Raw genomic sequence first — 57671 nt, forward strand, 5'->3', positions numbered from 1 at the left:
GCTTTATCCAGTTCAGCCGCTGTCGTCATGAAGTCTCCACCCGTTATGGTAAAGGAAACATTATCTTATCATGGCCGGGGTAACCGCACCCAACCACCCGCCCGGGATGCGACCCAGCCCTCGATTTCCAGCATCAGCAGGCGCTGCTGGCAGTCACTCACCGAGCAGCCACTTTGTTGCACCAGGGCGTCAATCGGCGTGGGCGAAGCGCTCAGCAAGCCGAGCAGCGCATCGGGCAGCGGTTCGGCTGCGGTGTCAGTTGCCGACCGATGGGTAGCGATATCTTCCCCTGAAGTGGGCAAAAACTCGCTCGCCCAATGCTGCAGCTCGTTGACGATATCCTCGGGTTCGCAGGCCATGGCCGCCCCCTGGCGCAGCAGCTGAAGGCAGCCACGTGCCTGCTGATTGTGCAACGAACTGGGCAGGGCAAACACATCGCGGCCCTGCTCCATGGCCAGGCGGGCGCTGACCAGTGAGCCGCTTTTCTCGGCTGCTTCCACCACCAGCGTACCCAGCGATAAACCGGTCACGATTCGGTTCCGGCGCGGGAAGAAGGCAGGGTGTGCGGTGGTGCCCGGCGGGTGTTCAGCCAGTACCAGTCCTCCCGGCGAATCGCTGAGCTGTTGATAAAGCGCACGATGGCGGGCGGGATAAATCACGTCAATCCCGCAGCCCAATACCGCCACGCTGCTGCCGCCCGCGTCCAGGGCGGCTTGCTGGGCCACCCCGTCAATCCCTAACGCCATTCCGCTGACAATACTCCAGCCTCGCCTGGCCAATTCCCGGGCGAAGGTTTGCGCATTATGCGTGCCTTCCGATGTCGGCCGACGCGTGCCCACCATGGCAAGCGTCGGTCGCTCAAGGGCGCCCAGGTCGCCCTGCGCCCAGAGCACGGCTGGCGGATCAGGTAGTTGATTGAGCAGCCTTGGCCATGCCGGGTGGTCGCGGTGCAAAAGCGTGCGTGCTGGCGCACTGCACTGCCAGTTCAGGCTCGCCTCGACCTCACGCTGCAAGGGGCTCTTTGTAGGGTGCTCACACCACAACCGCAGCGCACTGGCTGCCTTGCTGGGCAACCCCGCCAGCCACCCCTGTGGCCACTGGGGTTGTTGCGCCACAAGCTCAGCGATTCGCTGAGGCCCCACCCCCGGCAGTGCATTGACCACCAACCACTCCCTGGTATCCATTACCTCTCCTTATTCAATCTATCGACGATTGACCCAACTCATCTAGCGCGGCGGTGTCCTTACAAGATCGCCCACCTCCACCACTCGGGAAGCCTCCATCACCAGCGCATAGCTCACGCGATCATAGGGGCTGAAGACCATCAAGGTGCCAGCGGCTTCACTGGGTAGCGTGATCGACGCCTGGTTACGCGGGTCACTGACCGCCTCACCCTGCTGGGCAATCTGGAAGACATGCCCGGCTTGCACGCCATCCAGCGTGCCCAAATCGATCGTTACCACCTGCAGGCGACCGATAAAGCGCACCCCGCCCGGCACGCCGATCAGTGTCCCCGACAGCGCATTGCGCGGTGCGCGGGGCACCATGTCGTCATCCAGTCGCGAGGTTTCCAGCGGCAGGACAAGGTCGTTGTTGCGTATTTCCTGGGCGGCACTCAGCACCTTCAACTGGGCGATATCCTCTTCGGCGCGCAGGTAGCGGGCCTCGCCGATCTTGATCAGTTCGGTACCCAGGACCGTGCCATCGTTAGCCGTATAGGTGTCGGCGGGCCGATAAATACCCACGTCCGCTTGCCTTGGCACCTGCCCGCGCACATACAGCGAATCCCCCGCCCCGCTGATCAAGCGTCCCTGGTGACCGGCCACGACATAAGCCATGGCGTCGGCGGCGGGGTCCCCCTCCTTGATACGATGATCACGCAGGAACGGCCGGATAATACTCGCGTCGATGGGGGGTATCGCTTCGCGGCGAGGGACGGTGCGCATCTTGGGCGAGAGTGTCACTACCCGCTGCTCCCGTGAAAGGGACAGGCAGGGATCGCCCTGGCAATCGCTTAAGGTGAGTACATCGCCGGGGTAAATAAGGTGTGGATTGCGAATGGCAGTATTGGTTTGCCAAAGCTCAGGCCACTGCCAGGGCGCATGCAAGAACCGGCCCGCAATGTCCCAGAGGGTGTCGCCCTCTGCCACCGTGTAGCGCTCGGGTGCCGAGTCGCGAAGGCGCTCCCAGGCGCCCGCATCCAGTGACATCAATATCGTCAGTGCGCCGATGAACCAAGCGCCCGCGCCATATCGCCTGCGTTGTCCAGCCCCCATCCTGCCCCCTGTTTTTTTACCTGCGATTACGCGGGTGATTCGCGCTGCACCACCGGGCAGGCATGCCCGGAACATTGACAGCATGATATAGTGGTCGATCATAAAGTACTCAGGTCATAAATAAAGCACTTGGGCATGCGACCCCATTGACGCACTGCTCAAGCGATTACTCAGTTCAGCACAACGGTGGTAGCAACGCCATGGCCAAACTCGCCATTCTCGAATTCCCCGACGAGCGCCTGCGCACCAAGGCCAAAGCAGTTCAAAGCGTCGACGATGAAGTGCGCAAGCTCGTCGATGACATGCTGGAAACCATGTACGACGCCCAAGGGATCGGCCTGGCCGCAACCCAGGTGGACGTTCACCGCCGGGTGGTGGTGATGGATGTCAGCGACGACAACTCCCAGCCGCTGGTACTTATCAACCCCAGCTATACGCCCATTGGCGACGAGAAAGAGCCGCTGTCCGAAGGCTGCCTGTCGATCCCGGAGCACTACGCTGAAGTGCCACGCTATCTGAAGGTGGAGTTGAAAGCGCTGGACCGCAACGGCGAGCCCTACACGCTTGAAGCCGACGGTCTGCTGGCGCACTGTATTCAGCACGAGTACGACCACCTGGAGGGTGTGCTGTTTGTCGACTATCTGTCGTCCCTCAAGCGTGACCGGATTCGCAAGAAAATGGAAAAGCGCCACAAGCAGATGCAGGGCGCCTGACCGCGTCGCCCTGTTCAAGATTACCGTTACGTCTACCTTTGCCGCCAGGTCCCTGTGTCCATGTCATCATTGCGCGTTGTTTTTGCGGGTACCCCGGAATTCGCTGCTTCAAGTCTGGCCGCCCTGCTGGAAAGCCAGCATCAGGTGGTCGCCGCCTATACCCAGCCCGACCGTCCCGCCGGGCGCGGGCGCAAGCTCACCCCAAGCCCTGTCAAGCGCCTGGCGCTCGAGCATGAACTGCCGGTTTATCAGCCTGAAAGCCTGAAAACGGCCGATGCCCAGGCGACGCTTGACGCGCTCGATGCCGACGTCATGGTAGTGGTGGCCTACGGGCTACTGTTGCCTCAGGCCGTGCTGGACATCCCGCGTCTGGGGTGCCTCAACGTTCACGCCTCGCTACTACCCCGCTGGCGCGGTGCCGCGCCGATCCAGCGCGCCATTGAAGCCGGTGACAGCGTTTCCGGCGTGACCATCATGCAAATGGATGCTGGCCTGGATACCGGCGACATGCTGTTTGAGGTGCGTACGCCGATCACCGACCAGACCACCGGCGGCGACCTGCACGACCGGCTGGCCCTTCAAGGGGCCAATGCGCTGGTTCAGGTGCTGGACGAGCTGGAGACGGGACGCATCACAGCGTCGCCACAACCAGCAGACGGCGTCACCTACGCCGCCAAGCTCACCAAGGCCGAGGCCGAGCTGGATTTCAGCCAGCCTGCCGAGCAGCTGGTACGCACCATTCACGCCTTCAACCCCTGGCCTGTTGCCTGGTGCGCCCTGGGTGACGACCGCCTGCGCCTGCTGAAGGCAAGTGTCGAGCCTGGCGAACAGCCGCCGACGGCACCCGGCATGCTGCTCGAACACGGCGAGGATCACTTGCGAATCGCCTGTGGCGCCGAAGGCCGCCAGGTGCTTTGCGTCAGCCGCGCCCAACTTCCCGGGGGCAAGGCGCTGCCAGCCCGCGAGCTGCTCAACGCCCGCCAGACACGCCTCATCCCGGGCACGCGCCTGGGGCAAAATACCCACTCAGGAGCCTCCTCATGAATCAGCCACGTTCGCCCAAGGCAGGCAGCGGCCAGGAAGTGCGCGCTGCCGCGGCACGCGGGCTGGTACCGGTGCTGACCGACCAGGGGTCGCTGGCCACGCTGGATGAGCACAGTGTGATTGCGCGGGACCGCAGCCTGCTCAAAGAACTGTGCTACGGTACCTGCCGCCGACTGCCTCGCCTGGAAGCGCTGGCCGACCAGTTGCTCAAGCAGCCGTTCAAGAAGCGTGACAGCGATATCCAGGCGCTGCTGCTGGTGGGCATCTACCAACTCCTCTATATGCGTATTCCCGCTCATGCGGCGGTTGGCGAGACCGCGGGCGCGGCGCGTCTACTCGGCAAAACCTGGGCCACGCGGGTTCTGAACGGCTGCCTGCGTCGCTTGCAGCGGGAATCCGACGAACTTCAGGCAATCGTCGACCGCGATGCCAACGTCGCGCTCGAGCATCCCGCCTGGCTGCTAAAGGCGTTCCGTCAAGCATGGCCTGAACAGTGGCAGGCCATTGCCAACGCCAACAACCAGCCTGGGCCAATGACGCTGCGGGTCAATCAGCGCCACCAAGACCGCGAAACCTACCTGTCCCTGCTGGATAGCACCGGCTTGAGCGGCCAGTTATGTGTCCACGCTCCCGACGGTATTACCCTCGACCAGCCCTGCGACGTCACCACCTTGCCTGGCTTTGAGAAAGGTCTCGTCAGCGTTCAGGATGAAGCCGCCCAACTCAGCGCTGCGCTGCTCGGGCCTGCCCTTGCCCCGCGCCCTGGGGCTCGTGTGCTGGACGCATGCTGTGCTCCTGGCGGGAAAACCGCTCACCTGCTGGAACAGTTTGATATCTCCCTGACCGCCGTGGACAGCGACAATATGCGCCTGGCGAGGGTTGACGACGCACTCCACCGCCTGGGGCTGACGGCCGAGCTACAGCACGCCGACGCCACCCAGCGCGACTGGTGGAGCGGCACGCCTTTTGATGCCATCCTGCTTGACGCCCCCTGCTCCGGCACGGGCGTCATTCGCCGTCATCCGGATATCAAGAAGCTGCGCCGCCCCGACGATATCCGCAAGCTGGCCGCATTGCAGCGCCAACTGCTGGATAATCTCTGGCCGCTATTACGACCGGGCGGCACGCTGCTTTACGCCACCTGTTCGGTGCTGCCTGAAGAGAATGTCGATCAAGTGGAGGCCTTCTTGGCCCGCACACCCGACGCACAGGTCACCACGCCGGGTGACGTTGCCTGGGGCATGCCAAGTGGCCCCGGCCGCCAACTGTTTCCCGAAGACGGCGGTCACGATGGCTTTTTTTATGCCAGACTAGAGAAGCAGGCTGCCTGACACTTTTTTCGTCATGACAGGCAGTGAATTCATGACACGGATGGAGAGACCATGAGTCATCACACCTATAAGCACATCGAGCTAACCGGTTCTTCCGAAAAAGGAATTGAAGACGCCGTGCAGAACGCACTCGCCAAGGCGTCTGAAACCATCAAGCATATGCGCTGGCTGGAAGTGACCGACACCCGCGGCCACATCGAGGACGGTCAGGTCGCACACTGGCAGGTCACGGTCAAGGTTGGCTTTACCCTGGAATAATCCCCACCTGCTTTTCGACGGCGGCTGGTTTACACTGGCCGCCGTCTTTATTGCAGCGCACGATAGGCCGCCTCACGCAGTTCACGAGGTTTCGCTTGCGCTCTCAACGGAACCGATGCTCAGCAATGAAAATCATCATTCTCGGCGCCGGCCAGGTCGGCGGCACCCTCGCGGAGCACCTTGCCCGTGAGGAAAACGACATCACCGTCATCGATACCGATGCCAAAAAGCTGCGCGAGCTGCATACCAAGCTCGATATCCGCACGGTGACCGGCGCGGGTTCCTACCCCATTGTGCTGCGTCAGGCAGGCTGTGAAGACGCCGACATGCTGATTGCCGTCACCAGCAGCGACGAGATCAACATGATCGCCTGCCAGGTGGCGCATACCCTGTTCCGCACCCCGACCAAGATCGCCCGGGTGCGGGCGACGGCCTACCTGACCCGCAAGGGGCTGTTCGCCCATGAAGCGATTCCCATCGACGTTCTGATCAGCCCCGAGCAGGTGGTCACCGACCACGTGCGCCGTCTGATCGAGCATCCCGGCGCATTGCAGGTGTTGGAATTCGCCGGCGGGCTCGTCCAGCTGGTGGCGGTAAAAGCCTTCTACGGCGGCCCGCTGGTGGGCCAGGACCTGGCCTTTCTGCGCCGCCATATGCCCAATGTGGACACCCGGGTGGCGGCGATCTACCGCCGCAATCGGCCGATCATCCCCCGCGGCGATACGGTCATCGAAGCCGACGACGAAGTCTTCTTCCTGGCGGCCCGCCGCGATATCCGCGCGGTAATGAGCGAACTGCGCCGGGTCGAACGGGATTTCCGCCGTGTGGTGATCGCCGGGGGCGGCAACATCGGCGAGCGCCTGGCCGAGCATCTGGAGCACAGCCACCAGGTCAAGATCATCGAGCACAGCCTGGAACGTTGCACCACGCTCTCCGAGCGGCTCGACCGCACCGTGGTGCTCCACGGCAGCGCGACCAGCAAGCGGCTGCTGGAAGAAGAGAACATCGAGGACTGCGATATCTTCTGCGCGCTGACCAACGACGACGAGGTCAATATCATGTCGTCGCTGCTGGCCAAGCGGATGGGCGCCAAAAAGGTGCTGACACTGATCAACAATGCCGCCTATGTGGACCTGGTTCAGGGCGGCGAGATCGATATTGCCATATCCCCCCAGCAGGCAACCATCGGCAGCCTGCTGACCCACGTGCGGCGTGGCGATATCGTCAACGTCCACTCGCTGCGCCGGGGCGCCGCCGAGGCCATCGAGGCCATCGCCCATGGCGACAAGCAGTCGTCCAGGGTGGTCGGGCGCACCATTCGCGAGATCGACCTGCCCGAGGGCACCACCATCGGCGCGATCGTGCGCGGCAAGGAGGTCATGATCGCCCACGACCACATCGTCATCGAAAGCGGTGACCACGTGATCCTGTTCGTTATCGACAAGCGGCGCATCCGTGACGTGGAGCGCTTGTTCCAGGTAGGGCTGACGTTCTTCTGATGCTTGAACTCGGCGCGCAACTTATTGACCAGGGGAGCCTAGAACAGCCATGAGCCTGAGGGTTATTCTGCGCATTCTGGGGCTGCTGTTGATGCTCTTCAGCCTCACCATGCTCCCCCCCATGCTGATCTCCGCATGGTTCCGCGACGGCGTGTGGGACGCCTTTATGATGGCCATGGCCATTACCGTGGCGACGGGGCTGTGCTTCTACTTACCCAACCGTCGCGCACAAAAAGAGCTGCGCGTACGCGATGGCTTTATTATCGCCGCCATGTTCTGGACCGTGCTGGCCCTGTTCGGCTCGCTGCCCTTGATGCTGTTTGGCGATGAGGCGCTCGGTTTGACCGATGCGGTCTTCGAGTCTTTTTCAGGGCTGACCACCACGGGCGCGACGGTCATAACGGGGATCGACTTTCTGCCCGAATCGATTCTCTACTACCGCCAGCAGCTCCAATGGCTGGGCGGCATGGGGATCGTGGTTTTGGCCGTGGCGATTCTGCCCACACTCGGCGTTGGCGGCATGGCGCTTTACCGCACGGAAATCCCGGGGCCTTTGAAAGACTCCAAGCTGACCCCGCGCATCACCGAGACCGCCAAGGCGCTTTGGTATATCTACGCCACGTTGACGGTGGCCTGTATGCTGGCCTATATGGCGGCGGGCATGAACTGGTTCGACGCCCTGGGGCACAGCTTTTCGACGGTGGCCATTGGCGGCTTTTCCACCCACGACGCCAGTATCGGCTATTTTGACAGCGCCGCGATCGAGATGATCTGCGTGGGCTTTATGCTGATTTCGGCGTTCAGTTTCAGCCTGCACTTTATCGCCTGGCGTGAAAAACGCCTGACGCACTACTTTCAGGATCCGGAAGCCCGCTTTCTGATGCTGTTTCTTGCCGGGCTGACCACCATTACCGTGACCACCCTATGGCTGAGTAACACCTACAGCGATATCGACGTGCTGCGCCATGCGCTGTTTGAGGTTGTCTCCGTTGCCACCACCGCGGGGTTTGCCGTGGCAGATTTCTCGGGCTGGCCGGGCGCCCTGCCATTCCTGCTGTTTGTGGCGGCCTTTGTGGGGGGCTGTTCCGGCTCCACCGCCGGCGGGATGAAGGTCATCCGCATTATTCTGATCATGAAGCAGGGCATGCGCGAGGTCATGCGCCTGATCCATCCCAACGCCGTCATTGCCGTTAAAGTCGGTAAAGTCAGCGTGCCCGACAGTATCGCCCAGGCGGTGTGGGGCTTTTTCTCGGTCTATGTGCTGCTGTTTTTCTTGATGCTGGTAGGCGTCATGGCCACAGGGGTGGATCAGGTCACCGCCTGGTCAACCGTAGGCTCTGCCCTGAACAACCTGGGACCGGCGCTTGGCGAAGCCAGCAGTCACTATGGCGATATGCCCGGTATCGCGAAATGGATTCTGGTGTTTGCCATGCTGCTGGGCCGTTTGGAAATTTTCACCGTGCTGGTACTGTTTACGCCCGCCTTCTGGCGGCGTTGACCCGACCGGCGCGGCCTATTTATTTGTTGAATCGAGACGTTTTCATGACCCAGGAAGATGTGACACTGACAGCGTCCGATAGCGACGCACTGCCCGCGACCAGCGGCCCGATCAAGGTTATTACGGTGGGCGATACCCGCTACACGCTGCTAGGCACCGCGCACGTCTCGGAAGAAAGCGCCAACGACGTGCGCCAGTTGATTGACACCGGCCGCTTTGACGCCGTTGCCATTGAGCTGTGCGATGCCCGACACCACAGCATGGCGAACCCTGATGCCATGGGAGAGCAGGACCTGTTCCAGGTATTCAAGCAAGGCAAGGCCGGCATGGTCGCTGCCAGCCTTGCCCTGGGCGCGTTTCAACAACGTATTGCCGACCAGTCGGGCATTCAGCCTGGGGCTGAAATGCGAGCCGCGGTCGAGGCCTGCAAGGCCAAACAGCTACCGCTGCTGCTGGTCGACCGTGACGTCGGTATCACGCTCAGGCGCATTTACCGCAATGTCCCCTGGTGGCAGCGCTTCTCGCTGTTTACCGGCTTGATCGGCAGCGTGCTCTCCCGGGAAGACGTCTCGAAAGAAGATATCGAGAAGCTCAAGGAAGGCGATATGCTGGAAGCCACGTTCCGCGAATTCGCCGCCCAGTCGGAAGCGCTTTATAACCCGCTGATCCGCGAGCGCGACCGCTATATGGCGCTGCGCCTTGCTGAAGAAACGCCTTCAGGGGGTTACCGCAACGTGCTGGTGGTGCTGGGCGCCGGTCATTTGAAGGGCACCGCCGAGCATCTTGAAGCGCCGCTGCCTGCCAATCCTGGCGAGGAAATCGCCACCCTGGAAGCCACGCCGCCGCCGTCTAAAATTTGGAAACTGGTTCCCTGGCTGATTACCGCCCTGGTACTGGTCGGCTTTGCGATTGGTTTTTCGCGCAATACCGACTTGGGCTTGCAGTTAGTGCTTGAGTGGTTTTTGATCAACGGTATTCTTTCTGGCGGTGCCACGATTATCGCCATGGCGCACCCGGTCACCGTGATCGCCACCTTCTTTGCCGCGCCGCTGACCTCGCTTAACCCGACGATTGGCGCCGGGTTTGTGGCCGCCGGGGTAGAGCTTTACATGCGCAAGCCCAAGGTGCGCGACTTTGCCACCCTGCGCAACGATGTGGTGAACCTGAAAGGCTGGTGGAAAAACCGCGTGTCACGCACGCTACTGGTCTTTATTCTCGCCACGCTCGGTTCAGCGGTGGGTACCTGGGTAGCCGGTTTCAGAATCGCCGGTACGCTGTTTGGCGGCTAGCAGCCTGTCGGGCTTGACCGATCGTCGCGAGAAGCATGGATTCGCAGTAGATCAGTGTTAAGTCCGACAGGCTGCTAAGCGCTGCATTGCCGCTGTCGGCGGGTCGATCTTGTGATACGACCGGCTCGCCGCGTAGCTGTCGTTGAACACCTCAAAGTAATCATCCAGCACTGCCGCAGCAGAGGTATCTCCGCCCTGGCGCAGCAGCTCAATGGCCACTTCAGCGGTGCAAAGATGCGCCCTGGAGGCAGGCTTGCGCAGCCGGTAGCGGGTCTCCCGCTCGGTGCGCAGCGGCAGCACCGGCAGCTCATCAAGGTAGGGGCTTTTACGGAAGATTCGCCGTGCCTGGCGCCAGGTGCCATCCAGCAGAATATACACTGGAATCCTGCCGCTTTGCCTTGCGTCACTCACCGCCGCCAACGACACCACACGGTCGGCGTAGTCGGGCTGATCATCGGGAAATATCACAAAGGGCGCGTAGCGCGGGTCGTCCAGCAGCGCCAATAGTTGCTCATCGGGCGCGGTGCGGTACCAGGTAAACACCTTGGTTTGCGAAAGCACATCCCCGATCAGGCGCCCCGTATTGGTTGGCTTATAGTGCTCCAGGGGATGGGTCAGCAGCCACACCTGAGCATGGCTTTCGGCCTTGACCTGGTAGGGGCAGAGGCAATTGAGCTCGGGCAGGTTGCAGCCCTCACAGCGTCTGACAAAGCTGCCCCGCGCCTTGAATTCCCGCCGGGGCGGACGCGGATGCCCCGTCGCCGGATCTCTCTCGACGTTTGGGCTGACGGCATCGGCATTGTGCGTACCGGACTCAGAGACTGACATCTGCGCTCCCGCGATTGGCAAGGGGCGCCGAGTATAAAGCAGGGTAGCGCTGATCAGCTAGGCGCTTAGCCACGAGAACAGGGCCAGTAGGACAAATTATGAAATAGAAGAAAGCGCAAGCTTTTGGTCAATCCGTTCCAGAATAGACGTCAGACTCGCTACTGAGTCAATCGCCAGCGTCAAGATCGCCGCATTTTTATCGGGATCATCCGGATATTCATGGGCGAAGCGATTTCGCAGTATTCTAAGTGCTTGCCATTGCTCACTGTCTTCGATGTAGCCCAGCTTTTCCAGACGGTGTAGCTTATCCAGCATGGGGCGATCCTCATATGGCTCTTGTAAATACAGCAGCACAGAAGGGAGCAATCGCACACCGATAGCGTCCTGCAATTTACCAAACCGAAGTACGAATTGATCCAGACTCTGGATCTCCGCATCACTTAGTCGGGTGAGGCGCTCGCCGGTAATGGGTAGCGACGTTTGCAAAGACGACAACGCATAGTCAATGAAATGCCGATGACGCTGACACTCGCGTCAGGCATCAAGTAAACGCTGTTGCACAATGTCTTGAGTCATAACGCAATACCGGATTGTTCGGCGATGCGGAAGATAGCGGGATAATTACCTCGACCTGGATAATCGATCAACATATCGATTTTTTGTTCGCCAAGCGCTTGCTGCAACTGTACCTGGCAGCGCATTTCGGCTCGTACAATATCGTTAACGTCTTGCATGTCGGTAGTGATGAGCAGGTCGATATCACCACCACGGCGACCATCATCGGTACGGGAACCGAACAGCTTTACACGCGCCTGGGCACCAAAGCAGTTTTTTACTGACTGGACGATCATTTGGCGCTGATAGTCGCTCAAACGCATAGCCGCTCTCCTTGCCTACTTCTTCAACACCCTAATCTCGTAAAGGCTAGCACATTTCCTCGTCACCTCCGTAAACCTAAAAACCTTCCAACGTTGACACCTAAAGCGCAACGCCGATAAAGTCTCGTCAACTTTCAAAAGAATATAGGTTTACCCGTGACCGCCACTGCTGCCAATACCCAGACTGCCGCCCCTCGCCACGACTGGACGCTGGACGAGATCAACGCGCTGTTTGCGCTGCCCTTCAATGACCTGCTGTTCCAAGCCCAGCAGGTGCACCGCGCGCATTTTGACGCCAACGCGGTGCAGATTTCGACCCTTCTGTCGATCAAGACCGGCGCCTGCCCGGAAGACTGCAAGTACTGCCCCCAGTCCGGCCACTACAACACCCAGCTGGAAAAAGAGAAGCTGCTGGAAGTTGAAAAAGTCGTCGAACAGGCCAAGGCAGCGAAAGCAGCAGGCGCCAGTCGTTTTTGTATGGGCGCGGCGTGGCGCAGCCCGCGGGATAAGGATCTGGTGCTGGTGGAAGAGATGGTCCGCCAGGTCAAAGCCCTGGGCCTGGAAACCTGCATGACACTGGGTATGGTCGATAGTGATCAGGCTAGCCGCCTGGCCACGGCGGGGCTCGATTACTACAACCATAACCTGGACACCTCGCCCGACTTTTACGGCGAGATCATCACTACCCGCACCTTTAGCGACCGGCTGGATACCCTGGCCACCGTGCGCGAGGCGGGCATGAAAGTCTGCTCCGGCGGCATTCTCGGCATGGGTGAAGAGGCTCAGGACCGCAGTGCACTGCTGCAGCAACTGGCCAAGCTGTCACCGCACCCGGAATCGGTACCGATCAATATGCTGGTCAAGGTACCCGGCACGCCGCTGGAAAACGTCGAAGACCTGGACCCTATCGAATTTATCCGCGCCATTGCCGTGGCGCGCATCATGATGCCCCAAAGCCACGTCCGGCTCTCCGCCGGTCGCGAGCAGATGAGCGAATCCACCCAGTCGCTGGCCTTCCTGGCGGGTGCCAACTCGATCTTCTATGGCGACAAACTGCTTACCACCGGCAATCCCCAGGCCGATCTTGACCGTGCGCTCTTCGCCAAACTCGGCCTTCATCCGGAGCGCCGGGAAACCTGCGAAGATGATGCGATTCACGCCCAGCGCCTGGCCCAGCAGGCCGAACAACATGCCCGCGCAGAACGCGTGGCCGAGCTTGCGGTCGACGCCAGTGTCTGATGCGTGGCGTCAGCGTTTGGCCGAGGCCCGTTTCAACCGCCAGCAGACCCGACGCTGGCGGACCCGGCAAATCGTGGCAGCGGGTACGCTCGACTTTGCCGGTAACGACTACCTGGGCCTGGCCCAGGACCCAAGGGTGTGTGAGGCCCAGGCGGAGGGGGCGCGTCGTTATGGAGCAGGTGCCGGTGCATCGCATCTGGTCAGCGGTCATTTGGCGGTTCACGAGGCCCTGGAGAACGCCTTGGCACGCTGGACGGGCCGGGAGCGCGCCCTGCTGTTTTCTACCGGTTATATGGCCAACCTCGGTGTGTTGCAGGCGTTAGCCAACGCCGACACGGCGATATTTCAAGACCGCCTCAACCATGCCTCACTGCTGGATGGCGCCACGCTCAGCGGCGCCCGCTCGCGGCGCTTTCATCACCGTGATGCCCACGACCTGAACCGCCTGCTCACCCGCAGTGAGTGTCCGCACAAGCTCGTGGTCAGCGACGGCGTGTTCAGCATGGATGGCGATGTGGCGGATATTGCCACGCTGGCCCAGGTGAGCCAGCAGCACCGCGCTTGGCTGATGATCGACGATGCCCATGGCGTCGGGGTGCTGGGCGACAATGGCAGCGGCTGCGTGGGCACTCTCTGGGGCAGCGCTGAGGTACCTATCCTGGTCGGCACCCTGGGCAAAGCGCTCGGCACCGCCGGTGCCTTTGTCGCCGGGGATGCCGCGCTGATCGAGCATATCACCCAGTTTGCCCGCAGCTATGTGTATACCACCGCCCAGCCGCCGAGTATTGCTGCCGCCACCCTACAAGCTCTGGAAATCGTTCAGGGTGAACCCGAACACCGCGACTATCTCAACGCCAACATCGCTTACTTCTGCCGCGAGGCGTTGCAGTTGGGGCTACCGCTAAGCACGTCGACGACCCCGATTCAGCCACTGCTATTGGGCAGCGAAGCCCGTACCCTGAGCTGGTCGGCAACGCTTGCCAAGCATGGCTTGCAGGTCGGCGCAATTCGCCCACCCACGGTTGCCAAGGGTGAGGCGCGTCTGCGCATCACCCTGAGCGCCCGCCATACCCGCTGCGACATTGATCGTCTACTGGCAGGTTTAAAGCTCTGTCAGCAAGAGGAGGCAAGATGCCACGCCCATCCTCACAACGCCTAGTCCTCCTCTCGGGCTGGGGCATTGATCAACGCATCTGGCAGCCACTCGAGGGCTGCTGGCCCGCATCGGTCGAAGCCCACGCCGTGGACTGGCCGGGCTACGGCGATGCGCCAGCCCTACCCGACAACGCCACACTGGATCAGTTAGCCAGCACCATGGCCAGACAACTGCCCGGCGATGCCATTTGGGTCGGCTGGTCACTGGGCGGACTACTGGCCACAGCGCTACTTGATCACCTCCCCCCACCGCGTGGCTTGATACTGATCGGCGTGGGCGAACGGTTTTACAGTAATGATGGCGTCACCTCGTCAGAGCTTGCCAGTTTTCGGCACGCCTTTGCCCGTGACCCTAACGCCACCTGGCGGCACTTTTTACGCTGGCAAACGCAGGGCGAACCCAACGCCCGCCAGGCCCACCGACAGCTGCGGGCGCTTCTGGGTGATACCCCCAGCGCTAACCGCAGCACGCTCGCCCAGGGGCTTGATTGGCTGGCCACCATCGATAACAGCCAGCGACTACACAATGCCCCCTGCCCGGTGAAGCGTTTGATCGGCGAGCACGACCCGCTGGTCGGCACGTCGGTCCGGAACAAGGCAGCAACGCTGGCGAAAGCCGGGCATTGCCCGATGCTCTCCCAACCCGTTCAACTGGCTGAGTCGCTCGCGGCGCAGGCGATACTTGCCGTCGAGGAGCAACCATGAGCATGACCGCTACCTCGCCGCCCCCGACAAACTGGCAGGCCAGCGTCGCGCATGCGTTTTCCCGCGCGGCCCCGCGCTACGATGCCCTGGCCAACGCCCAGCGACATATCGGCGACACGCTTTGGGCCACCTTGCCTGATACCGCTGGGTTGAGCCTGTTGGATATGGGCTGCGGCACCGGTTACTGGACCCAGCAGCTTGCCGCGCGCTATCCCCATGCTCACGTCACAGGACTGGATATTGCGCCCGGCATGCTGGCCGAAGCCCAGGCCCGCTACGGCAACCATATTCGTTGGCAGCTGGGCAACGCCGAAGCGCTCCCCTTTGCCGCAGAATCCTTTGATCTGGCATTTTCCAACCTGGCGATTCAGTGGTGCCGCGATACCGGCGCGGTGATGAACGAACTCCAGCGGGTGCTTGCTCCCGGCGGCCAGGCCCATCTCATGACACTACTGCCCGGTACGCTGGCCGAAGTCGCCCATGCCTGGCAACGCCCCGAGGCGTTATTGCAAACGCCCGAACGGAATGAGCTGGCGCGTGCCATTGATCAAAGCGGCCTGACGCCTATTCATCAGCAGGTCGAGCGGCGCAGGTTCCACTACCCCGACCTGAACGCCGTGATGGCCTCCATCAAGGGCGTCGGTGCACAGGTCTCAAGGCCCCATGCCCGGCGTCTGACCCGCCGCGAGCTGAAGGCTGCCCGCGAGCGTTTTGAAACGCTGCGGGAGCCCCAGGGCCTGCCGGTGAGCTACCTGTGTTTTACCCTGCAACTGGAAAAACCGTCATGAGCGCCTACTTCGTTACCGGCACTGATACCGATGCGGGCAAAACCCTGGTGACCAGCACCCTGTTAGCGACTGCCAGTGCGCAGGGACTCACCACGCTGGGCTTGAAGCCCGTCGCCTCGGGCAGCCGCGTCACCCCCGAAGGCCTGCGCAACAGTGATGCCCTGGCGCTGCAGGTACAAAGCATGCCGCCGGTCAGTTACGCAACGGTCAACCCCTGGGCGTTTGAGCCCGCCATTGCGCCGCACTTAGCCGCAAGCGAGGCAGGCCAAGCGCTTAACCTCGGCGATATTGTGACAACAGTTAGCGCGACCCTTGCGCAAACGCCGCGGGACTTGAGCCTGATCGAAGGCGCGGGCGGCTGGCGGGTACCGCTCAACGACCGCGAAGATTTTTGCGACATCCCTTGCGCCATGGGCCTACCGGTGATTCTGGTGGTCGGCTTGAAGCTGGGCTGCCTCAACCATGCCAGACTCAGCGCCGAGGCCATTGTCGCCGACGGCCTGACGCTTGCAGGCTGGGTGGGCAGCGTGGTCGACCCGGACTTTGCCGCTGAGTCGGCCCGCTTTGCTGACAACCTTGACGTGCTCAAGCGAACCTTAGCGGCCCCCTGCCTGGGGGTTATCCCGCATCTCGAACAGCCTTCGCCTGAAACGGCACAGCCGTTCCTTTCCCTGCCACCGTTACGCCCGCTGGAGCCCCTATGACCTCGCCTGTCTGGCACCCCTATGCCGATCTCAAACATCAAACACCGGCGCCCAAGGTGGTGGGCGGGGACGGCGCTCACTTTGTACTCGAGAGCGGTGAACGCCTGCTGGATGCCACCTGCTCCTGGTGGTGCATGATTCACGGCTACGGCCACCCGCGCCTGGTGGCAGCCATCCGCGAGCAGGCCGGTGAGCTTTGCCATGTGATGCTCGGTGGCTTGACCCATGAGCCCGCGGATCAGTTAGCCCGTGAATTGGTGCGTATCACCCCCACCGGGCTGAATCACGTGTTCTACTCGGACAGCGGTTCGGTGGGCATGGAAGTGGCGATGAAAATGGCCTTGCAGTTCCAAGTGCTCACCGGCAATCCCGGCAAGCGCAGGATGCTCTCGCTGATGAAGGCTTATCACGGCGACACCACTGGCTGCATGGCGGTGTGCGACCCGGAAGAAGGCATGCACGGTCTGTTTACGGGCCTGCTACCCAAACACCATTTTGCCCCGGCGCCCACCGCCCCTTATGACGCCACTCCCGAGCAGGTGGAACACGATCTGAGTGCTCTGCGTGAGGTGCTTGAGCGCCACCATGATGAGATCGCCGCGCTGCTGATGGAGCCGCTGTTGCAAGCCGCTGGCGGACTCAACATGACCTCGCCGGACTACCTGCGCGGCGCGCGGGCGCTATGTGATGAATTTGGGGTACTGCTGATCTTTGACGAAGTGGCCACTGGCTTCGGTCGCACCGGCAAGCTGTTTGCCGCGGACCACGCAGACGTTACACCGGATATCATGGTGCTCTCCAAAGGCTTGACCGGCGGTTATCTGGGCCACGCCGCGACGCTTGCTACAAACCGTGTACACGACGCCTTTATCGGCGACAGCGAGCACCACGCCTTCATGCACGGGCCGACGTTCATGGGCAATCCGCTGGCCTGTCGCGTGGCGCTGGAAAGCCTGCGGGTATTTGAGGAAGAGGATTACCTTGGCAAGATCGCCACGCTCAACCAATGGCTGCGCCGCGAGCTGCTGGAAGACCCCGCGCTCAACGCGCACCCGGCGGTGGCCGACGTCCGGATACTCGGCGCCACGGCGGTGATTGAAGCGCACTCCGCTGAAGCACTGAAAGGCGTTGCAGGCTTCGCCCGCGAACGCGGCGTCTGGCTACGCCCCATCGGCCGCTGGCTTTACACCATGCCCGCCTACATTACCTCTGAAACAGAGATGGTACAGATCACCGACGTCATGAAGGCCTGGTTCTTAAGGGCTCAATAACATCAAAAGTGATCCCTAAATGCAGGATCGGGATCAGCCTTATGCGGGGGTTTTTCGCCAAGGCCGGAAAATGTTCCATACCTTTCCGGCATTTCCGCCATCCATGGCGGTCAGATGGCGAAAGTAGCGCCCAGGGATGGGTTCACAGCGCCCCCGCAGAAGGCTGTACCGATCCAGCTAAGCCTATAATTTTCAAGGCAGCATTAGATTGCCCTGCTTGCGCCACTGGTTGACCAACGCCGGAACGCCTTCACCGGCGGTGGTGTTAATCGCCAGCACGCCCGGCGGGGTTAACGCATCCGCATCGGGGTCGACCAGTGCGCAGGGCGTCTCCATCTCAATGTAGGACAGCAGCGACGCGGCAGGCATCACGGCAAGCGAGGTGCCCACTACCAGGAAAAAATCCGCTTGGCTTGCGATCTCGCAGGCGTCTTCAAACAGCGGTACCGATTCGCCAAACCAGACAACGTCCGGGCGTAACTGGCTACCCTTGTCGCAGATATCGCCCATCTCAATGCCGCCTTTGGGCAGCGGATAACGCAGCCGTGGATCCACCGAGGAACGTGCCTTCAGGATTTCTCCGTGCAGGTGCAAAACATGGCGCGACCCCGCCCGTTCGTGGAGGTCGTCAATGTTTTGGGTAATTACACTGACCTTGAAGCCCTCCTGCTCAAGTGCCGCCAGCGCTTTATGGGCGGCATTAGGCTTGGCGCGACGAATCTGTTCCCGGCGCTGATTATAAAACCCCAGCACCCGCTCGGGGTCATGCCGCCAGCCTTCCGGCGTCGCCACCTCCTCTACAGGGTGCTCTTCCCACAGGCCATCGCTGGCGCGAAAGGTTTTTATCCCGCTCTCGACACTGATACCTGAACCGGTGAATACCACCAAGTGTGGGGCGTCTGCCATAGTGTCCTCGTCGTGATTGCCTAGTGTGTCTCCTAATATACCAGCTGGCCCACGGTACCCGCGAAACGCTGCTTGTTGCGGTACGGGTAGACATCAATGACCCGGCCATCGCGAATCGCTTTTTGTACTTCCAGCCAGTAGTCAGGGTCGAAGAGCTCAGGGTGCTGGTCCATGAACATATCGCGCAGCGTTTTATTGGCGAACATGAAGGGGCCAAATTCCTCAGGGAAAATATCGTTGGGCCCGATCGACAAACTGGAGGCATCGATTCCCTGGCCTTTTGGCATATGCCGAAACCGGCACTCGGTGATGTAACACACCTCATCATAATCGTAAAAGATCACCCGACCATGGCGGGTCACACCAAAATTCTTGAGCAGCATATCACCGGGAAAAATATTCGCTGCCGCCATTTGCTTGATGGCGTTGCCGTAATCCTTGAGCACCGTCTCGCGCTCGGCCTCGCTGCACTGTTCCAGGTAAATATTCAGCGGCGTCATCATCCGCTCGGTATAGCAATGCTTGATGATCACCTTGTCGTCTTTGAGCGATACGATTGAGGGCGCCACCTCGAGAAGATGCGCCAGGCACTCGGGCTCAAAGTGATCCTTGCGAACGGTAAAGTTGGAGAATTCCTGAGTATCCGCCATTCGGCCTACCCGGTCGTGGCGCTTTACCAGCCGGTACTTTTCGCGCACGACGGCGTGGGTGACATCCTTGGCCGGATCGAATTTATCCTTGATGATTTTGAACACGGTGCGAAAGCTCGGCAGCACGAACACCGCCATCACCATGCCACGCACGCCAGGGGCAATGATGAACTTGTCCTCGCGCTTGGCGACCTGTTGGTTCAGGGCACGGAAAAACTCGGTCTTGCCGTGCTTGAAGAAGCCGATCGCCGCATACAGCTCGCCTTCCGGCTTATGGGGCATCAGTTGTTTCAAGTAGTCGACAAACTCGCCGGGCACCGGCACATCCACCTGAAAGTAGGCCCGCGTGAAGGAGAAAATGATCGACACTTCGTCGGTCTCGGTAAGCACCGTGTCCAGATGCAGACAAGGGTCGCCGCCCTGCTTCTCGCCAAATCCCTCACCGTGCAGGATCGGCAGGACCAGCGGCACCTGCTCACCACCGCCCAGAATCCGCCCCACCAGATAAGCCCCCTTATTGCGGTAGAAAACGCTTTTCAAAAGCTCTACCTGGGCATCCTCGGCCTGCAAGATCGCCGCGGGCAACTGCGCTTCAAGAAGCGCCGTTCCAAGCCCGATATCACGCTCAAGGTCGGCAAAGGGGTTATCAAACGGGGCTTCTTCCAGCGCCCACCTCAGGGCGTTTGGCCAGTCACCATTCACCGGGTAGCGACGGCAGAGCTCAATGCCCGAGCGATGCGCGGCATCGTCGCGGGAGCTGTACACGAACATCCATTCGTTGCGGATGTGGCGGTGCTGGAAAATCGAGCAGAACAGTGAGTTGAAAAAGGTTTCGGCCAGTTCGTAATCGAGCCGCTGGCTGATCAATTCCGCGTAATGGTGACGTGCTTCGCCCCAGGTTTCGCAGTGGGCCAGTACATCTTGGGGAAAAGTACGCTGCAAGCGCCCCAGGGTGTCCTCCACCTTTTCGCCGTAGAGGTTGATACGCGCCGCCGACGCCTGCTGGGCATCGCGCCATGCCGCCTCGCGAAAGCGGCGACTGGCGTCGAAGGTGATCTGTTTGAAGCGCGCACGGTACTCGTCAAAGCCGTGCAGAATAGTGGCCGCTAGGCGATACGCGGGAGAAAGTTTCACAGGCTGGCCTCCAGTCGATTTTAGCTAGCGTTACCCAACGGCAAACTACATACGAGGCGACCTTGGTGGAAACCCCAAAGCCTGAGTCATAACGATTCGATATATTTTACCCGTAAACAGAAGGGTCCGTCGGTTCGGTCGGCGATCAGAAAACCCACCTGGGTAATATCCGCTGGCTTGATAGGCGGTGCGTCAGTCAGCAGTGTGCCCCGGCGGACGGCCTCGAAAGCCGCCCATGAAAAGTGCAGGGTTTCCCAGCTATCCGTGGCGGGTGTGAATTTCACCCGGTAAGCAGACGCATCCCTCAGTGAGGTGCTTTTCAGGCGCAGCTGATAGGTGCGTCCATCGCCGCGCACTGTCAGCGCTATACCCTGGGCATCCGCCAGCGTTGATTCAAAATCGTGGGGCTCACGGCGAACGGAGGCAAAACCGCCGCCGTTTTCCAGTGATACCTCGCCATGAAAGCGCCCTTCACCGTCGACAACACTGAACTGACTCCGGGATTGGCCGCCCATCACGCCATCATCGACGGCGTACCAGCGTTGCTGTTCGCTGGGATCATTAAAGGTCAGCTTCATAAGACCATCTCGCAACGGCTCGTGAGTAAGAAAAGCCCCTGGCGTCATAACCGCCAAGGGCTTTTTACAGTAGCTTAATCGTCGGCTTGCTTACAGCTTGGCAGCAGCCACCGGTGCGGGTTCGTCTGCGTCCAGTTCCTCAGGCGATGTGGATACCAGCGCAAACTCCTCCTCCGCGGTTTTAGCCACCAGCTTATTCTTGCTGTAGAGGAAGTAGTAGGCCGCCCCGGCAATGAAGAGCACGATGGTGTAGTTAAAGGCGCGGGGATCGAAGGCGTATACGCCCGTGAGCGCCACCAGCGAGAGCACCAATGCAATGCCTGAGGTCACTACGCCGCCAGGGGTTTTGTAAGGCCGCGGCAGATCCGGTTGTTTGACTCGCAGCATGATGTGGCTCAGCGCCATCAGCGCGTAAGAGATTGTCGCTCCCACCACTGCCATACCAAGAATCAGATCGCCTTCGCCGCTGAGTGACACCAAGAAGCCAAACACACCGGGCACAATCAGCGCCAGATAAGGGACTTTGCGTTCGCTGGTCAGCGATAGCGGTTTAGGAATATAGCCTGCACGGGAAAGCGCGAATACCAGGCGACTATAGCCATAGATGATCGAAAAGAAGGAGGCAATCAGACCGGCCAGGCCCAATACGTTGACCAGGGTGGCAAGCATTGGGTTACCCGCTGCATTCAGCGCATCCACCAGGGGCACCCCGCTTTGGCCGATCATCTCGGCGCCCGCGGCACCGGCGAGCAGCACCACGACCAACAAGGCGGTGAACAGCAGAAACAGCATCGCGCCGATAATGCCCTTGGGCATATCCCGGGCGGGGTCCTTGGCTTCTTCCGCTGCCAGGGGCACACCTTCTACCGCCAGGAACAGCCACATGCCGAACGGCAGCGCCGCCCAGATACCGTACCAGCCAAACGGCATAAAGGTACTCGCGCCTGCGGCATCGGTGGGCGCGATATCAAACAGGTTGGCGGCGTCAAAATTGCCGATCAGCGCCACGGCGGTGGCGATAATGGCGAACACCGCCAGGCCGCTGATCACCATCATGACTTTCAGCGCTTCACCCACCCCCGCAAGGTGAATACCGATAAACACGGCATAAAACAGCAGATACACCAGCGGGCCGTTAATGCCCAGTAATGACTCCACCGCAGCACCGATAAAAATCACGATCGCCGCCGGAGCCAGGGCGTACTCGATCAATACCGCAAGCCCGGTGAGGTAACCACCGGCCGGCCCCATGGCCTGGCGAGCAAAGCTGTAACCGCCGCCCGCCGCGGGTATCGCGGCGGACATTTCCGCAAGCGATAACACCAGCGCAAGATACATCAGCGCCATCAAGCAGGCGGCAATCGCAAAGCCGCCCCAGCCCGCTTCGCCGATACCGAAGTTCCAGCCTGCAAAGTCACCGGAAATAACATAGGAAACCCCTAGCCCCGCCAGCAGCATCCAGCCGGCAGTCCCTTTACGCAGTTGACGTTTCGCCAAATACGCCTGATCAACTGATGGTTGTGTCATCGTTTTGCCCTCATGGTGTGGAACGAAAGTGTCGTCAGCGGCGTGCTTTGCTATGTGCTGCTTACTGCGTTCCATATTGTTATGGGAGAATTGTTACGTCGTTGTTGTGATACGTCTGTTGTTAAATGTGTTGTTATATGGCCGTTTTGATAAGGCTATTGGCGTTCGCCAAGGTCGTTAATCAGCGACCAGAAAGTTGCGAATTGAGCCGGGTGCGGCGTCTCCTTCCAGCACATCGTCTTCACTACGGTCTTTCAATTTGACCCCCGACACTTTGAGCTGGCGAGCCTCTTTCAAGAGCAGAAAGAAGCGCCGGGCGGCCTCTTCGACCGCGAGCCCGGCCGGGCGCACGTTGGAAATACAGTTGCGCCGGTCGTCCCTGAGGCCTGGTGCCGGCGCCCAGGTCATATACAGCCCGAGACTGTCCGGCGAGCTGAGCCCCGGCCGTTCGCCGATCATTACCAGCACGGCGTCAGCGTTCAGCAGTGCGCCAATCTCATCGCCAATCGCCACCCGCCCCTGCTCGACAATGGTCAGCGGCGCCAACTGCCAATCCGCAGCATCGCTTTTGAACATCTGATACAGCGTGCTAAGAAACGGCACGCTGTTCTGCTGAACGGCCCGCGCAGAGAGCCCATCGACGATTACCACCGCCAGGTCATAGCGCTGCTGAGAGGCAGCGGCTTGCTGCAACTGTTCACGCGTTTCTTCGTTGAGGCGGCGGCCATAGTCGGGCCGCTGCAGATACATGGCGCGATCCTGGGCCTGGCTATGTAAGCGTATGGGGGCCTCTGATACCTCAAGCGCCTCTGTTAACTCGCTGGCCAGCGCGTCAACATCCAGCGGGGTGTGAACGGCGTCCTGGGCCTGGGCATGGGCCAGTTGAAAGGCCAACAGCTTGCTGGTCGGCAGGCTGACACCCGCGCGCCCCAAGCCAATCCGCGCATCGGTAAAGGCGTTCAACCGCTCCCAGGGGTTCTCAACGACGATAGGCGATGCTGGCTTATCAACCATGGCGAGGCTCCTTTGGCAGGTGGCGCAGGCTGTTGGCAAAGGCGGCGGGCAACTGGTCGTTGAGCCGGTGGGTACTGACATCCTGGAAAATCTGCATCTCTTCGAGCCAGCGCTCAAACTCCGGCGCCGCCTTTAGCCCCAGCACTCGCCGGGCGTAAAGCGCATCGTGAAAGGAAGTGGTCTGGTAGTTGAGCATGATGTCGTCAGAGCCGGGGATGCCCATGATGAAGTTGCAGCCCGCCACGCCGAGTAACGTGAGCAGGTTATCCATGTCGTTCTGGTCAGCCTCGGCGTGGTTGGTATAGCAAACGTCGCACCCCATGGGCACGCCCAGCAGCTTGCCGCAGAAGTGATCCTCCAGCCCGGCACGGGTGATCTCCTTGCCGTCGAACAGGTACTCGGGGCCGATAAAGCCCACCACGGTATTTACGAGCAGCGGATTAAACTTGCGCGCCACCGCGTAGGCGCGGGCTTCGCAGGTCTGCTGGTCGAGCCCGTGGTGGGCATCGGCGGACAGCGAGCTGCCCTGCCCGGTTTCGAAATACATCAAGTTACGCCCCACCGTGCCACGGTTGAGTGACTGGGCCGCCACTTCGGCTTCGGCGAGGGTGCTCAAATCAAAGCCAAAGCTGCGATTGGTGGCTTCGGTGCCACCGATCGATTGAAACACCAGATCGACCGGGGCGCCCTGCTCGATCGCTTCCAGCGTGTTCGTCACGTGGGTCAGTACGCAGGACTGGGTGGGGATCTGATACTTCTGGATCACCTCGTCCATCAAGCGCATCAGCTTGACGCTCTGGGCGACGTTATCAGTGGCTGGATTGATGCCAATGACCGCGTCACCGCTGCCGTATAACAGGCCATCGAGAATACTCGCGGCTATACCGGTGACGTCATCGGTGGGGTGATTAGGCTGGAGCCTTGTCGAGAGCCGCCCCGGCAGGCCAATGGTGTTACGAAACGCCGTGGTGACTTGGCACTTCTTGGCCACCAGAATCAGATCCTGGTTGCGCATCAGCTTGCTGACGGCGGCGGCCATTTCAGGAGTAATCCCTGCTTTCACTTCCGCGAGTACGTCGCTGGTGGCGTGATCGGAAAGCAGCCAGTTCCGGAAGTCGCCCACGGTGAGATGACTGATGGGAGCGAAAGCGGCGGCATCATGCTCATCCATAATCAGCCGGGTGACCTCGTCGTCTTCATAGGCGATCAAGGCTTCGTTCAGGAAGGTAGTGAGCGGAAGCTCCGCCAACACCATTTGGGCGACGACGCGCTCTTCGGCGCTCTCCGCCATTACCCCGGCCAGGCGGTCGCCGGAACGGGGCGGCGTGGCTTTGGCCATCAACTCGGCCAGGCTTGCGAAGCGGTAGCTGCGGCTCCCCACCGTGGAGTGATAGGCTTGTGCCATAAAGCGTTCCTTTTGGCGGAATGAGGCGCTATAAAAAAGCGCCAAGGTACGAAACTTGCTTGTTTCTACCTTAGCGCTAACCCTTAATGGGAAGTATCGAGTTTTGGCAAACTCGCCAAAGACTCAACAATATAAGCAAAAACAAATAGATGCATAAAAGAACAGGGCAATTAGCGTCCCCTAACAGCCACCAAGGAGTTGATTATGGACTCGTCTGGCAGCGCTCATGCACCAAAAAGATGCATTCAGGAAGCGTTCGATGCTGATGAGCACGCCAACAACCTGACGCGCTGGCAGCAGCAATACGACCAGTTAAGCCCTGGCCGATTTTATGGTCGGCTGGATGAAATCGAGCTGACCGGTATGCAGGTATTTAAAGAGCACACCGGCCAAGCGCTGCGTCAAGACTGCTGCGTGTGGCCCAACTCGCTGTGGATTGGCATACCGCCATTAACGCGAGGGTCGCGCATTAACGGACAGGCGCTGAACGTCGATGAGGTCATGTGTCGACCAGGCGGCCACGACTTTGAACTCGTCACCCCAGATGCGTTTGATATTTATGGCTTGGTGGTTGACTTGCCCACGCTGAACGCCGCCGCAGCGCAACAGGGCATTACGCTGGATGAGCGATGGCAGCAAGTACCGCGCCGCCATGTGGCCCATGACACCCTGAGTGCCGTCACGTTTTTGCTGGAAAAGTTAGTGGTTAACCCGAAAGGCACAATTGCCGAACGACTGCATCGAGATATTTTCTTGATGGCGCTGCTTGAATTACTGCAGGCCGAAAAGCCTTGCCAGGAAGCACCACCCAGCTATGCCCATCGAAAAGAAGTGGTCGACCGCGTTAAGCGTTACATTGACGAACATCTGGAAGGGCCGGTCACCATGGAGGCGCTGTGTGAACTGACCCATGTCAGCCGACGCACGCTGCAATACAGTTTCACCACCATTCTTGGCATCAGCCCGCTGCAGTTTTTGCGTCTTACCCGGCTCAACCGGGTAAGGCGGGCATTGCGGGCCGCAGCCCCTGACCAGTCGGTGACCGAGATTGCCACCTATTGGGGGTTCTGGCATCTGGGCCAGTTCGCCCATGACTACAAGCAACAGTTTGGTGAATGCCCCTCACAAACGCTGAGCGCCCATAAGCCAGCGTTCAGCAAACTGGTCGGCGGGTAGCGGCCGGTCGAAATAGTAGCCTTGCGCCTGGTTACACCCCATCGCCAGTAGCGCTTCGGCCTGGGAGGCATGCTCAATACCTTCCGCAATCGTTTCGAGCCCCAAGGTGGTGGCCATGGCAATAATCGTCTCGACAATAACGCGGTCATTATCACTGGTGAGCATGTCGCGAACGAACGAGATATCGATCTTGATTTTGTCGGCGGCAAAGCGCTTTAAATAGGCCAACGACGAATACCCTGTACCAAAGTCATCAATCGCCAACCCCAACCCCTTGCCTTTCAGGGTTTTGGTCATGGCAATGGCTTTTTCGGGATTCACCATGATACCGCTTTCGGTGATTTCCAGGCTGAGCATTGAGGCTTCCACCTGAAACTGCTGACAGTAGTCCAGTAGTGACGTTACCAGATCACCGTCTTCAAACTGGTCGGCCGCAATGTTGATCGCCAACTGCCCCGGCAGCCGCAGGCCCTGTTGATGCCATTGCGCCAGTTGCCGACAGGCTTCTTCAATAACCCAGTTACCCAGCGCCACCATCATGCCGCGTTCTTCGGCAATGGGAATAAACCTGCCGGGTGAAACGACGCCTAGCTCTTCATCATTCCAACGGCATAACGCTTCCGCGCCGATTAACTGTCCATCGCGAAGGTCGACCTGAGGCTGAAAATGCAGGCGTAGCTGTTTTTCTGCAATGGCATTGGAAAGACGTTTGGCTATCTGCAACTGCTCAGCGACTTCGCACTCCATCCAGGGCTCAAAGACACAAACAGGCAGCTTTTGGCGCTTGGCTTGATACATGGCAATGTCGGCATCCTTCAGAAGATCCAAAGGCGTTGTCGCATGCCGAGGGTAAAGCGAGATACCCACGCTGACCGTGAGTTCGAAGGATTGCTGGTAAACGTTGAAAGGAGGCTCAATGCACTCACACAATCGTCGGGCATTTGCCAGTGCATCGGCCTCATCGCGGGCAGGGCAGACCACAACAAACTCATCACCCCCCAGCCGCGCCAGATACTCGTTGTCCTTCAATGAGGCCGCCAAGCGACTTGCCACTTCTTGAAGGACGATATCCCCCAAATCGTGCCCGGCGGTGTCGTTGATCTCTTTGAAATGGTTAAGGTCCAGAATTAACAGTGCCATGCCCGGGGCTGAGGCATCAGTGAGCACATGCTTAAGATGGCGCATGAAAGCCGCTCGGTTGGGTAACTGCGTGCCCGAATCATTAAAAGCCAATTGCCTTATACGGTTTTCGTCTTCCTGGCGCTCAAGCTCTGACGCGGCCCGGGCTGCAAATATCTGCAGCACATTACGTACGATATCCACGTCAGCCAGCGGCTCTTTGAACATCACGCCAATAAGCCCCATCGGTTGACCATGGCTATTATCCAACCGCCTCCCTACATAACCATTGACCCAACTCAGCGCCCCGTTCGTTTCACCGGGAAGCATGATGGCGGCATCTTTATGAACAATGCACTCCTGTTCGACCATTACCCTGTGGCAAGGCACCCCAGGCAGGTAATAGGCAAAATTTTCCTGGAGCTGGCCTTCTACATATAGCGTTAATGTACAAGCGAAATCGGTATCCTGTTCATCCAGCAACGCAATAAACCCGACTTCTGCCGATAAGGCCTCGGCCATGTGCACCGTGAGCTGATGAAGAAACGCCTCGCCATTACTGGCGGAAACAGCTGTCGCAATTCTTGTTACCGCATGCTGGATACGCTTTTCTGCTTTTTTTTGACGACGGCTATAGATGCCTAACGATACTTCATCAGCCAGTTCTTCCAGCAACTGCATTTCATCGACGTTCAGCATGCCAGGCTGTCGATGATAAAGCGTCATTACGCCGTACTGCTTATCGGCATACTGAAGCGGCAAGGCAACGACCTGTTCAGCCCCCAACGCGCTTAGGGCCTGATTAACCCCTGAAGGCAACGTTTCATCATTGGGGCGCTCAATGACGATAGAGCGATTATGTTGCAGGGCTCTCTCGGCCAGTCCTTTGCAGTAACGGGAAATAAAAAGCTGGGCGGGGCTCAGCCAGGAAGCGGCCTCGCCATCTTCATCCGCCATCGCCTCTATGGATAACGCCTCGTCTGATCCCATTTCAGGCGTTAATGCGGTAACCCAGGCGCCCGCGTATCCGCCGACACTCACCGCCACGCTGCACGCCGCCTGCAGCAACTGCTGCTCGCTACCGGTATGCATTAATAAATCGTGCCGCCGGTTCATTAGCCGCAATGCGCGTTTTTTTCTGCGTAAACGTACTTGAACATTATCCTGGGTGAGTTGGCGGGCAAGTTCAGTGCCCCCCAATATCGCGATGACCCGCAAGATTTCTTCAGCGTAGGCAGGTAGCTCCAGCGGTGAGGAGTGCATGATGGCAAGCACTCCCTGGCAAGTGCCATCGGGTGCCTGCAGCGCCATGCCCCAATAGCCTTCAGCCGATAACGCCTCCAACCGAGTGTCGTTCGGGAAGCGGTCGATTAACCCTGAAGGAGTATGCCAGCGGGATAGCATCACGACCTGTTCGCAGGGCGTGTCTTTCACCGCGTACACATCCAGCTCGCTAAGCGCCCCATGGGTCCAGAACGCCAAGGGCGTTGCGATACCGCGCTGAGAATCAAACCGTGCCAATAGCACATGGTCAACGCGCAGGATGTCCGAAAGTGCTTTTACCAGATGATAAAAAAAACTGTTTTCACTGACAGAGGTCAAGCTGTCAGCCAACTGCCTAAAAACCACTGGAGCCTTAGTAGAAGACATGATATTAACGCCTTGAAATCCGTCAGGTACGCCACGTCTGCTCGCCAAAGGCTGTATACGGCTGCGGTGTGATCATCCCTGAACCATTCGCTAGTAGAGTAAAAACTTCATGTATTACGTTATAAACCGCAACCCGCCGCTTCCAACGGCAGGGCTTAAACCCGCTTTGTGTCTAAAGCTGACCGTATCTTGGCATCATTCAATGGCCACTTAACCACCTACGACAATTTATAAAAACCGCGAATTAGCTTTAATTTACCTCAAAAAAGCTGACTAAAAACACCAAACCTTACTTTTAATTAAATGATCAAAAAAATTAAATTTGCCATCTGCCGATTTTCCCGGCATATGCTGCTATCAAAAACTCTCTATTCTGCTTTATATCAACCAGAAAAGTTGATATTCAACCCAAACAGTCCTTCATGTCAATAGGTTGATCCTCAACCATTTAGGTCTATACGGAGGACACTGTGAACAAAACTGAACAGAAACGGCTAGCTAGCAACATTGGCAGAGCAATTGCCAAGCAGCGAATTCGCAGTCGACTGACCCAGGAAGAAGTGGCTGAGCGCTTGGGCATTGGCAATGAAGCTGTCTCGCGGATAGAGCGCGGGAGAGTGATTCCCAACATCATCCGACTGCTGGAACTGGCAGAAATCTTCAACTGCGAGGCCGCATTGTTATTAGGGCAAGCCAGCTTTCACCTGGACGACCAGGCAAGTCGCGTAAAGCATCTTCTGGAACCCCTCGATACAGATGATCGCCAGCTTTTACTTGATATACTCGAAAACCTAACAAACCGCTTTAACAATAAAGAGTGAACTAAAACCGGTCATAAAAAATTCTATAAAAAGAATATAAAAAACCGGTTATCAGGATTTAAACAATAACTTCATAAAACTAATGTAAAATCGCACCTGCCAAAAACCCCACACTTGTTGGTGACCTCTACTCATTCGTGCTATAGGTAATTGATCGACGCTGCATGTCAGTGAGGGCATCTATGCTCAACACCGCCGCCTGGAACCGCATACGCTATACCGCCTATGCACCCCTTTACGATGCGATTGCCAATCGTGCTTTTCGCAGGCCCCGACGGGTGGCACTGGGTCAGGTGGACTGGGAACCTGGTATGCGCGTATTGCTGGTGGGTGCTGGCACTGGGTTAGACCTTCCTTTTATCCCTCGTGAGCTGGAAATTCATTTAACCGATCTAACGCCCGCGATGGTCAAGCGCGCCACGCGTCGTGCCCATCGCTATCAGCGCGATGTCACTTGCCATGTAATGGATGCTGAAGCGCTAACCTACCCAGACGAGCATTTCGATGTGGTCGTCATGCATTTACTGCTCGCGGTTATGCCCACACCCCAGCAAGGGCTGGCCGAAGCTTACCGTGTACTCAGGCCTGGCGGTCAACTGTGCGTGATGGACAAGTTCCAGCCCGACGGCCAGCCAGCAGGGACTAGTCGACGCCTGGTTAATATAGTGACATCCATACTCGCAACCGATATCACCCGCCAAGCGGCGCCATTGCTTACCCAGGCAGGGTTCCAGATCCGCCATGACGAACCGGTCCTGATGAACGGCTTGTTTCGTGCCCTGTTAGCCGCCAAACCCGAGTGACATGTCTCATTGCGACGCTATGTCGCCCTGTTTTACTGGTGCCTGCCAACACCCTCGCCTACCATGCGAGCTGACTTTTCTTACCCAGGTTCTGCCATGGCTCGGCGTTCTTTATTCAGCAAACCACTGATGTCGTTAATCAGTCGGCTGCACTTTTATGTTGGCCTGTTTGTGGGCCCGTTCATTCTTGTCGCGGCTCTATCTGGCATTGCTTATGTTATCAGCCCTGCGCTGGAAGCCTGGGTCTACCAGGACGCATTAAAAGGCACCCAACAAGGGGACGTACAGCCGTTAAGAGCCCAGATTGCCGCAGCCCAAGATTATCTGGACAGCGCCGCCTCCCCCGATGCGGTCCGCCCGGCCCCCGAACCTGGCGATACCACACGTATCATGTTCAGCGACCCGGTACTTGCCCCCTCTCAGCACAACGCCGTTTTCGTTGACCCCGTTACCCTCAATATCACCGGTGAGACCAAGGTTTACGGCACCAGCGGTATTTTACCGCTGCGCACCTCTATCGACCTGTTTCATCGCCAGCTTCTGTTGGGTGATACAGGCCGCCTTTACAGCGAGCTCGCTGCCTCCTGGTTATGGGTGATGGCGCTGGGCGGCATCGTGCTATGGCTCAACCGAAGACACGCATTGAACGCCACACAGGGCCCGCGTCGACTTGCCAAACGTCATGCCACCCTGGGTGTGGTGTTGACCACAGGGCTATTGCTGTTTTCGGCGACGGGGCTGACCTGGTCGCAGTGGGCGGGCGGCAATATCGCCGAGCTTCGCCATACCTGGGGCTGGAACACGCCCAGTGTCTCGACCGATCTGAGGGCTGGCGACACCATCCAAAATGACGAGCACGCCGAGCACCGGGGGCATGCCCAAACCGCTAACACTCAGGCCCCAGCTGTTTCCCTGATTACCTTTGACCACGCATTGCACGCGGCGCGGCAGGCAGGGCTTGAGGCCGACCGCCTGCAAATCACACCGCCGACATCACCTGATCAGGCATGGCGCGTCGCTGAGATAGACCGTCGCTGGCCGACCCAGGTGGATCAGGTAGCACTGCATCCCCGCACGATGGCCGTTATCGACAGGACTGACTTCGCCACCTTTCCGTTGGCCGCAAAGCTGACACGTTGGGGAATCGACCTGCACATGGGGGTACTGTTTGGCACCATCAATCAACTTGTACTTGGCGTTCTCGCAGCGGGCATCGTTGTGCTAGTTGTGTGGGGCTATACCCTGTGGTGGCGTCGCGTATCCCGTTCAAGCAGTCATCGTTTCCCTACCGTCAGCGAACCCTGGGCTTTGCTGCCGCCAGGTACAAAGCTTGGGCTTGTCGGCGTTGCCCTTGCGCTGGGTATGGCCCTCCCGGTGCTGGGGGTTAGTTTGACACTTTTTGCTTGCATCGACGCTTTGCGCTGGGCCGCCATAAAACGCCGCCAATCAATCTGCATACGCCCTAACACTCCCCATTGACTATCACTTCCCGTGAACTCTAAAAGGTATCGTCATGCCCAAAGCTGCCGTCAAACGCTTTCGCCGCCTGCCCGACGACGAACAGTCGCGTATCATCGAGATGGCCTGGGAAGACCGCACGCCATTTGAAGCCATTGAAACCCTCTACGGCCTTGCCGAGCCGGAGGTGATCGAGGTGATGCGCCACCAACTCAAACCGGCCTCGTTTCGTTTATGGCGCAAACGCGTCACTGGCCGGGCAACAAAGCATGCCGGCCTGCGCTCACCGGATGTCCTCCGCGGCTATTGCCCGACACAATATAAGCGCTGACGACTGCTGATGAAGCGCTTGATGAAGACGTCAGAAAAACACATCTTTTTTCATCACCTCTTTATTGTTATATCATTACTGGGAGTAGCCCCTCACTACTAGCCGACATTGCCTAAATACCTTTCAGCCCACTGGCGCACTTCCGGGTAAGGCCGCTGCTCAAAAACCGCGAAGCCGTTAAGGCCACGAGCTTTGAGCGGTGTGAATATCGGCATGGTTAAACCGCATAGAAAGTGCGCCAGCGGCTGGGCACTGGGCGGCCGGCCAAACTGCGTGGTGTGGCGCTCAATCAACGGCGTGGCATAGCGCTGAAAATCAGCAGCGGTTAATTCGGGCGGTGGTGTGGCCTCCGGCAGTTTTACCGGATGGCCGTAACACACCGAGCAGTGGCCACAGCGGCCCTGTTCGGTGTCGGGTGGCGCATCAAAAGTGCTATCGCCAAAATGTTCGGCCAGCCGCCGCGTCAGACAACTCCTCGACTCAAAAAGCGCCAGCATGGACTGTAGCCGCTCGATCTCCATCCGCTCCCGATGGCGGCATTCGTCAAATAACTGGCTCGCCAGCACTTCAACGGAAAAGGTCGACTGGAGCACCTCGTAGACATCGGTCATCCGCTTGCCTTCAAGGGTCAGCCAGCCTTTGTCCTGGAAGTATTCAAGCGCAGTGATCACTCGGGCACGGGAGGCATCAACCTGCTGGGCCTGCCCCGCACGGTGCAGGCGCTCAAAATCCACCGTTCCCCAGGTACGGGCGATGGGAATGTTATCGACCAGCAAACGCACAAAGGCCGCGCGCTCGCCTTGAAAGCGGCCCACCAGAGCCTCTGGCTCCATGTGATAACGCAGCCGATACTCGGCGAGAAACGCAAAGCGCGGGGCAATAATGCCGTGCATTTCCAGCCGCACCAGCAGTGTCTTCAACGGCAGCAGGCGAATATTGGTGTCGCGGGAGAGCGTATTGAGCAGCACTTCCCACTGGCGGTCTGGCGATTGGCCTGCCGCAGCGATCTCTTCCAGCAGGCGATAAATGCCTGCGTATTCAGGCGTATCGCCGTAAACAAAGTTTTCCAGCACCCGCAAGCCATCGCGTACCGCCATGGTCAGGCAGGTGGAAGGACGACCGTCGCGCCCCGCTCGCCCGATCTCCTGGCTGTAGTTTTCGATGGATTTGGGCAGGTCATAATGAACCACGTTGCGGATATCGTCCTTGTCGATGCCCATCCCGAACGCAATGGTGGCCACGATACAGGGCGATTCACCGCGCATGAACTGGCCCTGAATCTCATCCCGCCGCCGGGAATCCAATCCCGCATGGTACGCCTGGGCGGCGATGCCCTGATCCGTCAGCGCGCTCGCCACTCGCTCAGCGGTTTGCTGCAAGGTGACATAGATAATCGTCGGTGCTTCGCGCCCCGGCTGCATCTGCGGTTTCAGCCACTCGATCAACTGCTGTTGGCGATCCTCCATGGCGGGTGCCACCAGCAGCTCAAGGTTGGAACGGTAAAAGCCGGTGGTGATGACGTTATCCTGATCAATGGCAAACTTCTCACGCATATCCGCAATTACCGCGGGCGTTGCCGTGGCGGTGAGCAGCAGCACCTGGGGAATGGCAAACTCACGCTGGTAGTCCGGCAGCTTCAAATAATCGGGGCGGAAGTTATGCCCCCATTCAGATAGGCAGTGAGCTTCGTCGACCACCATAAGCGAAATACGCACCTGGCGTAGAAAGTGGCGAAAGCGCTCATTCTTGAGCCGCTCCACCGAGATCATCAGGATTTTCAGCTCACCGCTTTTGGCGCGTTCCATCACATCCACATCCCGGGTGGTGTCACGGTCCTGGGTGGAGTCAATGCTGGCGGCGGCCACGCCGTGGCGGGTTAGAAACGAGAGCTGATCCTGCATCAGCGCCAGCAGCGGCGACACCACCAGCGTCAAATGCGGCAGATGCAGCGCCGGGAGCTGGTAGCAAAGCGACTTCCCCGCGCCGGTGGCGAAAATCGCCGCCGTGGAGTGCCCTTCCAGCACTCTTGACACCACCGCCTGCTGGCCGCCACGAAAGTCGTCAAAGCCGAAGACGTCCTTGAGCGTTTGTTGCGGTGATGTCGGGGGCATGACCGTTCCTTGGCGGAAAAGTAAAACAGTTAGCCAGTAGCCTACCGTAAAACGTACCCATCAGACTATCGGTGGACGTTACTCCCAGGCCGCACCTTCCAGTGCATCCAGCGGGATTTTCAGGTAGCGCTTGCCGTTGGCCTCTGGCGTCGGCAGGCGGCCGCCTTGGGTGTTGACCTGCAGCGCGTGGAGAATCAGCTTGGGCATGGGGAGTTCGCTGTCACGCTTGTGGCGCAGCGCAATGTAGTCATCCTGGCTTATGCCCACCAAGTGCGGGTTGTGCGCCCGCTGCTCGGCGACGCTGCTTTGCCACTGAGGCTCGCGGCCATCGGGCATGTAGTCGTGACCGGTGAACAAGCGAGTATGGTCGGGCAAGGAGAGAATCTGCTGAATGGAATCCCATAGCGCTTTGGCACTTCCACCGGGAAAGTCCGCCCTGGCGGTCCCAAAATCAGGTTGGAAAAGGGTGTCATGAACGAAAGCCGTATCGCCGATTACATAGGTAATCGAGGCCAGCGTGTGGCCTGGCGAATACAGCACGCGGGCGTCCAGCTTGCCAATTTTAAACGTGTCACCTTCCGCAAACAGCGTGTCCCACTGACGGCCGTCGTTGGGCATTTCCGGCCAGTGATAGATATCCTTCCACAGCGCCTGTACTTTAGTGACGTGCTGGCCTATGGCGGTGGGCGCGCCGGTTTTTTCCTGTAAATAGTGGGCCGCCGAGAAGTGGTCGGCGTGGGGATGGGTATCCAGAATCCAGGCGGCCGAAAGCCCTGCTTGCTCTATATAAGCCAGTAACTTGTCAGCGCTAAAGGTCGCCGTTGCACCTGATTTCTCGTCAAAATCCAGCACCGGGTCAATAATCGCGCACTGCTGGGTAGCCGGGTCGCTCACTACGTACTGAACGCTGAAGGTGCGTGGATCAAAAAAACCGGCGACATCCGGCGTGCCTTCTCCCTTGTGCTGGGAAAGCGCGAAGGTCTTCATGCTTATATCCTCAATGTTGACGCCATGCAATAAAGGTTATAAAGATAGCTGATTAAAGAATATAAGCAATAGCGCTCACGAAAACGCTTTTTCCAGCGCAAAACGGGGCTGGGTCTGGCCCTCTTTGGTGACTGTTTCCATAAACATTTCAAGCGGGCGCACCCAGAGACCGTAGTCGCCATACAGGGCACGATACACAACCAGCGCCTCTTCACTTTCGCTGTGCTGGGCAGTGCCGAGCACTTCGTAAAGGCTGCCTTTGTAATGACGGTAAATACCGGGGACGGGGGCGGTCATAAAGCTTCCTTTTGAGTCACTGGCTGGTTGGCTTTTTTGGCAAGTCGCTCAAGCACCTTGGAGGCGGCGACAAAGCCAAAGGTGCCGGTCAGAAAAGTGGCGGCACCGAAGCCCGAGGCACAGTCCAAGCGTGTGGCCTCACCGCTGCCCGGCTTTTGCAGACAGACTTCGCCGTCGGCGCCGGGATAGATCAACTGCTCGTCGGAGTAGACACACTCCACCGAGAAGCGCCGCTTGGGGTTACGGGAAAAGCCGTAGTCCCGGCGCAATCGCGAGCGCACCTTGGATAACAGCGGGTCGTGCTCGGTGCGCGTCAAATCAGCGACTTGAATACGCGTGGGATCGGTCTGCCCACCCGCCGCGCCGGTAACGGTAATCGGGATTTTGCGCCGCTTGCACCAGGCAATCAGCGCGGCCTTGGCAATCACGCTGTCGATGGCATCCACCACGTGGTCAGCGTCATCAGGAATCCGCTCGGCCAAGTTGGTGGGTGTGACGAAGGCGGTATCGGCCACAATCTCGATTTCTGGAGCAATCAAGCGGCAGCGTTCGGCAAGCACTTCCACCTTGGGCTGACCAATGGTGCCATCCAGGGCGTGAAGCTGGCGGTTGACGTTGGAGACGCAGACGTCATCCAGGTCGATCAGCGTCAGCTTGCCAATGCCCGAGCGCGCCAGCGCCTCGACTGCCCAGCTCCCCACACCACCAACACCTACCACCACCACGTGGGCATGGCGAAAGGCATCCGCGGCACGCTGACCATAGAGGCGGCGAATCCCGCCGAAACGAAAATCGTAGTCCGCAGACGACATAGTGTCTCCCACACTCATGTTAGAAGGGCGGATGGTGTGCCGACAGGCGGCGTGCGCACACTGTCCAGTGGCAGGTGACCCGACCAGCCAAGGTAATCAAGCAGCGTGCTCATGGTGTCATCCAAGGCACAGCCAAGCTGAATGCGCTTGTCGAACAGCGGATGGTCAAACGCCAGATAGGTCGCGGCCAGCAGCAACCGGGGAGCACTTAGCTGTTCGGCAAAAAAACGGTTGTGGACGCTTTTGCCGTGCTTGGCATCACCAATGATGGGGTAGCCACGCCGTGACAGATGGCGGCGAATCTGGTGGCGTCGCCCGGTCAGTGGCCGCGCCTCGACCAGCGAGTAACGCGCCACGGGGTAACGGTCGACCTGCACCGGTAGTTCGACGCTATCCAGACGGCGAATATCGGTCATCGCTGGCATCGCGGGCATTTCCGCCTTGGGGCGTGTGCCATCCTCTTCCCGGAGCGGATAGTCCAAACGCTCACTTTCCGGCGCTTTACCGCGGACTACCGCCAAATAGCGCTTCTCCACCTGACGCTCGCTGAAGGCGTCGCTGAGCAGAGCGGCAACCTCGGAGGATAAGCCAAACACCATCACGCCTGAGGTGGGCCGGTCTAACCGATGCACCGGGTAGACGCGCTTGCCAAGCTGATTACGCAGCCGCTGAAGGAGAAATTCGGTTTCTCCACGCGCCAGCGCCGAACGGTGGACTAAAAGTCCTGACGGCTTATGTACCGCAACCAGATGCTCATCCTGATAGAGGATGTTGAGTGGCGTCATAACGCTCCCGGGTAATCATAACGAGTCACTATGGCAGGGTGCCATTGTCGCGGCTTGGCAAGGCGTTGTCATCCACGCAATGGGGAAAGCCGTGGACGAAGAGATTGGCAGGTTAGCCTTCATGCAGCTACTTTAAGTAAGTACCTAATCGCGATAATTTCCATGGATCAGGAAAGGAGACATCATCATGCGTTATGCCGCAATACTCGGCGGTCTTTCCGCCTCTCTACTGCTCGTCTCTGCTGCTCAGGCTAACGACAGCATGGATGTAGGAATGCATAAAATCAGCCCCGAAGGCGTCGGCGAGTCCATCGGCAGCATCACGCTGGAAGACACTGAACATGGCCTGCTGTTGACGCCTGACCTCAGCGATCTGGAGACTGGCCCCCACGGCTTTCATGTACACCAGAACCCAAGCTGCGAGGCTCAGGAAAACGACAGCGGGCACATGACCGCGGGACTGTATGCCGGGGGCCATTATGACCCTGAAGAAACAGGCAGCCATAAAGGGCCCTACGAAGACGGCCACTTGGGTGATTTACCCGTGCTTATCGTGGATGAAGATGGCAACGCCACGCTGCCTGTCCTCGCGCCGCGCTTGAGTGTCGAAGATATAAAAGGCCGCAGCATCATGATTCACGAAGGCGGCGATAACTATTCGGATGACCCTGAAGCACTGGGTGGGGGCGGAAGCCGCGTGGGCTGCGGCATCGTAGAAGCCTCTGACGACAGTGAATAACGCTTGTAGCTTGTAGCTAGCGGAAAGCAAAACGGGCAGCCAATGATGGCTGCCCGTTTTGCGTTGTGCGATTGGCTCAGTTGTTAAGCTGGCTCAATTCAAGCGATTACTCGTCGCCTGCCATCTGCATCTGGCGCTGCATGTAATTCTGAATACCCACCTTGTCGATCAAGCCAAGCTCTGTTTCGATGTGGTCGATATGATCTTCTTCGTCAGCAAGCAGATCGCGCAGCATGTCGCGCGTTACGTAGTCTTTGACGCTTTCGCAGTAGGTGATGGCTTCAATATAGTCGTTACGACCATCGTGCTCGATTTTCAGGTCACACTCGAGCATTTCCTTGACGTTTTCGCCAATGTGCAGCTTGCCCAGGTCCTGCAGGTTGGGAATGCCCTCGAGGAACAGGATGCGCTCAATAAGCTTGTCGGCGTGCTGCATCTCTTCGATGGATTCATCGTATTCCCACTTGGCAAGTGCTTGCAGGCCCCAGTCTTTATACATTTTAGCATGCAAAAAGTACTGATTGATGGCGACCAGCTCATTGCCAAGTGCAATATTGAGATGCTCGATTACTTTCGGATCACCTTTCATGACGTCACCTTTTCTGTGTAATGCTGATAGTTTAGCAGGCTCTATCAGGCAGTTACGCTAATGAAGGAGTATCGGCCATAAAAGGCGTACTCCCAGCCTTACTGGGAGTATAGAGATGAGAGACAAAAATTCAAGCAAATCATATATTTGCTAAAGATAACCCTAATAATAGTGATTCGCGTCACACGGCATATGCCAAGCCTGCACTGGCTTCCAGGCGAGCCTCATGAACCGCTTCGCGAGTCACCGATTTGGCGAAGCATGCGCACTTGCCGCATTGGGTGGCACAGCCGGTTGCTTCACGGACTTCCTGCCAGCTGCGCGCGCCGTCGCTCACCTGCTGGCGGATCTGATGGTCAGTTACTCCCTTGCACACACACACGTACATGGCTGCACCTCATAAAGTTCATAAGGTTAATGTAAATGAGTCGCATACATCTTTGCAAGTAAAAATGCATAGCCTTTAGTATCGATTCGTCTTAAGTGTTATGAAGGTGCATGTAACTGATTGTCGGGAGCGACATTTTGTGTTTTTGCAAAGAAAAATTAATGCTTGGGCAATTTCACGGTCTGCGTGCCGGAGGCGATGTCCGGCCAGCTACGGTAATGCTTATCGAATAACACCCACCAGTAACCAATCCCTAGCGCTGCCAGAGAAAGCCAGGCAGTGAGGCAGCGCACCAGACTTTGCTTGAGGGAAATGACCTCACCATCGAGGGTTTGCACGCGCAGTCGCCACGCCTGCATGCCCAGTGTCATGCCACCACGCCGCCAGAAAAAAACAAAAAACAGCGTCGTGCTCAGCACCAGCAAAAGCCGCAGGCTCCAGACATCGACCTCCAGAGTGCCTATATCTTCTGCCTTCTGGCCTAGCACAAACCTGAAAAACGCCAAATGGGCGACCGTCACGGCAATCCAGATGGCTGTCACCAACAAGCCATCATAGAGCATCGCACCCAGACGCGATGGCAATCCCGCGGGCCGGATATTGGTCGGCTGGGAAAATCGTCGCTTGGTCATAGAGCTCCTTGGCATCAGGAATTAACCGTTGCGCCTCAGGAAATAGACACCCACCACGGCGCACGCCAGCGTCGGCACCAGTACCGCCCAGACGGGGGAGAAACCAAAGAGTGTCGAGGCCGGTGCCAGCAAGTCCTGAACGTATTTAAAGACCAGCCCGGTGACCACGCCATAAAACACCCGAGTGCCCGCCGCCACGGTACGCAGCGGACCAAACACAAACGACGCGGCAATCAACACCAGCGACCCCATGGTCAGCGGCATTAACATTTTTTGCCAGAAATACAGCAACGGCTGGTCCGTCTGCATGCCCTGCGCTTCAAGGAAGCGCGCGTAGGCCCACAGTTCGCTGGGTGCCTGACTTTCTACCGAACGCAGCAGGCGCTCCAGCTGAAGCGGGGTGAAGTCGGTTTCCCAGCGCATGATTTGGGCTTGCTCGGACTCGGTGTGGTCATCAAAAATCCGCGTAGTGGCGACATCCTCCAACTGCCACCCGCCATCGTCCCAGTTGGCGCGACGCGCGTGAGTCGCTTCGACGAGACGCTCCTCGTCAAACCGGTAACGGGTCAGGTCGAGCACCACGTTATCCGCCCGAATCGCGCCGAAGCGATAAACGCTGTCTCCCTCGACCTGCCAGCCGCTGCGGCTGGTCAACATGGCGCCTTCCCCCTGAAGCTGCTCAAGCCGCCACGCTTCGGCATATTGTTCGGTGCGTGGGCTGACATACTCAGCCACCATCAGCACCACGACGATGACGACCAACACGGGCTTCATCACGCTCCAGACAATCCGCCCCAGTGATCGGCCTGCGGCACGCATCACGGTCAGTTCATTGCTTGACGCCATACTGCCCAGGCCGATCAGCGCACCTATCAGCACTGCTACCGGCGCATATTGGTAAAACCGCCAGGGGGTACGCATCAGTAGATAGAACAGCGCATCCAGGGCCGAATAGCCTTCCTGCACATCGCCCAGATCGTCGATATAGGCGATGGTGATATCCAACCCGAGCAGGACAAACTGCACCACCACAATGGCTGACAGAACGTTGCGGGCAATATAGCGGTCGAGTCGATCAACGATCATCAGCGCATCCCCTTGCGTTGCGAGTGCCAGATCAGCAAGAGACCCAAGGCTAGAAACAGCCCATGAACGGGCCATATACCCACGGTAGTCGACCACGCCCCGCTACCTACCGCATCCACGGCCGCCAGCAGTAAGCTCAGGTAGGCAACGTATAAAAAGACCGCGGGAAGCAGCTTGGCAAAGCGACCCTGTCGGGGGTTAACCCGCGACAGGGGCTGCGCCATGATCGCCAGAATAAAGACCATCAGCGGCAGACCGGCCCGCCACTGCCATTGGGCCTGGGCGCGGTCGTTGTCATCCTGCCAGAGCGCCAGCGTGGTGGCGTACTCCAGCGAATCCAGCTCCTGTCGGTCGCGACTCAAGCCCAACCGCAGCGTATAACGTTCGAACGTCAAGCGTTCAGCATTTCGCTGTCCAGGCGTTACGCCGTAACGCTCGCCGTTATTGAGGACCAGAAAGCGGCTACCGGTTTCCATGCGCGTTTCCTGGTAGCCGTACTCAGCTCTAGTGACATAGTCGTGCTCGGCGTCATCGGAAGGATTGCGCTGCTCGTGGACGAGAACATCCTGCATTTCACTTCCATCCTCATTGAAACCGCTGATATAGGCGGTACGGCCACCGCCGAACTCCTGAAAGCGGCCGGGTGCCAGCACCGACACGTCCAATCGGCTTTCCTGTTCTTCTATGATCGCAGCCGTTTGCAGAGCGCCTGCCGGTGTCAGCCAAAGGCTACAAACACCCACCGCTATCGCCACCGCCGAGGCAGGCAGTAACGTCACCTTGAGCAGCCGCTTGGGGCTCATGCCACAGGCCACCATCACCGTAATTTCGCTGTTCATGTACAACTGGCCATAAGCCAGCAATATGCCCAGAAAGAACGAAAGCGGCAGGATAAGCTCCATGAACCCCGGCAGGTGATAGACCATCAAGCTGCCCAGAATATTGACCGGAAAATCGCCCTCCGCCGCGTCGGAAAAATAGCGGATAAAGCGGCTGCCCATGATCACCAACAGCAAAATGCCCGCTACAGCGGACATGGTGACCAGAACTTCTCGGGTTAAATAGCGAAATAAGATCAACGCGCTCTCCGGCTAGTCGTGCAGGATGTTATGCAACACCTGCCGTGCTTGGGTACACTGGGTCATTATCCTGAATACCTCGATGCTTGTCTTGTTGGAGACGTCATGGAATTTTCCGTTCAAACGGCCAATCCCGCCAAAATAGAAACGGCCTGCCTGGTCGTCCCTGTTTACAAGGTGCCTGACCACAAAAGTCGCGATTTATTGCCCGCCGTTGCCAAACTCGACGATGCCAGCGAGCAACTGATCGGCCAGCTTGTGGCCAATGGCGACGTTGATGCCAGCCTCGCGAACATACAGTTATTGCCGTATGCCCCAGGCCTGGGTGCCGAGCGCCTGCTGCTCGTTGGCCTTGGCGAACGCGAAAAATGCCATGAAACGGCGTACCTGAAGGCGCTGGATGCCGCCATGACGGCGCTCCTCAAACTGCCTATTGATAACGCAAGCGTCATGCTGACCGAAGTACCGCTTGCCGATCGCGATACGGGCTGGAAAGCACGCAAGGTGCTCGAAAGCATCGAGCGCGCGAGCTACCGTTTTGATCAGTTCAAACGCAACCCGGCGCCAGCGGCAAGCCTGACGCAGCTGAACCTGATGATCAGCAACGCCGCCGACGCCGAGGCTGCCCGACAGGGCGCCCACCAGGGTAGCGCTATCGGTCAGGGTATCAACTATACGCGTACACTGGGCAATCTGCCGGGGAATGTGTGCACGCCTAGCTACTTGGCCGACCAGGCGGAACAGCTTGGCCGTGACTCCCAAGACGCGTTGGACGTCGATATTCTGGACGAAGAAGCGCTTGCCGAATTGGGTGCGGGCGCCCTGCTATCGGTCGGGCGCGGCAGTCGAGAGCCAAGCCGCCTGATCGTCATGCGCTACAATGGTGCCGAGAACGCGGATGAAGCCCCCCACGTCCTGATCGGCAAGGGCATCACCTTCGATACCGGCGGCATTTCGCTCAAGGCTGGCGAAGGCATGGACGAGATGAAGTTCGACATGGGCGGTGCCGCCAGCGTATTCGGCACGGTCAAAGCACTCCTCAAGATCAAGCCCAAGCTGAATCTGGTGTTTATCGTCGCCGCAGCGGAAAACATGCCGGACGGCGCCGCCACCAAACCCGGCGATATCATTACCACGCTCAAGGGGCTAACCGTTGAGGTGCTCAACACCGACGCAGAAGGCAGGCTGGTGCTGTGCGACGCCTTGACCTACGCCGAGCGCTTCAAACCGGCGAGCGTGGTCGATATCGCCACGCTCACCGGCGCGGCCATCATCGCGCTTGGCCACCACGCCACCGGTCTGCTGTCCAACGACGACGACCTGGCACTGGACCTGCTCGACGCCGGCGAAGCCGCCTGGGACCGTGCCTGGCACCTGCCGCTGTGGGACGAATATCAGGAGCAGCTCGACTCCAACTTTGCCGATCTGGCCAATATCGGCGGCCGCCCGGCGGGCACCATTACCGCTGCCTGTTTCCTGTCGCGCTTTGCCGAGCATTTTCCCTGGGCACACCTGGATATTGCGGGTACCGCCTGGCACTCCGGCAAGCAGAAAGGCGCCACCGGACGCCCTGTGGGGCTACTGACGCAATATCTGCTGGACCGCGAAAACGACGCCCAAGTCGAAAATGGCGACGACTAGACAACCAGCGGTTGCCTTTAGGCGCCACAACCGTTAAACCTGAACATATCAAGGCGTACTGAGCTTTACCCAGTACGCCTGTTTTAATACCCCCACTTATTACAGTAGTCGCCCTGAGAGGCGTGTTGCTAGCGGAGACTGACAGCCGTGCCCACTGCAAGTTTTGATACTCATTTTGAAGCCCTGCCGTCCAACCAACCGACGGCCGACGGGATTCGCGACAATATTCTCAACAAACCTGGCTTTGGCAAGCATTTCACCGACCATATGGCGCACATCCGCTGGACGATCGACGCCGATTGGCACGGTCATCAGGTGCGTCCCTACGGCCCTCTGACGCTCGACCCCGCCGCCTCGGTGCTGCATTACGGCCAGGAGATCTTTGAGGGCATCAAGGCGTACCGTCACGCCGACGGCTCTGTCTGGACGTTCCGCCCCGAGAAAAACGCCGAACGCTTTCGCCGCAGTGCGCGTCGTCTGGCGCTGCCCGAGCTTTCCGATGAGGATTTTATTGGCTCACTGAAAGCCCTGCTCGCTCAGGATCATGTCTGGGTACCCACACCCTCAAGCGATGCCGACGAATGCAGCCTCTATCTGCGCCCGTTCATGATTGCCACGGAAGCCTTTCTGGGCGTACGACCCGCCCACGAGGTAGATTATTACGTGATCGCCTCGCCGGCCGCCGCCTATTTCAAAGGCGGGATCGAGCCCGTGTCCATCTGGCTCTCCTCCCACTACAAGCGCGCCGCGCCAGGCGGCACCGGCTTTGCCAAGTGCGGCGGCAACTACGCGGCCTCACTGGCAGCGCAAAAGGAAGCCGCCGCCAACGGCTGCGGCCAGGTGGCGTTTCTGGATGCCGCAGAAAGCAAGTGGATCGAAGAGCTGGGCGGGATGAACCTGTTTTTCGTCTTCAAGGACGGTCGCCTGGTGACGCCGCGCCTGACCGACACCATTCTCGAAGGCGTCACGCGCAACTCGGTACTTACCCTGGCCAAAGACGAAGGCCTGAGCCCGGAAGAACGCCCTATCAGCATCGACGAATGGCGTGAGGGCGCAGCTTCAGGCGAGATTACCGAAGTCTTCGCCTGCGGCACGGCGGCAGTCATCACGCCGGTGGGCGAGCTGGTCAGCGAAGACGAGCGCATTCGTCTCACGGCGGGTGGCAATAACGAAGTCGCCAAGCGCATTCGCACCAAACTGCTGGATCTCCAGTACGGCCGTAGCGAAGACAAGTACGGCTGGCTCACCCAGCTGGCATAATCCCACCCTCTTGCGTCGCCGCGGCATTGCCTGCGGCGACGCTGCCCTGAGACGCCCTGCCAGGAATCCGCCATGGCGCGTATCGACTTTTATATCCTGCCGGACACCACGCTGGATGCCCGCCTCCAGTTTGCCTGCAAGCTGGCCGAGACCATCCACCGCAAGGGCTACCGGCTGCACCTTCACTGCGAGGATAAGGCCCTGGCGGAACAGGCCGACGAGGCCCTGTGGGGCTTTCGCGACGACGCCTACCTGCCCCACGCGCTGGAAGACAGCGACATGGCCACGAGCGTGCCGATTACGCTAGGTTGGCAACAGCTGCCTGTGCCCTCGGCAGAGACCGCTCTGCTCAACCTGCATCCGGATATTCCCGCGGGCATTGAGCGCTATACCCGCATTGCCGAGATTATTAACCAGCACCAGCAAGTGCTGGTCGCCAAACGCGCCTGCTGGCAGCGCTATAAAGAACTCGGCCATGAGGTCGTACCGCATAAGCTGGGATCGTGACCGTGCCCCCATGCGGATGAAGCCTGTCTGGACACTGCAATTGAGACCTCCCTTGTGAGCTGAAGCGAAGTAAGTCATGACGATAAGTGAACTTCTTGAGACGGTCGCAGGTGGTGAAGACAGCCGCCACCAGTTCAAGCGTGACGCCACCAACGCGGATGGCTTGGCCGCTGAGCTGGCCGCCTTTTCCAACAGTGGTGGCGGATGGCTGTTTCTGGGCGTTAATGATGACGGCTCGATTGCGGGACTGGATGGCGCGGCGGTTCGACGGTTGAACCAGTTGCTTGGCAACGCTGCTTCCCAGCATGTGCGCCCACCGGTGCATCCGCTGACCGAGAATGTGCAGACGCATCAGGGCATTGTGGTTGTGATAGAAGTGCCCGATGGACTAGCCAAGCCTTACCTCGATAATCAAGGCCGTATCTGGGTTAAACAAGGCTCGGACAAACGGCATGTAACCTCCCGCGAAGAACTGCAACGCATGTTCCAGCGCTCCGGTCTGGTTTACGCTGATGTAGTACCGGTGACTGGCACCTCGGTAGAAGATATCGATGACAAGACGTTTACCACTTACTTCAATCGTCGCTATGGCGAGAGCAGTGAGTTCTCAGGCCTGACACGGGAGCAGTTGCTGCAGAACCTGGGCCTGGGCGACGGCCAGGAGTTGAATCTGGCAGGGCTGATGTTGTTTGGTCGCACTCCCCAGCGTTGGCGCCCAGCTTTTGAAGTGAAGGCGGTGGCCTTTCCCGGCACGGCTTTGCACGATACCCGTTATCTGGACAGCGAGGACATCAAGGGCACCCTGCTGGATCAGTTCCGGGGCACTTTCGCGTTTATCAAACGCAACCTGCATCATGTGCAGCATGGCCGGAGTTTCAACACTCTGGGCGAACTGGAGATTCCCGAAACGGCACTTGAGGAGTTGCTGGTCAATGCCTTGATTCACAGGGATTACTTCACCAGCGCTTCCGTTCGCCTGATGATCTTCGCCGACCGTGTGGAGATCATCAGCCCTGGCCACCTGCCAGATAGACTAAGCCCCGAAGATATTAGCCAAGGAAAGACCATTCGTCGCAATCCCACGCTCACAGAACATGCCTCTCACATTTTGCCTTATCGCGGCATGGGTAGTGGGATTCCACGAGCGCTCGAGGCTTGGCCCCGGATTGATTTGCAGGATGACCCTTCGGGCAATCAATTCAGTGTCATCGTCTGGAGGCCGGAAGCAGAATGGCAGGGCGACACACCATCCGTCACCGACCAAGTCACCGACCAAGTCACCGACCCAGTCACCGACCCAGTCAGCCCGGAAGTTGCCCGCTTGCTAGACTCTCTGGAAGGCGAAATGACACGGGCCGAGCTACAGGACATGCTGGGCCTCAAACATCAGCCCCATTTCCGCAATGCCTATTTGCGACCTGCACTGAACGCTGGGTTGATTGAGCAAACGATTCCAGACAAGCCCAATAGCCGCTTGCAGAAATACCGGCTAACGGCCGCTGGTCAAGCATGGCGGCAACGACAGAACACTAGTGGGTGATTTGCGAGACCCCGCACGTGGCGGGGTCATCAATGGAGAAGACAGTCTCTATCACTGCGTCTTCGCCTTAGCCTCCCTGTTGTTGCATCTGCTCCTGCATCTGTTGCATTTGCTGCCGCCGCTGGGCCATGGCCTCATCCAGTTGATCACGCTGCTCCTGAGTGAATACGTCTTCGATCTGAGACTGCATGATGACGCTATCGGCGGTCATCTCGGCCGTTAGGTCGCCAAGACGCTCGGCATCTGCGCGAATGGCCGCTTCATCGTAATCGGGCTGGACGTGCTCGCTGAGTTGCTGCTGCAGCTCTCGGGCTTCCTGCTGCTTGGCACTGCTTTCATCTTGCATCTGGGTCAAGAGGTTGTTGAGTTCATCCTTCTGACCGTCATCCAGATCCAGCATTTGGTCGAGTTGGTTAACCTGGTCATCGACACTGGGAGTACCACCCCCCATGGCGCCGCCACCCATTTGCTGGGCCATGGCAGGAACACTGAATGCCAGTGCGGTGACTGCTGGAACCAAAAGTTTGGTTAGCTGCATCAAAAACTCCAATTGCGTACAAAGTGAATAACTACCCGACACAATCCTGACGGGCCTTGCTCTACTCTCGCATTCCGACAATGCTGTTTTCAAAAAATTCGTCGCGACAGCCAATTGTTGATTACCATGAGCGGGGCCTGCCGCGCCCTTTACACTCTCGGAGACGCAAACGTGCTCACGCGCTACCCCCTAGTCACGATCGTTATCGCCCAGCTTTTCGGTACCTCGCTGTGGTTCAGCGTTAACGGCGTTGGCTTGGCGCTTCAGGAGGCTGTCGGACTGAGTGAGGGTGACCTCGGACTCCTCACCATTGCCGTGCAGGCCGGGTTTATCACCGGCACCCTGGCGATTGCCACCACGGGCCTGGCCGACCGCGTTCGCGCCAGCCATCTGTTTGCCATCTCGGCTGTGCTCGGGGCACTGGTTAACGCCGCCTTCATTGGCGTGGCGGATAACGTCACGCTCGCCGCGATCGCGCGTTTCGCGACCGGGCTTTGTCTGGCGGGCATCTATCCGCTGGGCATGAAGCTGGTGGTCAGTTGGACACCCAGCCACGCCGGGGCGGCGCTTGGCTGGCTGGTCGGCATGCTGACCCTGGGCATCGCCTCGCCGCACCTGCTGCGCGGACTGACCCTGCAACTGCCCTGGCAATGGCCGCTGCTCCTGGCGTCGCTGCTGGCGCTTGTCGCTGCACTGATGATTTATAAGCTGGGCGTTGGCCCGCACCTCCCTGCCAAAGCCAATGGTGGGCGGCCCTGGGCGGGCCTTGCGGCGTTCAGACATAAAGATTTTCGGGCAGCCGCACTGGGCTACTTCGGCCACTGCTGGGAGCTTTATGCACTATGGGCCCTTGTACCGTTTTTGGTCACACGCGAACTGGAGCGCCTTAATGCGGCCAGCAGCGCCCAGTCCTGGATCAGCTTTTTGATCATTGCCATCGGCCTGCCCGGCTGCGTGCTGGCCGGCCGTTGGAGTCGCCGCTATGGCAGCGCTCGCGTAGCGTTTGTGGCACTGGCCACCTCGGGCGCCTTATGCCTGCTCTATCCGCTGATCGGCGGGGCGCCACCGCTTTTGTTGATCGCCCTTTTACTGCTCTGGGGCTTTAGCGTGATCGCCGATTCCGCACAGTTTTCAGCCCTGGCCAGCGCTACCGCGCCACCCGAGCGTCTAGGCGCGGCGCTTGCCATGATGAACGCCATTGGCTTTGGCCTGACGATACCCTCGATCGCGCTGGTCACCGCCCTATGGTCGGATCAGGGCCTCGCGGTGATCTGGTGGCTGTTGCCGGGGCCGGTACTTGGATTGATCGCCATGCGTGGGCTGAATCGTCACCCGGCCAGGGCCTGACGCCCTACCCTTAATCGCGCTATACTTGACGCCATTTTTTCGACCCCATTTATGAATTCCATGCTTCCCGGCGGGGAGCATCGTTGCGGTGAGCCAATCCATGGAAAAGACCTACCAACCTGAACAGATCGAAACTCGCTGGTACGAGCGCTGGGAAGCCGACAACCGTTTCGCGCCGACCGGACACGGCAAACCCTTTTCGATCATGATTCCACCGCCCAACGTGACCGGCAGTCTACACATGGGCCATGCGTTCCAGGACACCATCATGGATACCCTGACGCGCTGGAAGCGGATGCAGGGCAACAACACCCTGTGGCAGGTAGGCACCGACCACGCCGGTATCGCCACGCAGATGCTGGTCGAGCGCAAAATCGCCGCCGAAGAGGGCAAAACCCGCCACGACCTGGGCCGTGATGCGTTTATCGATAAAGTCTGGGAGTGGAAGCAGGAATCCGGCGACCATATTACCCGCCAGCTGCGCCGCATGGGCGCCAGCGTCGACTGGTCCCGCGAGCGCTTCACCATGGACGACGGCTTCTACAAGGCCGTCCAGGAAGTCTTCGTGCGTCTGCATGCGGAAGGCCTGATCTATCGCGGCAAGCGCCTGGTCAACTGGGACCCCACCCTGCACACCGCGATTTCCGATCTGGAAGTCGAGAACAAGGAGCAGCAGGGCAGCTTCTGGCACTTCCGCTACCCGCTGGCCGATGGCGTCAAAACCGCTGACGGCAAGGACTATCTCGTGGTCGCCACCACCCGCCCGGAAACCCTGCTGGGGGATACCGGCGTGGCGGTCAACCCGGAAGACACGCGTTATGCCTCGCTAGTCGGTAAGTTTATCGAGCTGCCGCTGGTCGGCCGTCGGATTCCCATCGTCGCTGACGAGCATGCCGACATGGAAAAAGGCTCGGGCTGCGTGAAGATCACCCCGGCCCACGACTTCAACGACTACGAGGTCGGCAAGCGCCAGAATCACCTGCTGATCAACGTCTTTTCCAAGGACGCGGCAATTCTTGAGCAGGCCGAGATCTACGACCTGAAAGGCACTCCCCAGCCGGATGAAGACGCCAGTCTACCCGCCAAGTACGCCGGGCTCGACCGCTTCGAGGCACGCAAGCTGATCGTCGCGGACATGGACGCTCTAGGCCTGCTCGAGCAGGTGGAAGCCGTCAACAACACCATGCCCTACGGCGACCGTTCGGGTGACGTCATCGAGCCACTGCTCACCGACCAGTGGTTTGTCGCCGTGGAGTCGCTTGCCAAGCCCGCCATCGAAGCGGTGGAAAAAGGCGATATCCAGTTCGTACCCAGGAACTACGAAAACATGTATTTCGCCTGGATGCGCGACCTTCAGGATTGGTGCATTTCCCGCCAGCTGTGGTGGGGCCACCGCATTCCCGCCTGGTACGACGCCGACGGCAACGTCTACGTTGCCCGCAGCGAGCAGGAAGTCCGCGAGAAGCACGGCCTGGGCGATGATGTTGAGCTCACCCAGGACGAAGACGTGCTCGACACCTGGTTCAGCTCGGGCCTGTGGACCTTCGGCACCCTGGGCTGGCCGGAGCAGACCCCGGAGCTTGAAACCTTCCACCCGACCAGCGTGCTGGTCACCGGCTTCGACATCATTTTCTTCTGGGTGGCCCGGATGATTATGATGACGCTCAAGTTCACCGGCGAAGTCCCCTTCAAGACGGTTTACGTTCACGGCCTGGTGCGCGACGGCCAGGGTCAGAAGATGTCCAAGTCAAAGGGCAATGTGCTGGATCCCATCGACCTGATCGATGGGATCAGCCTGGATGCGCTGCTCGAAAAACGCACCGGTAACATGATGCAGCCGCAAAAGGCCAAGGCGATTGCCAAAGCCACCAAAGAAGAGTTTAAAGACGGCATTGAAGCCCACGGCACCGATGCCCTGCGCTTTACGTTCCTCTCCCAGGCGACGACCGGGCGGGATATCAAGTTCGACATAAATCGCCTGGACGGCTACCGCAACTTCTGCAACAAGCTATGGAACGCCTCGCGCTACGTGCTGATGAACGCCGAAGGCGAGGATTGCGGTACCGACGGTGGCGAGGTTGAGCTGTCGCTGGCCGACCGCTGGATTATCTCCCAGCTGCAGAAAACCGAAGCGCAAGTGACCAAGGCGATGGACGAGTACCGCTTCGACCATGCCTCCCAGGCGCTCTACGAGTTCGTCTGGAACGAGTACTGCGACTGGTACCTGGAGCTTTCCAAGCCGGTACTCTGGGAGGATGACGTACAGGGAAGTACTAATGCCGCTGGAGACAGGACGTCGGGAGCGGCCTTGCTTGAGAAACGCAAGCGCGGCACGCGCCGGACGCTGGTGCGCGTGCTCGAAGCCATCCTGCGCCTGGCGCACCCGATGATGCCCTATATCACCGAAGAGATCTGGCAGCGCGTGTCACCCCTGGCGGGCATGTATATGGGCGACGACGCGTCGATTATGCTGCAGGCGTGGCCAGAAGCCGACAACAGCAAGATCGACGAGCAGGCGACCCGCGATATCGAATGGCTGAAGGGCGTGATCATCGCCGTGCGCAACATCCGCGCCGAGATGAACATTGCCCCCGGCAAGCCGCTGGACGTGCTGCTCACCAAGGGTAAGCGGGAAGACGCCGAGCGGCTTGAAAGCTACCGCCACTTCCTCGCCAAGCTCGCCAAGCTGGAAAGCGCCACCTGGCTTGAAAACCCCGACGACGCCCCGCTCTCCGCCACACAGCTGGTGGGCGACATGGAAGTACTGGTACCCATGGCCGACCTGATCGACAAGGACGCCGAGCTCAAGCGCCTGGCCAAGGAGATCGACAAACAGGACAAGCTGATCGGCGGCATCGAGAAGAAACTCGACAACGAAGGCTTTATCGCCAAGGCCCCCGACGCCGTGGTAGAGAAAGAACGCAGTAAGCTCGCCGAGTTCCAGGCCGCCAAAAAGCTGCTGGAAGAGCAGCGGGCTAAAATCTCAGCGCTGTAAGCCACGCGGCGCCAGGCAGCTCTTACTGCATGGCGCCCGTGCTACCTTGCCCGGCGACCCGATAGCGCCTATAACTGGGAGATGGACTCGCCCAGCACAGACAGCGTTTCGGCCCGACACCCCCTGGCGGTGTTGCGTTTTCTTGGCCTGGTACTATTGGGCAGTATCGTCGGGGGCGTGGCGGCGCTGGTCGCCGTCGGTTTCGTCAATGCGGTGTTATGGCTCAACGACCTGTTGTTGATCTCCCCGCGAGGCCAGATGATGGCGGCCAACACCAAGCTTGTGATCCTGGCCACCCTGCTGGTACCAACCCTGGGCGGGCTGCTCGTTGGTCAACTGCATCGCGGTCTTCCCGGGGGCCGTCCCCACACACCTACTGACGCCATCGCTGCCGTCCAGACCCGCCGGGGTCGCCTACCCGCCAAGGCGGGTGCGCTATCGGGGTTAAGCAGCCTGGTGTCGTTGGGCGCCGGTGCTTCGGTGGGTCAGTACGGGCCGCTGGTCCATCTCGGCGCGACGCTCGGCTCGCTGATCACCCGCTTGCTGCACCTGGGGCGCTCAGAAGACAATATCACGATCGCTTGCGGGGTGGCTGCTGCCATTGCGGCCGCCTTCAATGCGCCCCTTGCAGGCATCGTCTTCGCCCACGAAGTCGTGCTGCGCCACTATGCCCTGCGCGCCTTCGCTCCCGTGGCCGCCGCCGCCATCGTCGGCTATGTGCTGGCCACCCAGTTGCTGGATCAAGGGGCGCTGTTCCATATCACCGAGCCTGGCGTACCCCAGCCCTGGGAATTCGCTCTTTTCCTGGCCCTGGGTGGCCTGGGCGCCCTGGTGGCGGGCGCCTATATGCATGCCATTCTTGCCATGGGGCAGCTAGCTAAGCGGCTACCGTTGCCCGCCAGCCTGCACCCCGCACTGGCCGGGGCTTTGCTCGGCTTAACCGCGCTGTGGGTGCCCGATATCCTCGGCATGGGCCAGGAAACCCTGCGCTTCGCCACCTTGCCGGGGGCCTACGGCGGCGGCGAGCTGCTGATGGTCCTGCTGCTCAAGCTGGCCGCGACCGCGTTGTGCCTGGGGCTGGGCTTCGCCGGTGGCGTCTTCAGCCCAGCGCTGGTGATCGGTACCCTTTTCGGTGCCCTGGTCGGGACCTTGGTCGCCGAACTGGGCGGTGGCCAGGAGACGTTTATCTTCTATGCCGTGTGCGGCATGGTTGCGGTCACCGCGCCAGTACTCGGCGCGCCTCTTACCACTCTGCTGATCGTCTTCGAACTCACCGGCAGCTATGCCTTGACCACCGCCGCCCTGGCCAGCGTGACGCTCGCCAATCCACTGGCCGCCCAATTGTTCGGCCGCTCGCTCTTCGATATTCAACTGGCCCGCCGTGGCCTGGACCTCTCCGCGGGGCGCAGTCGCGCCGTGCTCCAGGAAACACGATTGACCGAGTTGATCAGCCACGATGCCGTCACCCTGGCCCCTGCGACCCCACTGGACGCCGCCATCTCGTGCCTGAGCACAGCAGGTCATGGCGAAGCCTACCTGGTGGACGACCGAGGGCGCTACCAAGGCTGCGTGACGTTGGCAAGCCTGGAGACCCTCCGGGTAGGCGGCGAGGCAACAACCCTGACCGACTGTCCCGAAACGCCTCGCCCCGTGCTGGATCCTCACGCATCACTTTGGGACGCAATGCATCAGTTGGAGAAGGTCACCGGTGAGGCCATCGCCGTTGTAGATAACGAACGGCGCTTTCTTGGGGTAGCCTATGAGTCGAGTATTGCTCGAGCCTTCTTGCATCACAGCGACGCCCTACGGCGGGAGGAACACGGTGCTGGCTAGACGATGGATCCCAGGACTCCTGACCGGGCTGCTTGCCCTGACATCTCCTACCCAGGCGGACGTGCCTGACGCCGCCAGTCCGCTGACCGTTCTGAGCTGGGGCGGTGCCTACGAGCAAGCCCAGCGCCGCGCCCTCTTCACCCCTTTCACGGAGGCTCACGACGTACCGGTGGCCGTGGACAGCTATAACGGCGGCCTGACGGAACTACGCCAGGCGGTGGCGGATAACGATGTCTCCTGGGACGTCATCGATATGACCCGCAGCGAGGCCATGGCAGCCTGCGAAGAAGGCCTGCTGGAGCCGCTCCCCCCCGAACTGGCGGCCCCCGCGCCGGACGGTACCCCGGCACCCCAGGATTTCTTCTCTGGTGCCCTGGGGCACTGCTTTATCAGCCATTCGATCTTTGCCACTGTCGTGGCCTATCGCCGCGATGCGTTCCCCGGGGAGCGCCCCACTCGCATCGCCGATCTCTTCGATCAGCAGCGTTTCCCCGGCCCCCGGGCCTTGCAGCGCATCCCGGCGGCTAATCTGGAGTGGGCGCTGCTCTCCTACCGGGTCCCCCGGGAAGAACTCTACCGCCTGCTCAGTACCCGCCGTGGCCTGGACCTGGCCTTCGCCCGGCTGCAAGGCATCGACAAACTCCACTGGTGGGAAGCCGGCGACACCCCGGTGCGCCTGCTCGAAGAGGGCAAGGTGGTCATGGCGTCAGGCTACAATGGCCGCTTCTTCGCGGCCATGGTGGAGCGCGATCTGCCTATCGAGATTCTCTGGGACGGCCAACTCCAGGAGCACGAGACCTGGGTGATCCCCCGCGGCGCTCCGAACCCCGAGACGGCCCGAGCGTTTATCCGCTTCGCCACCACCAGCGAGCGCCAAGTGGCGCTGGCCCGGCATATTCCCTATGGCCCAGCGCGACACTCTGCTGCGATGCAGGTCACTACCCACCGCGACACTGGCCTGGACATGCGCCTGCATATTCCCACCCACCCCATCAACGCCCAGGGCGCGGTGACCAAGGACGAGGCCTGGTATGCGCGTACCCAGGAGCGCGTCGAAGCCCTGTTTCATGAGGCCCTGATGACACAGGAATGAAAGCCATATGCGATTGCAAAATGGGTGGTTATAACGCCCGAACTCTTGGCGGCACCGGAAAGGGAGCGGTTTGGTTTTACCCTACCGGTAGTGCACAGATTGGACCAGGAACAAAACACAGCATAACCTGACCAACGTAACTGGACCGTTTGTTCCTGCCGCTCAGGACCCTGTCACGGACATTCGCTGAGTGAAGCTGTTAAATTCACCCATCGAGGTCACTTCCACCATGCGAACGCCCTCCGAAAAATTCAGCAACACACCACCCACCCTGCCGCCGCTCGACCCTGAGCGTATCGCGCTGTTTGAGGAAGCCGGCCTGACGGTCAAACAGCTGGAACCGCTGGGCGTCGAGATCTACGGGGCTGACGTTCGTCAGCGACTCCCCGAGCCTGTCATCGAGGCGCTGGAAGTGGAAATGGCGAACCGTGGCTTCATCGTTTTCAAGCATCAGGCAGACCTTTCGGCCGATGAGCTGGTCAACGCGAGCAAGTGGTGGGGCGCAGGCGAAATCCATTCCACTCATGGCGTCCACCCGGCGACGCCCGGCATGAACCGGGATATCTTCCGCTGCTCCAATGATGACCGCTACGGCATCCTGGGCGTGGGGCCCCAGTGGCATAATGATGGCAGCTTTGAGGCCGCCACCTTCTCCCACTCCGCCTACTACATGGCACGCGCCCCTGAGCAGGGCGGCGGCACCCATTTCGCCCATCAGGGGGCCGCCTTTGATGTTCTGCCCGAGGAAAAGCAGGCTTTCTGGGAGCGGCTGGTGTCCGTCAACTCGGCGTCAGGCGTGAGTCACCCCGTGGTCCACAAGCACCCTATTTCTGGGCGCAAGAGCGTATGGCTGCATCTGGGAATGACCGGCGCCGTCATCGAGCGGCTGCCGGAAGAGGGTGTCGCCATTGATGAGCTGCAGCAGACACCCGCCTCCACCGAGCAACTTCGCCTGCTCAACGAAGACGAGATGAAGCAGCTTTTGAGCGACTATAACGACCTGCTGAATGCGTCATTCGAAAAAGGGTACGGCATACGCTACCACTACGACACGGGCGATCTCCTCTATATAGATAACTGGGCGCTGGCCCACCGGGCAGCGCCTGAAGCGCATATGTCGGCAGAGGAGCAGGGCCTGAGGATCATGGATCGCGTGACGATCAAGGCCAGGCAGAACCTGGCGCCGCACTTCGAATTGCCCCAGTACATCAACTTATCCGGCCCGCATCCCTTCAATCGCGACGGCATCTGGAAAGCAGGTGGCGTAGGTTTTCGCTGGAAAGATGATATTCCCATGCAAAACTAGGGCTGTTGGTATTCCGCCTGGGCTGCATGACCGCGCCTTTCCGCCGCGCCTGGATCATTTTTAACCATAAACCGTGTAAGGTTGGCGTTAGAACAACCACTTAGTGGCAACGATGACTTGTTCAACACGGATGACGCCATGCCGACACCTTTAGAGGCGCGCCTGCAGTCCCTGGAAGCAGTGCTGCAACAGGCCCAGATTCGCTACCAGTCGCTATCCCCGATGGCGGATACCGGGCTTGCCCACGACCATGTTTGGATAAACCGCGACGGTGGCGACTGGGTGGCACGGCTTCCCAAACAAAGCCAGATGAACCTTGGCCCCGCCGATAACCTCGCCTACGAAGCGGCCTGCTACCAGCGTGCCAGCCAGGGCGGCCATGTGCCACGTTTACATGGCCTTCTGGAAGTAAGCGATACCTTGCCGCGCGGCGGCCTGTTGGTGGATGCTATCTCAGGCCAGTTGGCCCAACTACCGCAGGATTTACCCCGCATCGCTGAAACCCTGGCCAGCCTGCACCGGCTGCCACTGCCGGACCAGCCTGCCCCACTGCTAGCGCCAGCAGACCCATGGCGGGCCATGCGCGAGGAAGTGGCTCGCCAGTCTGAATGGCTCGAACAGGCCGACTTGAGCGCTGAGGTGGTGGCACGCATTCGCGATGAACTGGCGGCTCTGCCGGTGGCGCTTGCCGATGCCGAACGCTGCCTGATCAGCTTTGACACCCACCCCGGCAACTTTCTGATCGATGCCGAGGGGCGCGCGGTGCTGGTGGATCTGGAGAAGTGTCGCTACGGCCTGCCGGGCATCGACCTGGCCCATACCAGCCTCTACACCTCCACCACCTGGGACCTGAATAGCCAGGCGGTGCTGTCATTGGATGAGGTCATCGGGTTTTACCGCCGCTGGCAGGCCGCCATGGGGAAGTCGCCCAGCGCCGAAACGCTGGTGGCCTGCCGACGTGCCACCTGGCTGTGGTCGCTGACCTGGTGCGCCAAGTGGCGTGCCCAGCACCTGCGCGCCAAGGACGCCCAACAGCGCGGCGAAGACTGGTCGGCGGAACTCACGGATGCCACCGTCATTGCCCACGTACGCGACCGAGTCGAGCACTACCTGTCCCCGCCGATCATCGATCACGTTCAAGACGAACTGCAGCGCCTGCGCGCGACGCTTTAATTGACGGCCCTTGAATAATCCCTGCTCATCCTGACAGAGGTACCCCATGCTGAAACGCCGATACCCCCTGATAGCCCCCTTACTGGCGCTGACACTTCCCGCCGTGGCAGCACCCGATCCCAGCGACTGGTCAGCCGTGCTGGACGAAGCTGACGGCCAAACGGTCTACTGGAACGCCTGGGGCGGTGACTCACGCACCAACCGCTATATCGACTGGGTGGCCGAGCAAATGCAGGCGCAGTTCAATGTTGAGGTGGCGCACGTAAAGCTGGATGACACCAGCAGTGCGGTATCGCGGGTACTGGCCGAGAAGCAGGCAGGCAACGATGACGAAGGCAGCATCGACCTGATCTGGATCAACGGCGAAAACTTTGCCGCGATGCGCGAGAGCGACCTGCTGTTTGGCCCCTTCGCCGAGGCACTGCCCAATTTTGCGCTCACCAACGCCGACGACAACCCCGAAGTGGTCACCGATTTCACCCTGCCCACCGAGGGCTATGAGTCGCCCTGGGGCAAGGCACAAATCACCTTCTATTACGACAGTGCTCTGACCGACACCCCGCCTCAGGACATGTCGGCACTGCTTGAGTGGGCCAAAGCCAACCCTGGCCAGTTCAGCTATCCACGCATCCCTGACTTCACCGGCAGCACCTTTTTGAAGCAGGCTCTGATCGAACTCACGGACCAGGATGATGCCCTTTACCAGCCGGTGGAAGACGCCGATTTCGAGCGCGTGACGGCCCCGCTGTGGGCCTATCTGGATGAGCTGCACCCGCACCTGTGGCGCAGCGGGCGTACGTTCCCGGACTCTGGCCCCAACCTGCGCACCCTGATGAGCGATGGCGAGTTGAGTCTGGCATTTTCCTTCTACCCCACCGATGCGGC

The 57671-nt window shown here is 59.5% G+C and carries 54 protein-coding genes (2 of these 54 running past the window's edge); 30 read left to right on the forward strand and 24 right to left on the reverse strand.

Annotated features, from left to right (window positions below):
- The 3 genes in view from ADS46_RS16660 to ADS46_RS16670 are tightly spaced (at most 42 nt apart) and all read right to left on the reverse strand, a layout consistent with a single transcriptional unit that may run on beyond the window.
- A protein-coding gene (locus tag ADS46_RS16660) for an L-threonylcarbamoyladenylate synthase (RefSeq protein ID WP_066321898.1) crosses the window boundary here: on the reverse strand, positions 1 to 29 show its 5' end (the start). The gene continues 529 nt to the left of window position 1, outside the view; only the first 29 of its 558 coding nucleotides appear in the window; its start codon is at positions 27 to 29; its stop codon lies off the left edge, out of view.
- Positions 30 to 68: 39 nt separating this feature from the next.
- Positions 69 to 1184, reverse strand: coding sequence for a DNA-processing protein DprA (gene dprA, locus ADS46_RS16665; RefSeq protein WP_066321900.1), 1116 nt, complete (start codon positions 1182 to 1184; stop codon positions 69 to 71).
- Positions 1185 to 1226: 42 nt separating this feature from the next.
- Positions 1227 to 2276, reverse strand: coding sequence for a LysM peptidoglycan-binding domain-containing protein (locus tag ADS46_RS16670; protein WP_066321901.1), 1050 nt, complete (start codon positions 2274 to 2276; stop codon positions 1227 to 1229).
- Positions 2277 to 2476: 200 nt separating this feature from the next.
- On the opposite strand from ADS46_RS16670, the gene def reads away from it, so the two are divergent.
- The 7 genes from def (at position 2477) to ADS46_RS16705 (ending at position 9908) form a co-directional block, all read left to right on the forward strand.
- Entirely contained in the window at positions 2477 to 2989 is a 513-nt protein-coding gene (gene def, locus ADS46_RS16675) for a peptide deformylase (RefSeq protein ID WP_066321902.1), read from the forward strand.
- A gap of 60 nt (positions 2990 to 3049) precedes the next feature.
- A complete protein-coding gene (gene fmt, locus ADS46_RS16680) occupies positions 3050 to 4033 on the forward strand; it encodes a methionyl-tRNA formyltransferase (protein WP_066321903.1) in 984 nt (327 codons plus the stop codon).
- Positions 4030 to 5364 (forward strand): 16S rRNA (cytosine(967)-C(5))-methyltransferase RsmB, encoded by a 1335-nt coding sequence (gene rsmB / locus ADS46_RS16685; RefSeq protein ID WP_066321904.1) that lies wholly within the window; start codon positions 4030 to 4032, stop codon positions 5362 to 5364. Before fmt ends, rsmB begins: the two co-directional genes overlap by 4 nt.
- A gap of 51 nt (positions 5365 to 5415) precedes the next feature.
- Positions 5416 to 5622: a dodecin gene (locus ADS46_RS16690; protein WP_066321905.1), complete on the forward strand. Its 207-nt coding sequence runs from the start codon at positions 5416 to 5418 to the stop codon at positions 5620 to 5622.
- Between the two features lie 125 nt (positions 5623 to 5747).
- On the forward strand, positions 5748 to 7121 hold the full coding sequence (trkA, locus tag ADS46_RS16695) for a Trk system potassium transporter TrkA (protein WP_066321907.1): 1374 nt from the start codon (positions 5748 to 5750) through the stop codon (positions 7119 to 7121).
- Between the two features lie 49 nt (positions 7122 to 7170).
- Positions 7171 to 8619, forward strand: coding sequence for a TrkH family potassium uptake protein (locus ADS46_RS16700; protein WP_066321909.1), 1449 nt, complete (start codon positions 7171 to 7173; stop codon positions 8617 to 8619).
- Positions 8620 to 8663: 44 nt separating this feature from the next.
- The gene (locus ADS46_RS16705; protein ID WP_066321912.1) at positions 8664 to 9908 is read left to right on the forward strand and encodes a TraB/GumN family protein; all 1245 of its coding nucleotides are present in this window, start codon (positions 8664 to 8666) and stop codon (positions 9906 to 9908) included.
- A 57-nt stretch (positions 9909 to 9965) separates the two neighbouring features.
- Here ADS46_RS16705 and ADS46_RS16710 read toward each other — a convergent pair whose 3' ends face one another.
- From ADS46_RS16710 to ADS46_RS16720, 3 genes are all read right to left on the reverse strand, one after another.
- On the reverse strand, positions 9966 to 10736 hold the full coding sequence (locus ADS46_RS16710) for a tRNA-uridine aminocarboxypropyltransferase (RefSeq protein ID WP_066321913.1): 771 nt from the start codon (positions 10734 to 10736) through the stop codon (positions 9966 to 9968).
- Positions 10737 to 10832: 96 nt separating this feature from the next.
- Entirely contained in the window at positions 10833 to 11051 is a 219-nt protein-coding gene (locus ADS46_RS18910) for a hypothetical protein (protein WP_199825259.1), read from the reverse strand.
- A gap of 257 nt (positions 11052 to 11308) precedes the next feature.
- On the reverse strand, positions 11309 to 11614 hold the full coding sequence (locus tag ADS46_RS16720) for a DNA polymerase III subunit beta (RefSeq protein WP_066321915.1): 306 nt from the start codon (positions 11612 to 11614) through the stop codon (positions 11309 to 11311).
- Between the two features lie 156 nt (positions 11615 to 11770).
- Here ADS46_RS16720 and bioB point away from each other — a divergent pair, with 156 nt between their 5' ends.
- The 6 genes from bioB to bioA are packed head-to-tail and all read left to right on the forward strand — an operon-like array spanning position 11771 to position 17476.
- Positions 11771 to 12853, forward strand: coding sequence for a biotin synthase BioB (gene bioB / locus ADS46_RS16725; RefSeq protein ID WP_066321916.1), 1083 nt, complete (start codon positions 11771 to 11773; stop codon positions 12851 to 12853).
- Positions 12846 to 14012 (forward strand): 8-amino-7-oxononanoate synthase, encoded by a 1167-nt coding sequence (bioF, locus tag ADS46_RS16730; protein WP_234346866.1) that lies wholly within the window; start codon positions 12846 to 12848, stop codon positions 14010 to 14012. The genes bioB and bioF overlap by 8 nt, the downstream gene beginning before the upstream one ends.
- The gene (locus tag ADS46_RS16735) at positions 13985 to 14713 is read left to right on the forward strand and encodes an alpha/beta fold hydrolase (protein WP_066321920.1); all 729 of its coding nucleotides are present in this window, start codon (positions 13985 to 13987) and stop codon (positions 14711 to 14713) included. The genes bioF and ADS46_RS16735 overlap by 28 nt, the downstream gene beginning before the upstream one ends.
- Positions 14710 to 15501: a methyltransferase domain-containing protein gene (locus ADS46_RS16740; protein WP_066321922.1), complete on the forward strand. Its 792-nt coding sequence runs from the start codon at positions 14710 to 14712 to the stop codon at positions 15499 to 15501. The genes ADS46_RS16735 and ADS46_RS16740 overlap by 4 nt, the downstream gene beginning before the upstream one ends.
- Complete coding sequence (gene bioD, locus ADS46_RS16745) at positions 15498 to 16205, forward strand: dethiobiotin synthase (protein WP_066321924.1); 708 nt, start codon at positions 15498 to 15500, stop codon at positions 16203 to 16205. Before ADS46_RS16740 ends, bioD begins: the two co-directional genes overlap by 4 nt.
- Entirely contained in the window at positions 16202 to 17476 is a 1275-nt protein-coding gene (gene bioA, locus ADS46_RS16750) for an adenosylmethionine--8-amino-7-oxononanoate transaminase (protein WP_066321926.1), read from the forward strand. Before bioD ends, bioA begins: the two co-directional genes overlap by 4 nt.
- A 192-nt stretch (positions 17477 to 17668) precedes the next feature.
- On the opposite strand, the gene ADS46_RS16755 is transcribed toward bioA, so the two are convergent.
- The 6 genes from ADS46_RS16755 to ADS46_RS16780 form a co-directional block, all read right to left on the reverse strand.
- On the reverse strand, positions 17669 to 18382 hold the full coding sequence (locus tag ADS46_RS16755; RefSeq protein WP_066321927.1) for an SIR2 family NAD-dependent protein deacylase: 714 nt from the start codon (positions 18380 to 18382) through the stop codon (positions 17669 to 17671).
- A gap of 32 nt (positions 18383 to 18414) precedes the next feature.
- Positions 18415 to 20166, reverse strand: a complete 1752-nt coding sequence (gene aceK / locus ADS46_RS16760) for a bifunctional isocitrate dehydrogenase kinase/phosphatase (RefSeq protein ID WP_066321928.1) — start codon at positions 20164 to 20166, stop codon at positions 18415 to 18417.
- A gap of 86 nt (positions 20167 to 20252) precedes the next feature.
- Positions 20253 to 20744: a CIA30 family protein gene (locus ADS46_RS16765; protein WP_066321930.1), complete on the reverse strand. Its 492-nt coding sequence runs from the start codon at positions 20742 to 20744 to the stop codon at positions 20253 to 20255.
- A gap of 90 nt (positions 20745 to 20834) precedes the next feature.
- Positions 20835 to 22271, reverse strand: a complete 1437-nt coding sequence (gene eat, locus ADS46_RS16770; RefSeq protein ID WP_066321932.1) for an ethanolamine permease — start codon at positions 22269 to 22271, stop codon at positions 20835 to 20837.
- Positions 22272 to 22448: 177 nt separating this feature from the next.
- On the reverse strand, positions 22449 to 23285 hold the full coding sequence (gene eutC, locus ADS46_RS16775) for an ethanolamine ammonia-lyase subunit EutC (protein WP_066321934.1): 837 nt from the start codon (positions 23283 to 23285) through the stop codon (positions 22449 to 22451).
- On the reverse strand, positions 23278 to 24690 hold the full coding sequence (locus tag ADS46_RS16780; RefSeq protein ID WP_066321935.1) for an ethanolamine ammonia-lyase subunit EutB: 1413 nt from the start codon (positions 24688 to 24690) through the stop codon (positions 23278 to 23280). The genes eutC and ADS46_RS16780 overlap by 8 nt, the downstream gene beginning before the upstream one ends.
- 204 nt (positions 24691 to 24894) lie before the next feature.
- Between ADS46_RS16780 and ADS46_RS16785 the strand changes: the two genes are divergently transcribed.
- The gene (locus ADS46_RS16785) at positions 24895 to 25866 is read left to right on the forward strand and encodes a helix-turn-helix domain-containing protein (RefSeq protein ID WP_066321936.1); all 972 of its coding nucleotides are present in this window, start codon (positions 24895 to 24897) and stop codon (positions 25864 to 25866) included.
- On the opposite strand, the gene ADS46_RS16790 is transcribed toward ADS46_RS16785, so the two are convergent.
- Positions 25813 to 28635 (reverse strand): putative bifunctional diguanylate cyclase/phosphodiesterase, encoded by a 2823-nt coding sequence (locus ADS46_RS16790; RefSeq protein ID WP_234346867.1) that lies wholly within the window; start codon positions 28633 to 28635, stop codon positions 25813 to 25815. The two genes, ADS46_RS16785 and ADS46_RS16790, sit on opposite strands and share 54 nt — an antisense overlap.
- A 470-nt stretch (positions 28636 to 29105) precedes the next feature.
- Between ADS46_RS16790 and ADS46_RS16795 the strand changes: the two genes are divergently transcribed.
- The 4 genes from ADS46_RS16795 (at position 29106) to ADS46_RS16810 (ending at position 32048) form a co-directional block, all read left to right on the forward strand.
- Positions 29106 to 29456 carry a helix-turn-helix domain-containing protein gene (locus ADS46_RS16795; RefSeq protein ID WP_066321937.1) on the forward strand — a complete coding sequence of 117 codons (351 nt, stop codon included), beginning with the start codon at positions 29106 to 29108 and terminating at the stop codon, positions 29454 to 29456.
- Between the two features lie 182 nt (positions 29457 to 29638).
- Complete coding sequence (locus tag ADS46_RS16800; protein ID WP_066321938.1) at positions 29639 to 30259, forward strand: class I SAM-dependent methyltransferase; 621 nt, start codon at positions 29639 to 29641, stop codon at positions 30257 to 30259.
- 96 nt (positions 30260 to 30355) lie between these two features.
- Complete coding sequence (locus ADS46_RS16805) at positions 30356 to 31738, forward strand: PepSY-associated TM helix domain-containing protein (RefSeq protein WP_066321940.1); 1383 nt, start codon at positions 30356 to 30358, stop codon at positions 31736 to 31738.
- Between the two features lie 34 nt (positions 31739 to 31772).
- A complete protein-coding gene (locus ADS46_RS16810) occupies positions 31773 to 32048 on the forward strand; it encodes a TIGR03643 family protein (protein WP_066321942.1) in 276 nt (91 codons plus the stop codon).
- A gap of 98 nt (positions 32049 to 32146) precedes the next feature.
- On the opposite strand, the gene ADS46_RS16815 is transcribed toward ADS46_RS16810, so the two are convergent.
- The 5 genes from ADS46_RS16815 to ADS46_RS16835 form a co-directional block, all read right to left on the reverse strand.
- Positions 32147 to 34159: a RecQ family ATP-dependent DNA helicase gene (locus tag ADS46_RS16815; RefSeq protein ID WP_066321944.1), complete on the reverse strand. Its 2013-nt coding sequence runs from the start codon at positions 34157 to 34159 to the stop codon at positions 32147 to 32149.
- A 78-nt stretch (positions 34160 to 34237) separates the two neighbouring features.
- On the reverse strand, positions 34238 to 35146 hold the full coding sequence (locus tag ADS46_RS16820) for an MBL fold metallo-hydrolase (RefSeq protein ID WP_066321946.1): 909 nt from the start codon (positions 35144 to 35146) through the stop codon (positions 34238 to 34240).
- Positions 35147 to 35221: 75 nt separating this feature from the next.
- Complete coding sequence (locus ADS46_RS16825; RefSeq protein WP_066321947.1) at positions 35222 to 35443, reverse strand: DUF1653 domain-containing protein; 222 nt, start codon at positions 35441 to 35443, stop codon at positions 35222 to 35224.
- Complete coding sequence (gene tcdA, locus ADS46_RS16830) at positions 35440 to 36255, reverse strand: tRNA cyclic N6-threonylcarbamoyladenosine(37) synthase TcdA (protein ID WP_234346868.1); 816 nt, start codon at positions 36253 to 36255, stop codon at positions 35440 to 35442. Before tcdA ends, ADS46_RS16825 begins: the two co-directional genes overlap by 4 nt.
- A 14-nt stretch (positions 36256 to 36269) precedes the next feature.
- Positions 36270 to 37040, reverse strand: a complete 771-nt coding sequence (locus ADS46_RS16835; RefSeq protein WP_066321949.1) for a pseudouridine synthase — start codon at positions 37038 to 37040, stop codon at positions 36270 to 36272.
- Positions 37041 to 37227: 187 nt separating this feature from the next.
- Here ADS46_RS16835 and sodC point away from each other — a divergent pair, with 187 nt between their 5' ends.
- Complete coding sequence (gene sodC, locus ADS46_RS16840; RefSeq protein WP_066321950.1) at positions 37228 to 37779, forward strand: superoxide dismutase family protein; 552 nt, start codon at positions 37228 to 37230, stop codon at positions 37777 to 37779.
- A 106-nt stretch (positions 37780 to 37885) separates the two neighbouring features.
- Here sodC and bfr read toward each other — a convergent pair whose 3' ends face one another.
- The 5 genes from bfr to lptF all read right to left on the reverse strand — a co-directional run bounded on the left by bfr (position 37886) and on the right by lptF (position 41553).
- Positions 37886 to 38368 (reverse strand): bacterioferritin, encoded by a 483-nt coding sequence (gene bfr / locus ADS46_RS16845; protein WP_066321954.1) that lies wholly within the window; start codon positions 38366 to 38368, stop codon positions 37886 to 37888.
- Between the two features lie 181 nt (positions 38369 to 38549).
- Entirely contained in the window at positions 38550 to 38756 is a 207-nt protein-coding gene (locus tag ADS46_RS16850) for a (2Fe-2S)-binding protein (RefSeq protein ID WP_066321956.1), read from the reverse strand.
- A gap of 158 nt (positions 38757 to 38914) precedes the next feature.
- Positions 38915 to 39388 (reverse strand): RDD family protein, encoded by a 474-nt coding sequence (locus ADS46_RS16855; protein ID WP_066321958.1) that lies wholly within the window; start codon positions 39386 to 39388, stop codon positions 38915 to 38917.
- Between the two features lie 21 nt (positions 39389 to 39409).
- On the reverse strand, positions 39410 to 40474 hold the full coding sequence (lptG, locus tag ADS46_RS16860; protein ID WP_066321963.1) for an LPS export ABC transporter permease LptG: 1065 nt from the start codon (positions 40472 to 40474) through the stop codon (positions 39410 to 39412).
- Positions 40474 to 41553 (reverse strand): LPS export ABC transporter permease LptF, encoded by a 1080-nt coding sequence (gene lptF / locus ADS46_RS16865; RefSeq protein WP_082926131.1) that lies wholly within the window; start codon positions 41551 to 41553, stop codon positions 40474 to 40476. Before lptF ends, lptG begins: the two co-directional genes overlap by 1 nt.
- 105 nt (positions 41554 to 41658) lie before the next feature.
- On the opposite strand from lptF, the gene ADS46_RS16870 reads away from it, so the two are divergent.
- The 4 genes from ADS46_RS16870 (at position 41659) to ADS46_RS16885 (ending at position 46501) form a co-directional block, all read left to right on the forward strand.
- On the forward strand, positions 41659 to 43194 hold the full coding sequence (locus tag ADS46_RS16870; RefSeq protein ID WP_066321964.1) for a leucyl aminopeptidase: 1536 nt from the start codon (positions 41659 to 41661) through the stop codon (positions 43192 to 43194).
- A 147-nt stretch (positions 43195 to 43341) separates the two neighbouring features.
- Positions 43342 to 44454 (forward strand): branched-chain amino acid aminotransferase, encoded by a 1113-nt coding sequence (locus tag ADS46_RS16875; protein ID WP_066321966.1) that lies wholly within the window; start codon positions 43342 to 43344, stop codon positions 44452 to 44454.
- Positions 44455 to 44526: 72 nt separating this feature from the next.
- Positions 44527 to 44961 (forward strand): DNA polymerase III subunit chi, encoded by a 435-nt coding sequence (locus tag ADS46_RS16880; protein ID WP_066321967.1) that lies wholly within the window; start codon positions 44527 to 44529, stop codon positions 44959 to 44961.
- A 76-nt stretch (positions 44962 to 45037) separates the two neighbouring features.
- Entirely contained in the window at positions 45038 to 46501 is a 1464-nt protein-coding gene (locus tag ADS46_RS16885) for a Fic family protein (protein ID WP_066321970.1), read from the forward strand.
- 67 nt (positions 46502 to 46568) lie between these two features.
- On the opposite strand, the gene ADS46_RS16890 is transcribed toward ADS46_RS16885, so the two are convergent.
- Entirely contained in the window at positions 46569 to 47039 is a 471-nt protein-coding gene (locus ADS46_RS16890; RefSeq protein WP_066321971.1) for a Spy/CpxP family protein refolding chaperone, read from the reverse strand.
- Positions 47040 to 47210: 171 nt separating this feature from the next.
- Here ADS46_RS16890 and ADS46_RS16895 point away from each other — a divergent pair, with 171 nt between their 5' ends.
- The 7 genes from ADS46_RS16895 to ADS46_RS16925 form a co-directional block, all read left to right on the forward strand.
- Entirely contained in the window at positions 47211 to 48386 is a 1176-nt protein-coding gene (locus ADS46_RS16895; protein ID WP_234346869.1) for an MFS transporter, read from the forward strand.
- Positions 48387 to 48486: 100 nt separating this feature from the next.
- Positions 48487 to 51381, forward strand: a complete 2895-nt coding sequence (locus tag ADS46_RS16900; protein ID WP_066321975.1) for a valine--tRNA ligase — start codon at positions 48487 to 48489, stop codon at positions 51379 to 51381.
- Between the two features lie 81 nt (positions 51382 to 51462).
- Positions 51463 to 53214, forward strand: a complete 1752-nt coding sequence (locus tag ADS46_RS16905; RefSeq protein WP_066321977.1) for a chloride channel protein — start codon at positions 51463 to 51465, stop codon at positions 53212 to 53214.
- Entirely contained in the window at positions 53204 to 54307 is a 1104-nt protein-coding gene (locus ADS46_RS16910; RefSeq protein WP_066321979.1) for an extracellular solute-binding protein, read from the forward strand. The genes ADS46_RS16905 and ADS46_RS16910 overlap by 11 nt, the downstream gene beginning before the upstream one ends.
- Before the next feature lie 190 nt (positions 54308 to 54497).
- Positions 54498 to 55613 carry a TauD/TfdA dioxygenase family protein gene (locus tag ADS46_RS16915; RefSeq protein ID WP_234346870.1) on the forward strand — a complete coding sequence of 372 codons (1116 nt, stop codon included), beginning with the start codon at positions 54498 to 54500 and terminating at the stop codon, positions 55611 to 55613.
- A 138-nt stretch (positions 55614 to 55751) separates the two neighbouring features.
- Positions 55752 to 56786 (forward strand): aminoglycoside phosphotransferase family protein, encoded by a 1035-nt coding sequence (locus tag ADS46_RS16920; protein ID WP_066321981.1) that lies wholly within the window; start codon positions 55752 to 55754, stop codon positions 56784 to 56786.
- A 46-nt stretch (positions 56787 to 56832) separates the two neighbouring features.
- Positions 56833 to 57671 carry the 5' portion of an ABC transporter substrate-binding protein gene (locus ADS46_RS16925; RefSeq protein ID WP_066321983.1) on the forward strand. Its footprint extends 370 nt past the window's final position, so only the first 839 of its 1209 coding nucleotides appear in the window; its start codon is at positions 56833 to 56835; the stop codon falls past the right edge of the window.

Source organism: Halomonas sp. G11 (genome assembly GCF_001663515.1).
GTDB lineage: Bacteria > Pseudomonadota > Gammaproteobacteria > Pseudomonadales > Halomonadaceae > Vreelandella.

Excerpts from the sequence above, each read along its gene's own strand:
- lptG (WP_066321963.1), bottom strand. The coding sequence starts at position 40,474 with ATGATCGTTGATCGACTCGACCGCTATATTGCCCGCAACGTTCTGTCA.
- ADS46_RS16710 (WP_066321913.1), bottom strand. The coding sequence starts at position 10,736 with ATGTCAGTCTCTGAGTCCGGTACGCACAATGCCGATGCCGTCAGCCCA.
- ADS46_RS16855 (WP_066321958.1), bottom strand. The coding sequence starts at position 39,388 with ATGACCAAGCGACGATTTTCCCAGCCGACCAATATCCGGCCCGCGGGA.
- ADS46_RS16705 (WP_066321912.1), top strand. The coding sequence starts at position 8,664 with ATGACCCAGGAAGATGTGACACTGACAGCGTCCGATAGCGACGCACTG.
- def (WP_066321902.1), top strand. The coding sequence starts at position 2,477 with ATGGCCAAACTCGCCATTCTCGAATTCCCCGACGAGCGCCTGCGCACC.
- ADS46_RS16815 (WP_066321944.1), bottom strand. The coding sequence starts at position 34,159 with ATGCCCCCGACATCACCGCAACAAACGCTCAAGGACGTCTTCGGCTTT.
- tcdA (WP_234346868.1), bottom strand. The coding sequence starts at position 36,255 with ATGTCGTCTGCGGACTACGATTTTCGTTTCGGCGGGATTCGCCGCCTC.
- ADS46_RS16785 (WP_066321936.1), top strand. The coding sequence starts at position 24,895 with ATGGACTCGTCTGGCAGCGCTCATGCACCAAAAAGATGCATTCAGGAA.
- eat (WP_066321932.1), bottom strand. The coding sequence starts at position 22,271 with ATGACACAACCATCAGTTGATCAGGCGTATTTGGCGAAACGTCAACTG.
- ADS46_RS16905 (WP_066321977.1), top strand. The coding sequence starts at position 51,463 with ATGGACTCGCCCAGCACAGACAGCGTTTCGGCCCGACACCCCCTGGCG.
- ADS46_RS16920 (WP_066321981.1), top strand. The coding sequence starts at position 55,752 with ATGCCGACACCTTTAGAGGCGCGCCTGCAGTCCCTGGAAGCAGTGCTG.
- ADS46_RS16825 (WP_066321947.1), bottom strand. The coding sequence starts at position 35,443 with ATGACCGCCCCCGTCCCCGGTATTTACCGTCATTACAAAGGCAGCCTT.
- ADS46_RS16810 (WP_066321942.1), top strand. The coding sequence starts at position 31,773 with ATGCCCAAAGCTGCCGTCAAACGCTTTCGCCGCCTGCCCGACGACGAA.
- bioD (WP_066321924.1), top strand. The coding sequence starts at position 15,498 with ATGAGCGCCTACTTCGTTACCGGCACTGATACCGATGCGGGCAAAACC.
- ADS46_RS16755 (WP_066321927.1), bottom strand. The coding sequence starts at position 18,382 with ATGGCAGACGCCCCACACTTGGTGGTATTCACCGGTTCAGGTATCAGT.
- ADS46_RS16805 (WP_066321940.1), top strand. The coding sequence starts at position 30,356 with ATGGCTCGGCGTTCTTTATTCAGCAAACCACTGATGTCGTTAATCAGT.
- rsmB (WP_066321904.1), top strand. The coding sequence starts at position 4,030 with ATGAATCAGCCACGTTCGCCCAAGGCAGGCAGCGGCCAGGAAGTGCGC.
- ADS46_RS16670 (WP_066321901.1), bottom strand. The coding sequence starts at position 2,276 with ATGGGGGCTGGACAACGCAGGCGATATGGCGCGGGCGCTTGGTTCATC.
- ADS46_RS16800 (WP_066321938.1), top strand. The coding sequence starts at position 29,639 with ATGCTCAACACCGCCGCCTGGAACCGCATACGCTATACCGCCTATGCA.
- ADS46_RS18910 (WP_199825259.1), bottom strand. The coding sequence starts at position 11,051 with ATGCTGGATAAGCTACACCGTCTGGAAAAGCTGGGCTACATCGAAGAC.
- ADS46_RS16835 (WP_066321949.1), bottom strand. The coding sequence starts at position 37,040 with ATGACGCCACTCAACATCCTCTATCAGGATGAGCATCTGGTTGCGGTA.
- bfr (WP_066321954.1), bottom strand. The coding sequence starts at position 38,368 with ATGAAAGGTGATCCGAAAGTAATCGAGCATCTCAATATTGCACTTGGC.
- ADS46_RS16780 (WP_066321935.1), bottom strand. The coding sequence starts at position 24,690 with ATGGCACAAGCCTATCACTCCACGGTGGGGAGCCGCAGCTACCGCTTC.
- ADS46_RS16850 (WP_066321956.1), bottom strand. The coding sequence starts at position 38,756 with ATGTACGTGTGTGTGTGCAAGGGAGTAACTGACCATCAGATCCGCCAG.
- ADS46_RS16885 (WP_066321970.1), top strand. The coding sequence starts at position 45,038 with ATGACGATAAGTGAACTTCTTGAGACGGTCGCAGGTGGTGAAGACAGC.
- eutC (WP_066321934.1), bottom strand. The coding sequence starts at position 23,285 with ATGGTTGATAAGCCAGCATCGCCTATCGTCGTTGAGAACCCCTGGGAG.
- ADS46_RS16880 (WP_066321967.1), top strand. The coding sequence starts at position 44,527 with ATGGCGCGTATCGACTTTTATATCCTGCCGGACACCACGCTGGATGCC.
- ADS46_RS16870 (WP_066321964.1), top strand. The coding sequence starts at position 41,659 with ATGGAATTTTCCGTTCAAACGGCCAATCCCGCCAAAATAGAAACGGCC.
- ADS46_RS16890 (WP_066321971.1), bottom strand. The coding sequence starts at position 47,039 with ATGCAGCTAACCAAACTTTTGGTTCCAGCAGTCACCGCACTGGCATTC.
- ADS46_RS16820 (WP_066321946.1), bottom strand. The coding sequence starts at position 35,146 with ATGAAGACCTTCGCGCTTTCCCAGCACAAGGGAGAAGGCACGCCGGAT.
- ADS46_RS16900 (WP_066321975.1), top strand. The coding sequence starts at position 48,487 with ATGGAAAAGACCTACCAACCTGAACAGATCGAAACTCGCTGGTACGAG.
- ADS46_RS16720 (WP_066321915.1), bottom strand. The coding sequence starts at position 11,614 with ATGCGTTTGAGCGACTATCAGCGCCAAATGATCGTCCAGTCAGTAAAA.
- trkA (WP_066321907.1), top strand. The coding sequence starts at position 5,748 with ATGAAAATCATCATTCTCGGCGCCGGCCAGGTCGGCGGCACCCTCGCG.
- ADS46_RS16735 (WP_066321920.1), top strand. The coding sequence starts at position 13,985 with ATGCCACGCCCATCCTCACAACGCCTAGTCCTCCTCTCGGGCTGGGGC.
- sodC (WP_066321950.1), top strand. The coding sequence starts at position 37,228 with ATGCGTTATGCCGCAATACTCGGCGGTCTTTCCGCCTCTCTACTGCTC.
- ADS46_RS16790 (WP_234346867.1), bottom strand. The coding sequence starts at position 28,635 with ATGTCTTCTACTAAGGCTCCAGTGGTTTTTAGGCAGTTGGCTGACAGC.
- ADS46_RS16765 (WP_066321930.1), bottom strand. The coding sequence starts at position 20,744 with ATGAAGCTGACCTTTAATGATCCCAGCGAACAGCAACGCTGGTACGCC.
- ADS46_RS16690 (WP_066321905.1), top strand. The coding sequence starts at position 5,416 with ATGAGTCATCACACCTATAAGCACATCGAGCTAACCGGTTCTTCCGAA.
- ADS46_RS16700 (WP_066321909.1), top strand. The coding sequence starts at position 7,171 with ATGAGCCTGAGGGTTATTCTGCGCATTCTGGGGCTGCTGTTGATGCTC.
- ADS46_RS16740 (WP_066321922.1), top strand. The coding sequence starts at position 14,710 with ATGAGCATGACCGCTACCTCGCCGCCCCCGACAAACTGGCAGGCCAGC.
- bioA (WP_066321926.1), top strand. The coding sequence starts at position 16,202 with ATGACCTCGCCTGTCTGGCACCCCTATGCCGATCTCAAACATCAAACA.
- fmt (WP_066321903.1), top strand. The coding sequence starts at position 3,050 with ATGTCATCATTGCGCGTTGTTTTTGCGGGTACCCCGGAATTCGCTGCT.
- dprA (WP_066321900.1), bottom strand. The coding sequence starts at position 1,184 with ATGGATACCAGGGAGTGGTTGGTGGTCAATGCACTGCCGGGGGTGGGG.